Origin of the sequence: Bacillus sp. ISL-78, from assembly GCF_018613455.1 — a bacterium.
GTDB lineage: Bacteria > Bacillota > Bacilli > Bacillales > DSM-1321 > Peribacillus > Peribacillus frigoritolerans.
This window is the reverse complement of sequence record NZ_JAGGQC010000019.1, coordinates 57672-115342: the sequence shown is the minus strand read 5'-3', so window position 1 is coordinate 115342 and position 57671 is coordinate 57672. Positions and strand designations below refer to the sequence as shown.

Here is a 57671-nt window from a genome sequence, read left to right as displayed (position 1 = left end):
GTCATCTGTATTCGTTCCCATACCCTGTATTCCGCGCCCCCCGCGTTTTTGACTGCGGTATGTGGTTGCAGGCAAGCGTTTAATATAACCGTTATGCGTAAGTGTCACGATTATATTTTCTTCTGGGATTAAATCTTCATCTTCCAGGCTTTCAAAGCCGGCTAATGTGATTTCAGTTCTCCGTTTATCATCAAAACGTTCTTTAATTTCAAGAAGCTCTTCACGGATAATTTCAAGAACCTTTTCTTCATCAGCAAGAATCGCTTTATATTCTGCAATTATAGCCATTAATGCCTGATATTCATCTTCAATTTTTTCACGTTCCAGACCTGTCAAGCGCTGTAAACGCATATCCAAGATAGCTTGCGCCTGTTTTTCGGAAAGTGAGAATTGTGTCATTAAGCCTTCCCGGGCAATATCTGTCGTTTGGGAACTGCGGATCAACGAGATGACTGCATCCAAATTATCAAGTGCAATGCGCAAACCTTCTAAAATATGGGCACGTGCCTCCGCTTTCCGCAGTTCAAACTCAGTCCTGCGCCGTATGACTACCTGCTGATGCTCCAAGTAGTAGCGCAGGCATTGTTTTAAATTCAGCACTTTTGGCTGACCGTCCACCAAAGCAAGCAGATTGATTCCGAAGGTGGTCTGCATCGCGGTATGCTTATACAGGTTGTTTAAAAGGACGTTCGCATTAACATCCTTACGAAGTTCCATGACAATACGCATGCCATTGCGATCCGATTCATCCCGTAGGTCGGTGATGCCTTCGATTTTCTTATCCCGGGCAAGTTCTGCAATTTTTTCAATCAATCTTGCTTTATTCACTTGATAAGGGATTTCCTTAACAAGAATTACCTGTTTACCATTCGGCTTCTCTTCAATCTCGACTTTCGCCCGTTGAATGATTGACCCTTTACCGGTTTCATAGGCCTTTCTGATTCCGCTTCTCCCTAAAATCAAACCGGCAGTCGGAAAGTCCGGACCAGGAATATATTCCATCAACTCTGGAATTGTAATCTCAGGATTCTTGCTTAAAGCCAAAACGCCGTCAATTACCTCACCTAATTGATGGGGCGGAATATTGGTTGCCATTCCTACCGCTATTCCTGATGAACCATTCACCAACAAGTTCGGGAAACGGGCAGGCATGACGGCTGGTTCTCTTTCCGAACCATCGTAGTTATCCTGGAAATTGACCGTATCTTTATTTAAGTCGCGGAGTAACTCCATCGAGATTTTTGACATTCTCGCTTCGGTATACCTCATTGCGGCAGCTTGGTCACCATCGACCGAACCGAAATTCCCATGTCCATCCACAAGCATATAGCGATAGTTAAAAGGTTGCGCCATCCGTACCATCGTTTCATATACCGCCGAATCACCATGCGGGTGATATTTACCGATAACTTCCCCGACAATACGGGCTGATTTCTTAAATGGTTTATCCGAAGTCATTCCAAGATCGTTCATTGCATAAAGAATTCTTCGGTGTACCGGTTTCAAACCGTCCCTTACATCAGGCAAAGCCCGCGACACGATAACGCTCATCGCATAATCCAAAAACGATGTCCGCATCTCGGTACTTATATTTATTTCTTTAACACCTGATCTTTCATTTTCTGACATGGAGCCAACCTCCTATTAAAAGCTTATATCTCATTTAAGTTTAACTGTTCGTGCACTATTTAAAGAACAGGATGTAAAAAGCATCCTGTCAAAAATCAGATATCAAGATTTTTTACATAAATTGCATTTTCTTCAATGAAGTTACGTCGCGGTTCCACCTTGTCGCCCATCAGCATCTCGAAAGTTTCATCAGCCTCGGCGGCATCTTTCAAACTGACTTGAAGCAGCGTTCTCGTTTCTGGGTTCATGGTCGTTTCCCACAATTGCTCCGGATTCATTTCCCCCAGCCCTTTATAACGCTGCAGGTTAGGTTTTGGAGTACTTGGCAAACTTGCCATGATTTCTTCAAGCTCGCGGTCATTATAAGCATAATCCACTTTTTTCCCTTGCTGAATCTTGAAAAGTGGCGGCTGAGCAATATATATATATCCATACTCGATGATTTTTCGCATATACCGGTAGAAGAATGTCAACATCAGTGTTCTGATATGGGCACCATCCACATCCGCATCGGTCATGATAACAATTTTATGGTATCTGGCTTTTTCAGTATTGAATTCATCACCAATGCCTGTTCCAAGTGCTGTGATGATCGTACCTATTTCTTCATTGTGCAGGATTCTGTCCAATCGCGCTTTTTCAACATTCAGGATTTTCCCCCTTAGCGGCAATATGGCTTGGAAATGGCGGTCCCGCCCTTGTTTTGCCGAGCCTCCCGCAGAGTTTCCTTCAACGATGTATAATTCGCTGATACTCGGATCCTTAGAAGAACAATCCGCCAATTTACCTGGTAGATTGGATACTTCCAAAGCACTTTTCCTCCGGGTCAATTCACGTGCTTTCTTCGCTGCCAAACGGGCTCTCGCTGCCATTTGCCCTTTATCTACTATTTTTCGGGCCACGGCAGGATTTTCGTATAAGAAGGCATCAAGTCGTTCCGAAAGAACGGAATCAGTAACCGTTCTTACCTCAGAGTTTCCGAGTTTGGTTTTCGTCTGACCCTCAAATTGCGGATCAGGATGCTTAATCGAAATGATTGCCGTTAAACCTTCCCGGACATCTTCACCTGAGAAATTGGAATCCGCTTCTTTTAATAGACCATTTTTCCGTGCATAATCATTGATGACACGGGTCAAAGCAGTCTTGAATCCTGATTCATGTGTACCGCCTTCATAGGTATGAATATTATTGGCAAAAGAAAAGACATTGCTGATATAGCTGTCATTATATTGCAGGGCCAATTCAACAGCGATTCCATCTTTTTCGCCTTCCATGAAAATCGGTTCCTCATGCAAAACCTCTTTTGAACGGTTCAAATGCTCGACATAGGATTTGATGCCGCCCTCATAGTGAAACTCCCTGATTTTTTCTTCGTCTTCACGTTTATCTTCAATGATCAGCTTCAAGCCTTTATTCAGGAATGCAAGCTCACGGATTCGTGTGGCTAATGTATCGAAATCATATTCCAAGGTATCAGTGAAGATTTCACCATCAGGAATGAAGTGTGTAGTCGTTCCGGTATGATCGGTTTCCCCGATGATTTTCAAATCTTCTTTAGGGACACCGCGGTTAAATTGCTGATAATGGATTTTACCTTCACGATGAACGTAAACTTCCAATACCGTGGATAAGGCATTAACCACTGATGCTCCCACACCATGCAGACCGCCGGAAACCTTATAACCTCCGCCGCCGAATTTACCGCCCGCATGAAGGACCGTCATGATTACTTCTACAGCTGGACGTCCCATTTTTTCATGGATTCCCACTGGAATTCCCCGACCATTATCGACTACGGTTATGCTATTGTCTTCTTCGATCGTCACTTTGATTTCCGTACAGAAACCAGCCAGTGCCTCATCAATACTATTATCGACAATTTCCCAAACAAGATGGTGAAGTCCTTTTGCAGAGGTAGTGCCGATATACATCCCCGGACGTTTACGAACTGCTTCTAAGCCTTCTAAAACCTGTATCTGATTCTCATCGTATGCCTGAGCTTGTACTTCTTTTTGTTCCATTGTCATACGTATCACCTACACTTTTCTTTTGGCATTTATCAATTTTCAGGAGTAATTATAACGTTTAGCTACAATTCAAAGAATATCTATATCATCGATTAAGAGCGATGGCTGCAGTGAACGCTTTTTCAAGGTGGACGACGCAAGCGGTGAATAATATACCTGTTTGTCCGTCACTACAATCGATTTAACCGAGTTTTTTGCTAAATGGGAAGTTACATCCGCCTTTTTCTCCAAAAATTCACTCATGATTGGAGAGGCCTGAAGCAGCTTCTTATCTAAGATGGCTATGACATCGTCCGTTTTCACAAGAATGTCTTCACCAATATGAAGATACATACATTCACCTCATCATTTAACCTTTTTTATACTTCCTTGACTAACATAAAAGGTGGACGCTTCTCGTAGGGTTTGATGATCGATTCCATCAACGGAGGGTGTCGTCACAAATGTTTGCACTTTTCCTTGTATCGTATTCAGTAAATGGGATTGGCGGAAATCGTCGAGTTCCGATAACACGTCATCCAATAATAAAATGGGATACTCGCCGATTTCTTCATGGATCAACTCAATTTCGGCAAGTTTCAAAGACAAGGCAGTCGTACGCTGTTGACCTTGTGAACCATATGTCTGGACATCACGGTCATTCACAAAAAAAACCAGGTCGTCACGATGAGGACCTACCAGTGTAACACCCCGTTCAATTTCCCTTGTTTTTATTTTATCAAATTTTTCTGTGTATACTTCTATCATTTTCGTCAAATCCATAGATTCTGATACATCAAGCGACGGTTTATATTGGATTTTCAATACTTCTAGATTTCTGGAGATCCCCGAATGAATAGGCTCTGCCCATTGCTGGAGCTTTAAAAGAAACTCGTACCTTCTTTCGACAATTTTCGCTGCATACTGAATAAATTGATCGGTCAGCACATCAAGCATCGTCGTATCCGTTTGTTTCCGGGTCTGCAGAAGCTTTAAGTAATGATTTCTTTGTTGAAGTATTTTATGATATTGGCTCATATCATGAAGGTATACGGGAGAAACCTGGCCAATTTCCATATCTATAAAACGGCGTCTGACTAGAGGACTTCCCTTTACAAGGTTAAGATCCTCAGGCGCAAACATGACCACATTCATATTTCCGACATATTGACTCAACTTTCTTTGTTCAATATGGTTGCACTTCGCCTTTTTCCCTTTTTTTGAAATGGTCAGCTCAAGTGGTATTGAGGTATTTCTCTTTCTAACTCTTCCTTCTATTTTAGCATATTCTTCATCCCAGCGAATAAGTTCTTTATCATTTGAGGTCCGATGGGATTTTGCCATTGCTAAAACGAAAATAGATTCCATGACATTTGTTTTTCCTTGAGCATTTTCGCCGAGGATTACATTGACTTTATTCTCAAAAGCCAGATTCAATTCGGTATAGTTGCGGTAATTTTTCAAACTTATATTTTCAATATACATATTCCGCTCTTCCCTTATGTTTTAGCTTGTAATTGTGTAGGTGCCAAATCCAGGAATCTCTATTTTATCACCTGATCTTAATTTTCTGCCTCTTCTCACGTCTAATTCCCCATTAATGTAAACCTCGTATTCACTTAAGAACCATTTCGCCATTCCGCCGCTTTGGATCAAATCGGCCAATTTCAGAAATTGTCCAAGCGTAATATATTCAGTATTGATTTTTATGGAGTCCATTTTGCCTCACTCATTTCTAAGTAGTCTTTAATATTTCATTTTACTAAATTAATCCCATTAAGACAAAGTATAGCTTTTTCAGTTCTGGTTTTTAGCGATTCAGAGTCTCGTACAGCATTGAAAAACCGCCCAATACCCTTTGGAAACCTATGTTTAAATATAAAAAAATTAAAGACCTGCTATACAAGCCTTTAATTTTTTTGAAATATTATTTTAGCTTAATAAGTCCTTACCGGGAGAATTAATTGCAGCATGGAATCGTCATGTAGCGGACGAATGACAAACGGACGCATTGCACCTGTGAAATTAATTTTTATATCGGAACCTTCCAATGCCTTTAGAGCATCCATTACAAATTTGGCACTGAAAGAGATCTTCAGGTCTTCACCTTCAATGGCTTCTGCCTGAACTTCCTCAATTACTTTACCAATTTCAGGAGTATTGGAAGAGACTTCGATTATACGGCCCTCCAGGGTTGTCAATTTAACGACATTATTTCTTCCTTCTCTCGCCAATAAAGAAGCCCTGTCGATCGCTTGAAGGAAATCCTTGGTGTGAACAGTCACATCGGTTTTGCTATCTGATGGAATCAAGCGTGATGTATCAGGATAATTCCCTTCAAGAAGTCTTGAGAAGAATAATAAATTTTCAGCTTTGAAAAGTACTTGGTTTTCGGTAATGACGATTTCAATGAGTTCGTTTGTATCATCAAGGATTTTACTTAACTCATTCAGACTTTTACCTGGGATGACGACGCTATAGGTACCGTTAATTTTATTTTCTATTTTGGCTGTTCTCATTGCAAGCCTATGACTATCTGTTGCAATACAGGTCAATTCGTCATCTTGAACCTTCAAGTTTACACCTGTTAAGATGGGGCGTGTTTCTGACGTGGACACTGCAAAGCCAGTTTGGCGGATAAGGGTCTTTAAAAGGTCCGTCGGAAGTTTGAAAATATTTTCTTCTGCAATGATCGGAAGATGCGGATATTCCTCAGGATCCAGTCCATTTAGATTAAATTCAGCTTTTCCCGAGCGAATAATCGTTTGAAAGTTATTCTCCACTTCAATTTCTACAGTATCCATCGGCAGCTTTTTGACAATTTCACTGAAAAAACGGGCATTCAGGACAATACCGCCGCTGCTTTTAACTTCAACAATCTCATCTCCGTCAACCTCAGCGGGAATGAATGATTGGATGGAAATATCTGAATCACTACCTGTTAGAGTGACCCCCTCACTAGTAACGCTTATCTTTATCCCTGTTAGGATCGGAATCGTCGTTCTTGATGTGACTGCTTTCATTACTTCTTGGACACTATGAACTAATCGATCTCTTTGGATTATAAATCTCATGTTTCATCCTCCAATTTTTTATTGCCGAATAGGCATATTTATTAATAATTTTTATTAAAAAAGATAGTAGTAATAGTAGTAGGGCTTGTTGATATGTGGATAAGTCCACTCAACCTAAGGAAAAACAGTCTATCCACATGTGGACAGACTGTGTGTAAGTAGTCGCCAGTTATTCACATTATCCAGAATCCATTATACCCTCAGCTGGTCCTGGATTTCTTTAACCTGACGTTGAAGCTGGGTGTCCGTTTGCATGAGTTTGGAGATTTTTTCATGCGCATGGATGACGGTCGTATGATCGCGGCCTCCAAATTCATCACCTATCTTGGGCAGGGATGAGTCCGTCAACTCCCTGGAAAGATACATGGCAATCTGCCTTGGAAAGGCCACGGATTTAGTCCGTTTTTTCGCCTTGAAATCCTCAAGTTTGACACTATAATGTTCACCGACCGTCTTCTGGATTTCCAAGATGGTGATTATTTTAGGTTTTGAGCTGGGAATGATGTCTTTTAATGCTTCAGCTGCCAAATCGGCATTTATATCTTTATTGATCAATGAAGAATAAGCGACGACACGAATAAGTGCACCCTCAAGCTCACGAATATTGGAATCGATTTGGTTGGCTATATAGAGCATGACTTCGTTCGGAATATCAAGACCTTCAGCTTTTGCCTTTTTACGCAATATGGCAATCCGCGTTTCCAGATCAGGTGGCGTGATATCCGTGATCAAGCCCCACTCAAACCTTGAACGGAGGCGATCCTCTAGTGTAGGTATCTCTTTTGGCGGGCGGTCACTCGAGATGACGATCTGTTTGCTTTCTTCATGCAGCGCATTGAATGTATGGAAAAACTCCTCTTGAGTTTGTTCTTTTCCCGCAAGAAATTGAATATCATCAATTAATAAAACATCCACGCTTCGGTATCTATCACGGAATTCCCCAGCTTTATTGTCCCGGATCGAGTTGATGAATTCATTCGTGAACTTTTCGGACGATAAATAAACGACCTTCGCATTAGGATTATGCTCTAGAACATAATGCCCGATTGCATGCATTAAATGAGTTTTTCCTAGGCCGACGCCCCCGTATATGAATAAGGGATTATAGGCTTTGGCCGGAGCTTCTGCGACAGCGAGAGACGCGGCATGGGCAAAACGATTGCCGGAGCCGATGACAAATGTATCGAATGTATTTTTAGCATTAAGCATATGCTGTGGAAATGCAGCATGCTCTTTATCCTGTTTTTTTATCTTTTTAGGCTGAACAGGAACGGCAAAATCATCATCTTCTTGATTGGGGGGAATGATGAATTTTGCTTCCAATTCCTCACCGGTAAGTTCAAACAAGACATCGGAAATAAGATGGGAATAGCGTTCTTCAAGCCAATCCCTGGCAAATTCATTGGGAGCGGTGACTGTTAATGTATCACCTTGCAGTAAATAAGCCTTGGTTGATTTAAGCCAAGTTTCAAAGCTTGGTTTACTGATTTTCTTTTCGATTTTTCCGAGCGCCTGGTTCCAGAGGCTATCGATGTTATCCAAACTTATCCCTCCTTTGCAAAAAAAATTTTAATCAGTTTATTTAAATGTATAGGCACAAATAAACTCATCGATTGCCGTCTTTATATTAATTTTGACAGCAAAGGTTCGGTGAGCTGTATTAAGGAATTTTTGTGTTGTTTAATGTAAAGTGCCCAAAACTATATCTTGCGCTGTACAACCTTTGTACAGACTACATCTGGTGAGCCAGTGTAGATTTGAATGTTTATTCATCAACAGGTATTTTAAGAAATATATAATAAAGAAGAAAAAAGGGTTTTCGACAATATCCACCATCTGTGGACAGATTAATATACACAGGTCGGATAAACTATCCACAAGTTATTCACAGTCTGTGGATAAGCCTTACCTGTTGATAAAGTTATTCAGAGTGAAAACACAAATATAATATCAGAAATTCAGGCGTCTTGCAATGGGTTAGAAAACTTTATCCACAACTTACCGAGCTTGTGGGAAAAACTTTTCCACAGGCCATTGTTATGTGCAAAAGTCTCTTTAATGGGATGTGGATAGAAAAAAACATGTCGAATTTTATCCACAGACCGGGATTATAGGCTCGAGTTAATTTGATTGAACCAGGTGTTCAAGCCGGAAGACCTGCATGGGGAAAGATCAAAAGGGATTCAGGCTCGTTCTTATAATTTGTCGAATGGTGTGTCGTAAGGGAGGATTACTTGTGAATCCCATATTCGTGCTCATGGATAAAATGATGGAAATTTCCCTTTCCCCAAAAATTTCTATATCAGTTCGGAGCAAAATCATTTACAATAGGCTAGGTAGTAAAAAAAGGCCTACTGGACATTGAGCATTAAAAAAGAAATTTTTTATGGATGAGGTTGACAAGTAGAAACCTCCATCTATATAATTGTAAAGACTGTCTTTAACTGTTATTCCTCAGGGAGGTGTCATATAATGAAAAGAACTTATCAACCGAATAACCGCAAACATAGTAAAGTTCACGGTTTCCGTGCACGTATGAGCACGAAAAACGGACGTAGAGTAATCGCTGCACGTCGCCGTAAGGGCAGAAAAGTATTATCTGCATAGACCACTGAAAAGTCTCAGTGGTCTTTTTTCGCAAAATAAGGGATTTACTGAGACTCAATTCATGTAATGAAGGTGTAAAAATGAAAAAAAAGTTAAGGATTAAGAAAGAGGATGAATTTCAGCTTGTGTTTAAAAAAGGTGAATCTTCTGCTAATCGGCAATTCGTTGTCTATGTCCTTGAAAAGCCGGGTCAGGATCATTTTAGGATCGGCCTTTCTGTCAGTAAAAAAATCGGGAACGCCGTTATAAGGAACCAAATCAAAAGATACATACGGCAAGCGTTTTTGGAATTGAAAGAAGATATAGAAGAGGGTAAGGATTATATTGTGATTGCTCGAAAACCAGCGGCGGAGATGGACTTTTTCCAGGTGAAAAGCAGCTTGATACATGTCCTGAAACGTTCTAAATCACTAAACTTTAAAATGAAAAAACAATAAAGTCCCCTTAATATCGAATAAGCACTCCTCGTTTCATATGGTTACTTGAGTATGATGACATAGAAAATTCCGATTGTAACTGTGGAAAAAGTGGATTACTTTTCCTTGAAATCTTCTAATAAACAGTTCACAATTGTTTCAAAAAAGATTGATTGCAGTTAGGAGGAAATTACGGTTGAAAAAACGAATATTACTCATTATTGGACTAGCCTCGATAATGATGCTTTTGGCAGGGTGTACGGAAATTAAAGAACCTATTACTGCGGATAGTGAAGGTTTTTGGAATTCATACATTGTCTATCCATTATCAGCCCTGATCATCTGGCTTTCTGAAGCATTCGGCGAGAATTATGGTTTGGGAATCATCGGCGTTACACTAATCATTCGCCTGGCATTGCTTCCATTAATGATCAAACAGGTGAAAAGCTCGAAAGCCATGCAGGCCATTCAGCCTGAAATGAAAGAACTTCAAGCGAAATACAGCTCAAAAGATGCTGCCACACAACAAAAACTACAGCAAGAAACAATGGCTCTATTTTCGAAATATAATGTGAATCCATTGGCGGGATGTTTGCCGATATTGGTGCAAATGCCGATTTTGATCGGATTTTACCATGCAATCAGCCGTACGGAAGAAATTGCTTTACATAGTTTTCTATGGTTTGATTTAGGTTCCCCGGATCCTGTTTATGTTTTACCGGTCGTTGCAGGTATCACGACTTTCATCCAGCAAAAGATGTCCATGGCTGGAATGAACTCCAATCCACAAATGGCGGCACAAATGACGATGATGCTTTACATCATGCCAATCATGATTGTTGTATTTGCTATTAATTTCCCCGCTGCTCTTTCTCTTTACTGGGTAGTTGGTAACATTTTTGGTATCGTTCAAACATATTTCATCAAAGGTCCGGATCTTAGAAAAGCAGCTGCGGAAAACGCGGGAGGGGCAAAGAAAAAGTGAAAAAAGTGACTGCTACAGGACAATCTGTCGAAGAAGCAGTAAATTTAGCTTTAGCTCAACTGAACAGCACTAAGGATCGCGTGGAGATTGAAGTAGAAGATGAAGGTAAAAAAGGATTTTTTGGTTTATTTGGTGCAAGGAAGGCAATTGTCCATGTGACATTGCCACCGGATCCCATTGAAGAGACACTTGGATTTTTGAAGAATGTCTGCGGGAAAATGGAAGTCAATGCACAAATAGATGTCACCCGAAAAGGTAAGAACGTAACATTCCACTTATCAGGTGATAAAATTGCATTATTGATTGGAAAAAGGGGTCAAACACTAAATTCACTTCAGTATTTAGCACAGCTGGTAGCAAATCGATATTCGAAGCAGTTTTTGAATATTACCGTAGATGCAGAAGATTATCGAAGCCGCCGCAATGACACCTTAATCCAATTGGCTGAACGAATGGCAAATAAAGCCACGAAAACAGGTAAAGCTGTTTCACTGGAGCCGATGCCATCCTATGAACGTAAGGTCATCCATAATGCTCTTCTGGATTATCCAAAAATAAAAACGACCTCAAGTGGGACGGAGCCATATCGTCACTTGGTCATTACTCCACTTAAATGAACCTTCTGCTTTTAGCAGGGGGTCTTTTTTTTAGGCCTTGAATGTCGAATATTTTTTTTGCGAATTTTCCATTCAACAATAAGTGACAAACTTTTTATATTTTCTTGATCCCTTAAAGGGGATGGAAGAAAACGAAGCGGGCGATATTTGTTATTCACATGTGGATAAGTTAAAATAGTTGTTACAGAATATGGATTAAGCGAATGTGGATAACTCTTGGAAGGAAGGAGTATCTACTTTTTTTCATGAATATACTGTGGTATTGTAGTAATTTAGGGATTCGACGATTTTATCATCAGAAAAAAATAGAACCATCAATATATAAGAGGTGAAAGCATGGAATTCGATACAATCACCGCTATCTCTACTCCCTTAGGGGAAGGGGCAATCGCCATCGTTAGAATCAGCGGTGATGAGGCCATAGAAATAGCCGATAGGATCTTTAAAGGACCAGGTGGAAAAGGATTGCTTGAAGTGAAATCACATACGATTCATTATGGCCACCTTATCCAGCCTAAAACAGGTGAAATCATAGAGGAAGTCATGGTTTCGGTCATGATGGGTCCAAAGACATTTACAAGGGAAGATGTAGTTGAAATAAATTGTCACGGTGGAATCGTTTCGGTCAATCGGGTACTGCAGCTTATTCTCTCACAAGGTGCTCGTTTAGCGGAACCAGGTGAATTTACGAAACGGGCTTTTTTGAATGGCAGGATCGATCTTTCCCAAGCTGAGGCCGTCATGGATTTAATCCGTGCCAAAACGGATAAAGCCATGAATGTTGCATTAGGACAAATGGAAGGCCGGCTTTCGAAATTAATCCAAAATCTGCGTCAAGAAATTTTACAGACACTCGCTCAAGTCGAGGTAAATATAGATTATCCGGAATATGATGATGTCGAAGAAATGACGCATCGTTTATTTTGGGAAAAAGGCAGTTATGTGAAAAATGAAATAGAGAAACTGCTTCACACGGCCCAACAGGGGAAAATTCTTCGGGATGGGCTTGCGACCGTTATCATAGGTCGTCCTAATGTCGGAAAATCTTCATTGCTTAACAGCTTAGTTCATGAAAACAAAGCAATCGTCACTGATATTCCAGGTACAACACGTGATGTTATTGAAGAGTATGTCAATGTTCGCGGTGTACCGCTTAAACTTGTCGATACAGCAGGAATTCGCGAAACGGAAGATATCGTTGAACGAATTGGAGTTGAACGGTCTCGTGCAGTATTGAAAGAAGCGGACTTAATATTGCTTGTATTGAACTATTCCGATGAGTTCACTACTGAAGATGAGAAACTATTCCAAGCTGTTGAGGGAATGGATGTTATCGTTATCATCAATAAAACAGACCTTCCACAAAAAATCGATATGGCAAAAGTTAAGGAAATGGCAACATCCCATAAAGTTGTTACGACTTCATTACTGGAAGATCGAGGGGTCGATGAATTGGAAGAAGCGATCGCTTCTTTATTTTTTGAAGGTTCATTAGAAACGGGAGACCTGACCTATGTGTCCAATGCAAGGCATATAGCTTTGCTGGGACAGGCATTACAGGCTATCGAAGATGCAATTGATGCTATTGAAATGGGTACGCCGGTTGATTTGGTTCAAATCGATTTCACGAAAGCATGGGAGTTACTTGGAGAAATCATTGGCGAAAGCGTTCAAGATAATTTGATCAACCAATTGTTCTCTCAATTTTGTTTAGGAAAATAAGCGTAAAAGGAGGAAAAGGATATGCAATACGAAGCAGGTAGCTATGATGTCATTGTTATTGGTGCCGGTCATGCTGGCAGTGAGGCAGGCCTTGCAGCTGCAAGAGTAGGAGCTAAAACGTTGATGATCACCATTAACTTGGATATGGTCGCCTTTATGCCATGCAATCCCTCCGTCGGTGGGCCGGCAAAAGGGATAGTCGTAAGGGAAATTGACGCTTTAGGCGGAGAAATGGGAAGAAATATCGACAAGACCCATATTCAAATGAGGATGCTCAATACGGCAAAAGGTCCGGCCGTTCGTGCGCTGCGGGCGCAGGCAGATAAATTTCTCTATCAGCAAGAAATGAAAAAGACGATAGAAGACCAAGAAAATTTGACATTGATTCAAGGAATGGTAGAGGAGTTAATTGTTGAAAACGACGTATGTACGGGTGTCATCACTAAAACAGGTGCGGTGTACCGTGCGAAAACTGTCGTAATCACGACAGGAACATATTTACGCGGTGAAATCATTTTAGGGGAACTGAAATATTCAAGCGGCCCTAATAATCAGCAGCCTTCCATCAGGCTTTCTGAACACTTGGAGCAGTTAGGATTTGATTTGGTCCGTTTTAAAACAGGAACGCCTCCGCGTGTGAATAGTTCTTCCATAGACTACAGCAAAACGGAAATTCAGCCTGGCGATGAAGTGCCCCGTGCCTTTTCTTATGAAACGACAAAGTTCATAACGGATCAATTGCCATGCTGGTTAACGTATACGAATGAGGGGACACATCAGCTCATTGATGAGAATCTACACCGTTCACCAATGTATTCCGGAATGATTAAAGGAACCGGACCGCGTTATTGTCCATCGATAGAAGATAAAGTCGTTCGTTTTAATGATAAACCACGGCATCAAATCTTCTTGGAACCTGAAGGTCGTAATACAAAGGAAGTTTATGTGCAAGGTTTATCAACCAGTCTGCCTGAAGATGTGCAAGTGAAAATCCTGCAAACAATTCCGGGACTTGAAAAAGCGGAAATGATGCGTGCTGGATATGCAATTGAATATGATGCCATCGTTCCTACGCAGCTATGGCCTACACTTGAAACGAAGAAAATCAAAAATCTTTATACTGCTGGCCAAATTAACGGGACATCCGGCTATGAGGAAGCAGCAGGACAAGGATTGATGGCCGGTATTAATGCAGGATTGAATGCAATGGGTAAGGAAGAACTGATTTTAAGCCGTTCGGATGCCTATATTGGTGTTCTCATTGATGACCTTGTAACGAAAGGCACGAATGAACCATACCGATTGCTGACTTCCCGTGCAGAATATCGTTTATTATTGCGTCATGATAATGCCGATCTACGCTTAACGGAAATTGGATTCAATATCGGAATGATCAAAGAAGAACGCTACAAACGTTTCCTTATGAAAAAAGAAGCGGTTGAAGTGGAAAAGGAACGATTGAAATCAAACTTCATCAAACCGACCAAAGAGGTGCAAGAAGTCATTACTGCAAGTGGCGGCAGTGAGTTAAAGGATGGAATCCGTGCCTCCGATTTATTGAAAAGGCCTGAAATGGATTATTCCCATATTCAGAAGTTGGCGCCAAGTGATGTCGAACTGAGTGAAGAAGTGACGGAACAGGTCGAAATCCAGATCAAGTATGAAGGATATATCGAAAAATCGTTGCAGCAAGTCGATCGCCTGAAAAAAATGGAGAACAAAAAGATTCCAGAGAATATCGATTATGATGCAATTTCTGGTCTTGCAACGGAAGCACGTCAAAAATTAAAGCAGGTCCACCCGCTATCAGTAGCTCAGGCTTCAAGAATTTCCGGTGTGAATCCCGCTGATGTTTCCATTCTGCTTGTTTATTTGGAACAAGGTAAGATTGCCAGAGTATCTCAGTAACGGAAATACCCGAAAAGGATTGAAAAAACATGAATATTGAACAGTTCCAACAAGCACTGCTGGAGAAAGGGATCGAGCTTTCTCCTCAACAGCTTGATCAGTTTGACACGTATTATCGATTATTGGTGGAATGGAACGAAAAGATGAACTTAACAGCCATCACAGATAAAGAAGAAGTTTATCTAAAGCATTTTTATGATTCAATCAGTGCAGCCTTCTATTTTGACTTTAACGAATCCTATCGAATTTGCGATGTTGGGGCTGGAGCTGGATTTCCGAGTATTCCATTGAAGATTTGTTTCCCTGATATCCACGTCTCGATTGTGGATTCCTTGAATAAGCGAATTTCTTTTTTGAATCACCTTGCGGATTCATTGCAATTAAAAGGAGTTTCTTTTTATCATGACCGTGCGGAAACCTTCGCCCAAAATCCGGAGCATCGCGAATCCTATGATATTGTGATGGCGAGGGCGGTAGCCAGGATGTCGGTTTTAAGTGAACTATGTTTGCCGCTTGTTAAACTGGATGGGACGTTCATTGCCATGAAGGCGGCTAGTGCACAAGATGAAATGGATACAGGGAAGAAGGCCATTTTTACATTAGGCGGAGAAATCGAAGAAATTCATCCTTTCACATTGCCAGAGGAAAATAGTGAAAGAAACATCATTACTGTAAAAAAAGTGAAGAAGACTCCTAAAAAATACCCAAGAAAACCAGGGACACCGAATAAGCAGCCTATTGAATAACCTCTGTACGATGAGTATGTTTTCATAGTAAGAGCAGAGGATTCAGGTATATATGGCTGGTGCTTGCCCTTATTTTCTTTTACTATAAATGTATGACCTTATTATTTTCACTTAATACTGCATTTGCCAACAAGAAGGCATTTTCGGTACAGGTTAAGACGTGTGCCCTTAGCTTGCTGATTCAGGGAAATAATTTTGGGAAAGCCGGCCGCTATTTATAAAAAATGGCCGTCGACCCTCATTATTGCCTAGATGGCGCCAGTCGACATGTTTTTTACAGTGAAGGGCCATATGTATAACCATGTCGGGAAATGTATGCAGGACTTGTCCTTTAAATAGAGAATATGTTATTTGGGAGTTTTAAAAGGTGGTGTAGGAAGATGAAGCATCCTTTTTCGCGGTTCTTTGGGTTTGGCGAAAAAGAAGAAGAGCAACTAGAGATGGAGACACCTAGCAATAATAATGAAGAAATAAGAAAAATTTCCATTTCTGACATTGTGCCTAATCGATTTCAACCAAGGACCGTTTTTAATGACGATAAAATTGCCGAATTGGCTCAAACGATCCATACACATGGGATCATTCAACCAATTGTAGTAAGGGCTTATGGTCAGGGAAAATATGAAATCATTGCAGGTGAGCGTCGTTTCCGGGCCATGCAAAAGCTTGGCTGGGAATTGGCACCTGCTATAATCAAAGATTTCACCGATACAGAAACGGCTTCCGTTGCGCTGATAGAAAACCTTCAGCGTGAAGAACTGACACCGATTGAAGAAGCTTTGGCTTACGGAAAACTATTGGAGCTGCATAGTTTAACCCAAGAAGCCCTGGCACAAAGACTGGGAATTGGTCAATCTACCGTGGCGAATAAGCTTCGGCTGCTTAAGCTGCCGCAGGAGGTTCAGGATGCACTTCTTCAAAAGCAAATTACGGAACGCCATGCCCGCTCGTTGATACCGTTAAAGAGTCCTGAAAAGCAGTTGAAACTGCTTTTGGAAATCATCGAAAAAGGGTTAAACGTCAAGCAGACCGAAGAGCAGGTCGTCAAGCTCTTAACGGGTACTGTACAGAAGCCTAAACCTAAGCGAAAAGCGTTTAGTAAAGACATGAGGATTGCCGTGAATACCATCCGCCAATCACTCAGTATGGTTACAGACAATGGAATAAATCTGGATGCAGAGGAAGAAGAATTCGAGGAGTATTATCAGTTCACGATTAAAATACCCAAGAAAAAAACTTGATTCCCCATCCTTAGCCCGCTTGGTAGTCTCCGATTACCAGGCTTTTTTTATGTTCTCTCCAAAACTGGCATTTTCCACTTTAAAACATTCAACTTTTCCTGGGTTTTTAATGCTTTTAGAAGTATTTCAAATTTTAAGGTGAATTTCAGAAAACGATTTCTTCCAGTAACATTCATGATAAAATAGAAGAAATAATTGGATTCACGGTAAAAATCAGTAGATATAGCGTCATGAAGATAGTTGAAAGCGGGTGAATTCGTGGGTAAGATTCTCGCCATTGCCAATCAAAAGGGCGGTGTTGGAAAAACGACAACTTCTGTCAGTTTAAGTGCTTGTCTTGCATACATTGGACAGAAAGTCTTAATGGTCGATATTGACCCGCAGGGAAATGCGACAAGCGGTGCAGGTATTGACAAAGCAGATGTGGAACAATGTATTTATGATGTGCTGGTTGATGATGTTGAGGCCAGTACCGTTATCATGGAAACAAAGGTAGAAAACCTATATGCTATACCTGCGACAATTCAACTTGCAGGTGCAGAAATTGAACTTGTTCCAACCATCTCAAGGGAAGTCCGATTAAAAAGGGCGTTAGAAGAGGTGCAAAGCCAGTATGATTACATTGTGATTGACTGCCCTCCATCATTGGGTTTGCTCACGCTTAATGCCTTAACGGCTGCCGATGCTGTTTTGATCCCGGTACAATGTGAATATTATGCATTGGAGGGTTTGAGTCAACTATTGAATACGGTCCGCCTCGTCCAAAAGCACTTGAACCATGATTTGAAAATCGAGGGTGTGCTATTGACGATGTTGGATGCAAGAACAAATTTAGGTCTCCAGGTCATAGAAGAAGTCAAAAAATACTTTCAGGATAAAGTCTACCAAACCATCATTCCCCGCAATGTCCGTTTGAGTGAAGCACCGAGCCATGGAGAACCGATAATTATATATGATCCAAAGTCACGAGGGGCGGAGGTCTATCTAGAATTGGCAAAGGAAGTGGTATCAAATGGCTAAAGGGCTTGGCAAAGGACTTAACGCACTTTTCAATAGTGGGGAGATCAGTAAAGATGAAATCGTGCGCGAAATCAAATTAAGGGAATTAAGGCCAAATCCTTATCAGCCCCGAAAGAGCTTTCGGCTAGAAGCTATAGAGGAATTAAAACAATCCATCATGGAGCATGGGATACTACAGCCGATTATTGCCCGGAAAAGTATTAAGGGATATGAAATCGTGGCTGGGGAAAGGCGTTATCGTGCTGCCAAGGAAGCTGGTTTAGAGACAGTTCCAGTCGTTGTGAGGGAATTGAGTGAACAGCAGATGATGGAACTGGCCATTTTGGAAAACCTGCAACGGGAAGATTTGAATCCGATCGAGGAGGCTGCCGCTTATCAAACGCTTCTTGAAAAATTGGAATTCACCCAGGAGCAGCTGGCCAACCGGCTGGGAAAAAGCCGACCCCATATTGCGAACCATGTTAGATTACTATCTTTGCCTGAAGGAATTAGGAGATATATCTCCGACGGGGAAATTTCCATGGGACATGGCCGGGCATTGCTAGGTTTAAAGAAAAAAGAAATGCTCAAGCCGGTAGCTGATAAAATCCTCAAGGAAGGTATGAATGTCAGACAGCTGGAGCAGTATATACATCAATTGAATGATACCGTTTCACGTGAAACCAAACCTAAGAAACAAGAGAAAAAAGATATCTTCATAAAGCAAAGGGAGACAAGTCTGCGTGAAAGACTAGGTACGAGCGTAACGATAAAACAAAGCAAGAAAAAAGGAAAAATAGAAATAGAGTTCTTTTCAAAAGAAGATTTAGAGAGAATTTTGAACTTGATCGATCAAGAGAATCTTTCCTCTTAGATCCCCTTATGAAAAGATCAAGAAGGCATATGCAGAAAATTAGGTGGATGAGATGGTATTAATAGGGGCTTTGGTGAACGGTGCCTGCATTTTAATCGGCTCGATTCTAGGAAGGTTTTTACAACATATACCTGAGAAGATCAAAGAAACGGTCATGAGCGGTATCGGTTTAGCCGTGATGGTTTTAGGTTTGCAGATGGGGTTTAAAAGCGATAATTTCCTTGTTGTCATTTTAAGCATTGTCGGCGGGGCGGTCCTCGGTGAATGGATGAATCTTGAGGGCAGGCTTAATTCTTTAGGGAATTGGATTGAACGCAGGATGAAGGCGAAGGAAGGAACCTCGATATCTCAGGGGTTTGTAACGGCTACCCTCATATTTGGAATTGGGGCGATGGCCATTATAGGTGCCCTGGATAGCGGTATCCGGAATGACCATGACGTTTTGATAACAAAGGCGATAATCGATGGATTCACAGCACTTGTCCTCGCCAGCACGTTAGGCATAGGGGTACTTTTTTCAGCATTTCCGATCATTCTTTATGAGGGATTCCTGGCGGTTTTTTCAAGGCAGATCAATACGATGATCCCATCTGCATTAATGGATTCCTTCATATTGGAAATGACGGCAACTGGTGGAGTCATGATTTTGGCGATTGGTTTGAATATTATCGGTGTCACCAAAATCAGGGTGGCGAATCTGCTTCCGGGCATAATGATCACTGCCATTCTGGTTACTTTCATGTATTATGTATAAAAAAGAAGGAAGGGGCTGGCCCCTTCCTTCTTTTTTATGAAAAAACCGATCAAAGGGTTTTTTCTTGCTTGAATGACCATGTGAAAGGAGTGATGGCAGGTTTTATTGGATAATGATTTTGTGCTTCATAAATCCCCTCGGCAATGGTTTTGGCCATTTTTAGTACAAGATTAAGACGCGTGTTCTGCAAGACCATGAATTCCATGAATCCACTTACATTCACGATGCCTGTAATATGGGCATTTCCGACGGAAGGAAGGTCTTTATTGACCCCGGCACCTGGCTTAACTGGTCCCTGGCCGATCTGAACGATACCGACGCTTTTCATTTTCCCCAAGCAAGCATCGATTCCGACTATAAAGGCATTGGCATGTAGCTTTTTAATTTCATTTAATTTTTCCTGTAAATTCATCGCATGTATAGGGTCATCCAGAGTACCATACACATGGAATGAAGAAGAACCGTTTTCAGCCTTTTCACTAAGCAGAGTGCCGACAAGTGGTCCGAGTGAATCGCCTGTGGAACGGTCTGTGCCTATGCAGACGATGACGATTGGTTGAAGCTTTCCTGTTGGGAGGAGGTTGATTAATTCCTGGGAAATTTGTTTGGATGCATCCGTATCTTCATGCAGGATGCGACTCAATCTATTTTTATTATTATTAAATAGACTAGAATTCAGATTCATCGGCTCAACTCCTTTACTTTATTTGGTATTACAGTATATGGATAAAAAGGGGAAAATATACGGTATTTAACATGATGGATGAGGGAATTTTTTGTAGAACATGCAAACTGGTGAAGGGGATATGAAACGACGCTATCTTCTACCAATTGCTTTCATCTATACTTTCTAGTAAATGATCACTTGAATATTTGGGTAAAAACTTCTAATTCTATTAACTATATACCCATAATTTTTTTGTACAGAAACCATTATTTATTGATAAAATGGAGAAAATCTCTCTATTACATGGTTACCTCCATGCATGGAGGGTAGAGGAATACGTTCGAAGATATAATAGTTTTGCTGTAATTTGCATTAGGCAGGAGGAAAATATGGATCGCATTTATGATAACGTTACAAAAGAGATATTGGATGAAAAGATATGGCTGCTGATGGGCGAGGGTATTATTAAAATCTTCCTTGTTCTGCTGTTATCGCGTATTATTATTAGAATAGGAAAGACTATTCTGAATAAATTTTTCAAAGCACGTTTAAGGAGTCCCATTCGGGTATCGGAGCGCAGGGAAGCGACACTCATTAAATTGCTCGAAAATATCATTACCTATGTCATCAATTTCATTGCCTTGATAATGATTCTGGAGATTTTTGGAATTGAAGTAAGGCCATTACTCGCTGGTGCCGGTGTTCTCGGTTTGGCAGTTGGTTTTGGTGCTCAAAGTTTGGTCAAGGATATAATTACCGGATTTTTCGTTATTTTTGAAGATCATTTCTCGGTTGGGGATTATATTAAAATCAATACTTTTGAAGGGGAAGTCATTGAGATAGGGCTTCGTACGACGAAAATTAAAAGCGGTGCAGGTGAATTGCACTTCATACCTAACGGCAGCATCATCCAGGTCACGAATTATTCCATTTTAAATAGTATGGCTGTTGTTGATGTGACCATACCTAACGATGGATCGGTCGAGCGTGCTGAGAAGGTGTTGATTGATCTTTTAAACAGTATGGAAGGCAAATACGATGCATTGATCAAAGCACCTGAATTTTTAGGAATTGAAAAAATCAGTCCTGAAGAAATCGTCTTTCGGATCAAAGCGGAAACAAAGCCGATGCATCACATTGAAATCAGTAGGATATTAAGAATTGAAATAAGTGCTGCGCTTGATTCAAGTGGGATTAAATCTACGTACAATGGCAGCGAGTCATAGGAATTAGGAGGGCTCATGGTTATGGAAGAAAAGGAATTTGCACTTAAGGATATTGTGGAAATGAAGAAACCACATCCGTGTGGAGTGAATAAGTGGAGAATTATACGGCTCGGTATGGATATCCGGATAAAATGTGAAGGGTGCGGCCATAGCGTGATGCTGCCTCGACGTGAATTCGCGAAGAAAATGAAAAAAGTTCTGCAAAAGCATGAGGAGTGATCATGCTTTTTTTTGGGGAATGAAAGTGGTCCGGCGTTTCTCATGATTTACTTGTCTTTTTAGGAAGCGAAATCTATAATTGGGAAAGGTTTAGGTAATTGGAGGGTCTTTATAGAAGAAGATCAGTTCTTTTCCCATATGTACGAATCATCTTGAAGGAGTGAAATATAAATGGCTTTAACAGCTGGTATAGTCGGTTTGCCTAACGTAGGTAAATCCACTTTATTTAATGCAATAACTCAGGCAGGTGCGGAATCTGCCAACTACCCTTTTTGTACGATCGACCCGAATGTAGGGATTGTGGAAGTGCCAGATCACCGTCTGCAAAAATTGACTGAATTGGTAAAACCGAAAAAGACGGTTCCGACAGCATTTGAATTCACGGATATCGCCGGGATTGTAAAAGGAGCAAGTAAAGGAGAAGGATTGGGTAATAAATTCCTTTCCCATATCCGTCAAGTGGATGCAATTTGTCAAGTCGTCCGTTGCTTTGCGGATGATAACATTACCCATGTTTCCGGAAAAGTGAATCCAATTGATGATATCGAGGTCATCAATCTTGAATTGATCCTTGCCGATTTGGAATCTGTTGTCAAACGCATCGACCGTGTCGGAAAAATGGCCAAGCAAAAAGATAAAGCCGCTGTGGCAGAACATGAAATCCTTGTGGCTTTAAAAGAAGCATTGGAAGATGAAAAGCCTGCACGTTCCGTCGAGTTTACCGAAGAACAGCAAAAAATCGTGAAGGGCATGCATTTACTTACAGCTAAGCCGACGCTTTATGTGGCGAACGTGAGCGAAGATGAAGTGGCGAATGCTGACGATAATGAATATGTACAGCAAGTTCGTGAATATGCCGCTAAGGAAAATGCCGAAGTAATCGTGATTTGTGCCAAAATCGAGGAAGAAATTGCTGAGCTTGAAGGTGAAGAAAAGGAAATGTTCCTATCTGAACTTGGCATCGAGGAGTCAGGTCTAGATCAGTTGATCCGTGCTTCTTATAATCTGCTTGGATTGGCAACATACTTTACAGCTGGTGTACAGGAAGTGCGGGCTTGGACATTCCGCAAAGGAATGAAAGCCCCTCAATGTGCCGGCGTCATACACACGGACTTCGAACGCGGTTTCATCCGTGCCGAAACGGTTTCCTATACCGATTTACTTGAAGCGGGGAGTCATGGGGCCGCAAAAGAAGCGGGTAAGGTTCGTTTGGAAGGAAAAGAATACATCGTTAACGATGGCGATGTTATCCATTTCCGTTTTAACGTATAAGAATCAAAGACCCTACCATTCCATATGTAGGGTCTTTTTTTAGACTTAAATCATTAGATTACAATTAATTGTAATAAGTCGAACCGTTCGTTGCAAAGCCTATTTAACTATGCTATAATTTTATCTTGTGAGTAATTATAAATAATTGCTCCTTGCCCAATTGGGCCGCTTAGACCAAAAGGAGGTGACAGTGATGAGAAAATACGAAATTATGTATATCATCCGTCCAAACATTGAGGAAGAAGCTAAAAAAGCTTTAGTTGAACGTTTCAACACAATCCTTTCTGATAATGGTGCGGAAGTAGAAGCAAAAGAATGGGGTAAACGCCGTCTTGCATATGAAATCAATGATTTCCGCGATGGTTACTACATGCTTCTTAAAGTTAACGCTGAAAGTGCTGCGATTCAAGAATTCGATCGTCTAGCTAAAATCAGTGAAGACATTATTCGCCACATGGCTACTAGAGAAGAAGTATAATTCGATATTTAATATAAATTCTAATCTTGTTTCACATGAAACAAGCTTGAAACCTAGGGGTTGATTCTGATGATGAATCGCGTAGTTTTGGTAGGACGCTTAACTAAAGATCCTGAATTACGATATACACCTAATGGAGTTCCCGTAGCTACCTTTACTTTAGCTGTGAACCGTAGTTTTACGAATCAGCAAGGTGAACGTGAAGCGGATTTCATTAACTGTGTAGTTTGGCGTAAACCGGCAGAAAATGTAGCTAACTTCTTGAAAAAGGGCAGTTTAGCTGGCGTGGATGGACGTGTCCAAACACGTAATTATGAAGGACAAGACGGCAAACGCGTATATGTGACGGAGATTCTGGCTGAGAGTGTTCAATTCCTTGAACCACGAAGCAGTTCAGCGGGTGAAAGAAATGAAGGCGGTTCTTACGGTGGAGGTCAAAGAAGTTATGGTAATAACGGAAATGACAACAATTCGTATGGACAAAATCCTAATCAGAATCAACGGAGCAATAACAACTACACTCGTGTAGATGATGATCCATTTGCAAATGACGGTAAGACAATCGACATTTCAGATGACGATCTTCCGTTTTAAACAGCCGTTTAAAATGAAAAATCAAAAATGCAGGGAGGGAAATTTATTATGGCAATGGGTGGACGTAAAGGACGCGGTAAGCGTAAAAAGGTTTGTTATTTCACATCTAACGGAATCACTAAAATTGATTACAAAGATACAGATCTTCTTAAAAAATTCGTCTCAGAACGCGGTAAAATTTTACCACGTCGTGTAACTGGCACAAGCGCTAAATATCAACGTAAATTAACGATTGCTATTAAACGCTCACGTACTATGGCATTACTACCATATGTATCTGGTGAATAATAAATTGGCACATTGAGGAGCAATCCTTAATGTGCCTTTTTTAATAAGTTGTCACTTATGCCTGAAAACCGCTGAATGGTTTTTTTTTTATTTCAGAAGGGGTGTTTTCCTCAGAAAAAATAATCATATCCCAAAAAAGACTGTGATGTTTGAAATATCTTGGCCGTAACGGATACAATATAAAGATGGAGATAAGACATCAATCATAACAGGGGGTGAAATAAAGATGAATAGCGGGAGACGAATTGCCGAGGGCGGAGCACTTCTGGCACTATATTGCATTTTATTGTTCATCACCATTCAAATCCCACTATTGGGTATATTCACTACTTTCTTTTTACCCATTCCATTCATTCTGGTCACAATCAAACAAAAGTTATCGTGGAGCCTTGGTTACTTAATTGTAGCCTCGTTATTGTCGATCCTAATCGGGACGGTATTGTCCGTTCCGCTGACATTGCTCATGGGGGCAACGGGAATTGCGATCGGCTTTTTTTTGAAAAAGGACAAACCGATGGCACCTATGTTCATAAGCGCAGTACTTGTCTTCCTGGGTGGCATTTTATTAATATATGCAGCTTCAGTGTTGATAACGGATGTTAATTACATAGAGGAATCGATGAACATGGTCGAGGAGTCCCTTGAATATACAATCGGCATCATGGATTCTGTTGGACAGGCACCGACGGAACAAGTCAAAAAGCGGATGTATGAATCGATCGACATGATCAACACGCTGATGCCAAGTTTGTTCGTCTTGATGTCCGTCATCATGGTTTTATTAATTTTCTTTGCAGCGCATCCCATTGTGAAGAGGTTCAGTGATAAGGCGTTAAAATGGCCTCATTTTCGAGATCTGCGACTCCCGAAAAGTCTTTTATGGTATTATTTAATTACGATGCTTCTTGCTCTTTTTGTGAATACGGACAAGAACAGTTTTGTATATATGGCCATAACGAACCTATTTTTCATACTGCAGTTCTTCATATTATTACAAGGATATTCCCTGATATTCTATATCGCCCATGTTAAGTCATGGGTTAAGGCGATACCTGTTTTAATTGTGGTTTTTTCTTTGCTTCTGCCGATTCCGATTATAACGACGGCCGTCCGATTTTTAGGTATAATAGATTTAGGCTTTCCTTTTAGGGAGACAATCAAGAAAAAGGAATAGAAGACTTTTTTGTAAAACAGATGCTTTTAGGAGCTGAAACTATGCCATCTTATTTGAAAGAATACTCGATTAAGTCCCCATTGTATGGGGTGCTGGCCGCAGTCGTTTTACTTTTGGGCGTACTGGCTTATTATAATTGGGTTATTGCACTTGTTGGACTATTGATTCTTGCTGGTTTATTTTATTTAACATTAAGAATGGTAGAAAAAAAGCAACGGAAGACAGAAGAGTATATAACGACTTTATCCTACCGTTTAAAGAAGGTGGGCGAGGAAGCGTTATTGGAAATGCCGATTGGGATCATGCTCTTTAATGAGGATTATTACATTGAATGGACCAATCCATTCCTGGCTTCTTGTTTTAGTGAAGACTCCTTGGCAGGAAGATCGCTATACGATGTTGCGGACTCGATAGTACCGTTAATCAAGCAAGAGATCGAGACAGAGACACTTACGCTCCACGATCGGAAATTCAAGGTGGTCCATAAGCGCGAAGAAAGGCTTCTTTACTTTTTTGATGTGACGGAGCAAGTGGAAATTGAGAAATTATATGAAGATGAGAGAACGGCAATTGCGATCATTCTTCTTGATAATTATGATGATTTGACACAGGGTATGGATGATCAGCGTAAAAGCAGCATTAATAGCTTGGTTACCTCACTTCTCGATAAGTGGGCAAGGGATAATGGCGTTTTCTTTAAACGGGTTTCCTCGGAACGATTCATCGCTGTCTTTAATGAGCATATCCTTCAGCAGCTTGAAAAGGGGAAATTCTCGATTTTGGATGAAATCAGGGAAACGACGGCCAAGCAAAATGTACCACTGACCTTGAGCATCGGGGTCGGCTCGGCCGTGTCATCCTTGCCGGAACTAGGTACGCTTGCCCAGTCCAGCTTGGATCTCGCTTTAGGGCGGGGCGGTGACCAGGTAGCCATAAAGCAAGCGAATGGAAAAGTGAAATTCTATGGCGGCAAAACCAATCCGATGGAAAAACGCACGAGGGTCCGTGCCCGTGTGATATCCCATGCATTGAAGGATATAGTCCTTGATAGCGATAAAGTCATTGTCATGGGGCATAAAAACCCGGATATGGACGCAATCGGTTCAGCGATCGGCATCTTGAAAGTTGCCCAAATGAATGAACGTGAAGGTTATATTGTCATAAACACCCAGCAGCTCGACAGCAGTGTCATTCGTTTAATGGAAGAGATCAAAAATAAAGAAGAGCTGTATGCCCGTTTCATAACACCTGATGATGCATTAGAAATGATTACGGATGAGACCTTGCTGGTTGTGGTCGATACCCATAAACCTTCCATGGTGATTGAAGAGCGGTTATTGAATAGAATCGATAAGGTTGTGGTCATCGACCATCATCGGCGGGGTGAGGAGTTCATCAAGAACTCATTGCTCGTCTATATGGAGCCATATGCATCTTCAACGGCAGAGCTTGTGACCGAACTGCTTGAATATCAGCCGAAACGCTCAAAAATTGATATGCTGGAGTCGACGGCGCTTCTTGCAGGTATCATCGTCGATACGAAAAGCTTCACCTTAAGAACAGGATCACGCACTTTCGATGCAGCCTCATATCTAAGGGCACATGGAGCTGATACGGTACTGGTCCAGAAATTCTTAAAAGAAGACGTGGACACCTATATCAAACGATCGAAGCTCATTGAAGAAGTCATCTTTTACAAAAAGGGAATTGCCATTGCCGCGGCAAAAACCGATCAGGTTCATAATCAGGTGCTCATTGCTCAGGCTGCGGACACCCTATTGACCATGGATGGCGTTGTAGCTTCCTTTGTAATGGCTAAGCGGTCTGATGATACGGTGGGTATTAGTGCGCGTTCTCTTGGTGATATCAATGTACAGGTGATCATGGAAATGTTGAATGGAGGCGGACATCTAACGAATGCCGCCACTCAACAGGTATGCTCCATTGATGAAGCCGAAAGTCGATTGAAAGCAGCTATTGATGAATATTTAGAAGGGGGACATAAAGAATGAAAGTGATATTTCTTAAAGACGTTAAAGGTAAAGGAAAAAAAGGGGAAGTTAAAAATGTTGCGGATGGTTATGCACATAATTTCCTGCTTAAACAAGGATTGGCCGTTGAAGCAAATAATTCAAACGTGAAAACCTTGGAAGCACAGAAAAATAAAGAAGAATCACTTGCAGCAGAAGAGCTGCAGCAGGCTGAAGAATTGAAAGTTCAACTGGAGAAATTAACGGTTGAACTATCTGCCAAAGCCGGTGAGGGCGGGCGTTTATTCGGTTCCATCACGACTAAACAAATTGCATCTGAGCTTCAGAAAAAACACGGTATCAAGGTTGATAAACGTAAAATGGAGCTTGCTGAAGGCATCCGCACTTTAGGGCATACAAAGCTTCCAGTGAAGCTTCATCCTGAAGTCACTGCGACACTGACTGTGCATGTGAAAGAAATTAACTAATTTTAGCTGTTTCATATCTGTGAAAAATTGATAAAATAGAGATAGACGAAAAATGTGATTGGGCACGTTGTCCTTTCACTTTTTTCTTTTTTACTAGAAACATATAAAAGGTATCCTCTTAGAATGGGAGGTTTTAAGATATGATAGAACAATTTCAGGATAGGATTCCACCTCAAAATATAGAAGCCGAACAGGCTGTGCTAGGAGCCATTTTTCTAGAGCCCTCTTCATTGACCGTAACATCGGAAGTTTTGATTCCGGAGGATTTTTATAGAAGCTCTCACCAAAAGATCTTTAATGTGATGCTTAAATTGAATGACGAAGGAAAAGCTGTCGATTTGATTACGGTGACAGAGGAATTGGCTGCGACAAAAAACCTTGAAGAAGTTGGCGGGGTTTCTTATTTAAGTGAATTGGCCGGATCGGTGCCTACCGCGGCCAATATTGAATATTATGCCCGCATCGTCGAGGAGAAGTCATTGCTGCGCCGTTTGATAAGGACTGCGACGAACATCGCTCAGGAAGGCTACAGTCGCGAGGACGAGGTCGAGGAGCTGCTCGGTGAAGCAGAAAAAACGATCATGGAAGTGGCCCAGCGTAAGAATTCCGGGTCTTTTCAAAATATTAAGGATGTATTGGTTGCGACTTACGATAACATAGAAATTTTGACTACCCGTAAAGGGGATGTCACGGGAATACCGACAGGGTTTGCTGAACTGGATCGAATGACAGCGGGGTTCCAACGTAATGACCTCATCATAGTTGGTGCCCGCCCTTCGGTTGGTAAAACCGCTTTTGCATTGAACATCGCTCAAAACGTTGCCACCAAAACGGAGGAGAATGTAGCGATTTTCAGTCTTGAAATGGGTGCAGAGCAGCTCGTTATGCGTATGCTCTGTGCTGAAGGGAATATCAACGCCCAGAATTTACGGACAGGTTCCTTAACTGATGAGGATTGGCGTAAACTGACGATGGCGATGGGAAGCTTGTCGAATGCCGGCATTTATATCGATGATACGCCAGGTGTCAGGATTGGTGAAATCCGTTCAAAATGCCGTCGTTTGAAGCAAGAACATGGCCTTGGCATGATATTGATCGATTACCTGCAGTTAATTCAAGGCGATGGCCGTTCAGGCGACAACCGTCAGCAAGAGGTATCCGAGATTTCACGTTCACTTAAAGCGCTGGCTCGTGAACTTAAAGTGCCCGTCATCGCCCTTTCCCAGCTATCGCGTGGAGTGGAGCAGCGTCAGGATAAGCGCCCGATGATGTCTGATATCCGGGAATCCGGGAGTATCGAGCAAGATGCTGATATCGTCGCATTCTTATACCGTGATGATTATTATGATAAAGAATCCGAGAATAAAAATATCATTGAAATCATTATAGCGAAACAGCGTAATGGTCCCGTGGGCACGGTTTCGCTTGCATTCGTAAAAGAATATAATAAATTCGTTAATCTCGAACGCCGCTTCGATGATGATTCGATGTCTCCCGGCGCATAGGGGACTGCCTGCCATTCATGCAATGGCGGGCTTTCTCTGTTTCGGGAAAAAGAAAGGTACTAATGATAATAGAAAAAGAAATCAGAGGGTACAATAATCTTTGACAATCCTAAAAAAACCGGAAAGAAATTTCTCATATTTACGAACAAAGAATTTTTTAAAAAGTGTATTGTTCGGATTTTGTATTGACTTCCAGTTTGGATTATTGATAAAATAGGTTTGTTTGATAAGAACCGGTTAATGATCGGTATTACGTGAACCTTTGGAGGTGCTTTATTCAGATGTCATCAGTTGTAGTAGTCGGTACACAATGGGGAGACGAAGGTAAAGGTAAAATAACAGATTTTCTATCCCAGAATGCGGAAGCCATCGCTCGTTATCAAGGTGGGAATAATGCAGGGCATACAATTAAATTTAACGGCGTTACCTATAAACTGCATTTAATTCCGTCAGGGATTTTTTATAGTGATAAGATTTGTGTCATTGGAAACGGTATGGTAGTTGATCCAAAAGCTCTTGTAGAGGAGCTTGCTTATTTACATAGCCATGGGGTGAGTACGGATAATCTTCGTATCTCGAACCGTGCACATGTCATTCTTCCTTACCATATCAAATTGGATGAAGTCGAAGAAGACCGTAAAGGCGCCAACAAAATTGGAACGACTAAAAAGGGAATCGGCCCTGCATATATGGACAAAGCTGCTCGTAATGGAATCCGCATGGCAGACCTTTTGGACCGTGAAATTTTCGAGGAAAAATTGTCTCAAAATCTTGTCGAAAAAAACCGTATGTTCGAACGCTTCTATGAAACGGAAGGTTTCAAAATCGAAGATATCTTGGAAGAATACTATGAGTACGGACAACAAGTGCAGAAATATGTTTGTGATACATCCGTTGTATTGAATGACGCACTTGATGAAGGAAAACGGGTATTATTCGAAGGGGCACAAGGTGTCATGCTTGATATCGATCAAGGAACATACCCATTCGTCACTTCTTCCAACCCGGTTGCAGGTGGAGTGACAATCGGTTCGGGTGTAGGTCCTACGAAGATCAATCATGTGGTTGGAGTATGTAAAGCATACACAAGCCGTGTGGGCGATGGTCCTTTCCCTACAGAATTACATGATGAAGTCGGTAACCAAATCCGGGAAATTGGCCGTGAATATGGTACAACTACAGGCAGACCGCGCCGTGTAGGCTGGTTTGACGCTGTTGTCGTTCGCCATGCTCGCCGTGTCAGCGGGATTACCGATTTATCATTGAACTCGATTGACGTATTATCAGGTCTTGATACGGTCAAAATTTGTGTGGCCTATGAGTACAAAGGCGAAATCATTCATGAGGTACCAGCGACTTTGAAAGCGATTGGCGAATGTAAACCAGTCTATGAAGAGCTGCCAGGCTGGTCAGAAGATATCACAGGCTGCAAATCATTGGATGAGCTTCCAGAGAACGCTCGCCACTATGTAGAGCGCGTATCTCAATTGGTAGGCATTCCTTTGACCACTTTCTCTGTCGGTCCTGACCGTAACCAAACAAATGTCGTGAGAAGCCCTTGGCGTCTAGCGTAATTCATGAAAAAGGAGCTGGCTTTTTTTGCCGGCTCTTCTTTCATTTTTATGACCGATGCATTATATGTCACGTTCGGGAGGTCCGGGATACCGAATGAATGTGGATAAAACTGTAGGGAAAATAAAAAAGATAGAAAAAAATAATTTTATTTCAAAAAACTATTGCCTAAACTATAAGAACCATGATATTATCAAAAGCGTCGTCACAATAGAACAAGCCATTAACAAGCTGCAGATGGTAAGTTAACATCCAGCAAAGAAACATTTCATTAGAACGAGCCATTAGCTCAGTTGGTAGAGCATCTGACTTTTAATCAGAGGGTCGAAGGTTCGAATCCTTCATGGCTCACCATTTTTTCCGGCCCATTGGTCAAGCGGTTAAGACACCGCCCTTTCACGGCGGTAACACGGGTTCGAATCCCGTATGGGTCACTTCTTTATATAGATGCTTTACTGGTCCCGTGGTGTAGCGGTTAACATGCCTGCCTGTCACGCAGGAGATCGCGGGTTCGATTCCCGTCGGGACCGCCATTTTATTTTTTATTCTAAAATAGAATATTTGGCTCAGTAGCTCAGTCGGTAGAGCAAAGGACTGAAAATCCTTGTGTCGGCGGTTCGATTCCGTCCTGAGCCATCCTTGTATAAACGCCTTTCCTTTAGGGCGTTTTTTTGTTATGCGTCCAGAGGATTATGAATGAAATCCTGTTAATAGATTGTTATCGATTTGTAACATACCATTTTCGGCCAATTCGGAATATAACTCGCTTTTACCCTTGCTGGGCTTAGGCCCACTCCTTTTTCCGCAGTTTATTGAACTGTCCCCATTACCATATCTATTGGTACAAGTTGTCACCATTTATACAGTTCTATTACATTATGAAGTCTATTTCTTGTTTTTTTTCTTAATATGGTAGAGTTATGAGTGATAAAAATCATTAGAAATCAGTCATAAGCATCTGGTTATTTAAATTGGACTAATAAATCTCAAATAAATTTGATTAGTTTCTTAATTGGTGACTGAGCCGTTAAGGAGGACAATATATGTTTAGCTCAAAAGGCAAGGGGGTCATCCTGTTGATGGTTTCCGTCATTTTGGTGCTTGCGGGCAATCGGGTAACTGCTGCTGGTATATCGGAAACTACAACCATACAGCATGTTTATCTTAACGATGAGTTCGTCGGCAGTGTGACGGATGGAACGGAAATCGAAAAAATCGTAGCCGATAAGGTAGAAGAAGCACAGGAAGAATATCCTGACTATACATTCGATAAGGATACACAGCTGAAGTTCGTACCTGAAGAGGTATTCGATGAAGATGTTAAAGAGGATCAGGCTGTTAAGGTAATTCAAGATCAGTTGAATGTGAAGGCCGAGGCGTATGAAATCGACATAGATAATCAGGCAGTCGCTTATGTTGCTTCAAAGGAAGATGCAGAGGACGTTCTGGAGAAAATCACTTTATTATATGTAAATGAAGAGGAATACGCTGAATACGAATCAGGTAAAAAAGATGCCGATTCGTTAAAAGAGCCAGGAAGCAGAATTCTGGACATCGAATTTTCACTTCCCGTTACGTTTAAAGAGAAAATGGTATATCCAGACGAAATCAAGAGTGTCGATAAAACCCTTTCCATGATAGAAGAAGGAAAGGAAGAGACGACAATCTATGAGGCTAAGGAAGATGAAGATCTTGAAGCCATTGCCACTAACCATGATATGGACCTGGATCAACTGCTGGAGCTGAATCCGGGACAGGATGAGGACAAAGGTGTTAAAGAGGGCGAGCGTCTCTATGTGACCCAGCGTACCCCCTATGTGAACGTAATGGTAGAAAGAGAAGTATTAAAGGAAGAGAGGATTCCTTTTGAAAAGAAAGTGGAGGAGGATGACGAACTTCCAAAGGGCGAACTCATTACTGAACAAATGGGGAATGAGGGGATTCTTGCGTTCACCTATAATGTATCTGAAACAAATGGAAAGAAAATCAGTGAAACAATCGTAAAAAAAGAAGTCACGGAAAAAGCTAAAACGGAAATCACCAGAAAAGGCACCAAGGTCATACCTTCACAGGGCAGCGGTACATATTCATGGCCTGCAGATGGGGGCTATATTTCCAGTAAACAGGGCCAGCGCTGGGGGAAACTTCATAAAGGTATCGATATTGCACGGCCAGCCACCAGGACCATAACGGCAGCAGATCATGGGATAATCGAAATTGCCGGGAACTCCGGAGGATATGGAAATAAGATAACGATCAATCATAATAATGGGTATAAGACAGTGTATGCCCATTTGGATTCAATAGATGTTAAAGCGGGACAAAAGATTGAAAAAGGCATGAAAATTGGCATGATGGGTTCAACAGGTCACTCGACCGGTGTCCACCTCCATTTTGAGATATATAAAAACGGGTCTCTCGTCAATCCGCTAAACTATATAAGTCAGTAATCGATGGAAGTCTTCGAAAATTATTCGAAGACTTCTTCTGCTTCATTAATAGATGAGAATAATAGGAAAAAGGTGATTTAATGCCTATAAAATGATAAAGTAGAATAGAGACAATTTGCTTTCATTCCGGTGTTCAGCGCCTTTTATTGGGTATATATATGTAACTTTGCTGAAACTAGGTTGCGAAGTTTTGTGCAAGCAGAAGGAAAAGTGAATAAGGTCCCGGATAAGGACACGGTTTTTAATAGATTCAGTTCAGTTATTAAAAAGGAGATAAGTTCATGGATAAAAAGATTCTGGTAGTGGATGACGAAAAGCCAATTGCTGATATATTACAATTCAATCTAAAAAAGGAGGGCTACGAAGTTTTTTGTGCTTATGATGGCAATGAAGCCCTCAAAATGGTGGAAGAACGGCAACCTGATTTGATTTTACTTGATATCATGCTGCCGCAGCGCGATGGGATGGAAGTATGCAGGGAAGTAAGGAAGAAGTATGAAACTCCGATCATCATGTTAACGGCAAAAGATTCGGAGATAGATAAGGTGTTAGGATTGGAGCTTGGTGCAGACGACTATGTGACAAAGCCATTTAGTACCCGGGAAATAATTGCCCGCGTTAAGGCCAACCTTAGACGTCAGCAGGCTGTTCCGGTTCCCGATCAAGAAAATGAACCGAAGGAAATTACGATAGGCACGCTCACGATCCATCCGGATGCCTATGTGGTATCCAAGCGGGGGGATACGATTGAATTGACGCATCGCGAATTTGAGTTGCTTCATTACTTAGCGAAGCACATCGGTCAGGTCATGACAAGGGAGCACTTATTACAAACCGTGTGGGGCTATGATTATTTTGGTGATGTGCGGACGGTCGATGTAACGGTCAGACGTCTTCGTGAGAAGATTGAAGACAATCCAAGCCATCCTGGCTGGATTGTAACTAGAAGAGGGGTCGGTTATTACCTGCGTAACCCTGAACAGGAGTAGTTTCTATGAAAAAGGTTGGTTTTTTTCGCTCAATTCATTTTAAATTTGTTCTGATTTATGTATTGCTCATTTTTGTGGCGATGCAAATAATCGGGGTATATTTTGTTGGGGAATTGGAAGAAAATCTTGTCGGGAACTTTACGAAATCAATAAAAGGTCACGTTAACCTGCTGACCTACAGTATTGGTGAAGAAATGGAAAAAGAGCGGGGAGAGGAAGATCCGACCCTCGAAGAAGCGATAGATGCGATATTGAAAGACCGGGATAATTCATCGAATGATATTTCGGAAGTACGTGTCATCGACACCCGCAGCAGACGTGTGATCGGAACTTCAGCCCAAGGTAACCAGGATATTGTAGGGAAGAAGACGACAGAGGTCCTTATCAAGAATACCCTCATTTATGGAAAAGAAGATCATGATATATTTCGCGATAAAACAGGCAGGCGGCTCTGGGTCCTTTCGACACCCATTGAAGCAAATGAGGAGGTCATTGGCGCCGTCTTTGTAATAGCCGAGATGGAGAATGTCTTTGAGCAGATGGATGAAATCAATAGCATTTTCATGACGGGTACGGCCATCGCCTTGGTCATTACGGCCATATTGGGGATCCTGCTCGCACGAACGATCACTAGACCCATGTCTGATATGAGAAAACAGGCCCTGGTGATGGCAAAAGGGAATTTCTCCAGAAAAGTCAGGGTATATGGCGATGATGAAATTGGCCAGCTTGCCGTCACTTTCAATAATTTGACCAAAAAACTCCAAGAGTCGCAATCAAGCACAGAAGGAGAGCGGCGAAAGCTATCATCTGTGCTTGCCAATATGACGGATGGCGTAATTTCAACGGACAGGCGCGGTCGGGTGAACTTGATTAATGAACCGGCGGCACAATTATTGAATGTCTCGAGTGAAACCGTCATGAACCAACCGATCATTGAGGTTCTGGGTCTTGAAGAAGAATATAAATTTGAGGATTTACTGGAAGAGCGAGAGTCCATTATCCTTGATTACAGCAAAAAAAATAGGCCTTTCATTTTGAGGGGGAATTTTTCGGTCATTCAAAAGGAAACGGGATTCGTTAATGGTTTGATCACTGTTTTGCATGATATAACAGAGCAGGAAAAAATCGAAAGTGAACGCAGGGAATTCGTTGCCAATGTATCACATGAACTGCGAACTCCGCTAACGACGATGAGAAGTTACCTGGAGGCATTGGCTGAGGGTGCATGGAAGGACGAGGAAATCGCTCCATCGTTTTTAAGTGTGACCCAAAATGAAACGGAGCGAATGATCAGGCTTGTTAATGATCTGTTACAGCTTTCGAAAATGGACAGTAAAGATTACAGGCTTAAAACCGGCTGGGTGAATTTCAATAAATTCTATGACCACATCATCGATCGATTTGAAATGTCGAAAAATGATGACATCACGTTTAAGCGTGATTTGCCGAAGGAAGCTTATTTTGTGGATATTGATGAAGATAAAATCACCCAGGTTCTCTATAATGTAATCTCCAACTCATTAAAGTACTCACCTGAAGGGGGACAAGTGACTTTCCGCGTCAGGGCATCCGATGGCTTTATCATTGTGAGCATTACAGATCAAGGAGTGGGTATCCCGAAAAACGTCATTGATAAAATTTTCGACCGCTTCTACCGTGTGGATAAAGCAAGGGCCCGTAACTTAGGCGGGACAGGGCTTGGTTTAGCGATTGCAAAAGAGATGGTCGTGGCGCATGGCGGGAAAATATGGGCGGAAAGTGTGGATGGAAAAGGAACTACCGTGTTCTTTACACTTCCTTACGAACAGGAAGAAGAGGATGATTGGTCATGAATTTTGAACGTGCAAAAAGTATAATACTGATTATTTTGGTTGGGACAAGCATTTTTTTGACATGGAGCATTTGGACGTACGAGCCTGAATATGATCCATTTGAACAATCGTCGGAACTTATAAAGATTAAAAGCGATGTCCAGATTGTCAGTGATGTCATTAAACCAGTCAGTATCCTTTTCCATGGCAATGGGCAGCATTTCCAGACTTCCAATCCGGCAGAAATCAATGAAATGGAAAAAGAACTTTCACAATGGCGTTTCAGGGGCCTAAAAGAGGTATCCGTAAAAAGGCTGCAAAGGAAATTTGACGATTTTGTCCATGAAGATGGGTCGATTGAAATCGAATTCTCCGATGATATCCCCATCTCTCTTTATAAAACGGTATTGAATATAACGGATAAGGAAGTGCCTGAATTTTCGTTTGATCGAATCATCATTAAACAAAAGGATATCGGCGGTAATGAATCTGCCGTTTATTTTGTTTCCTACGATAAAGAGAAGATTTATCAAGGTATGGTCGACTCTAAAAAGCTAAGGAATTTCATGGATTCATTTTATAGGGGTTCCTATGATAAGCACCCTGAATACATGGCCGAGACGATAAACAGCAAAAGGACGCTGTTCGTCCCGGAAAACCCAGTGAAAATCAACAAACTTGAATATTATATTGACTATTTGGATATTGGAAACTTGAAAAATGCGTTATTTAATTATCCGAAGTTCGTACGCCAGGAATCGGTTTCGGCCGGTGAGGAATATACGGATGGAACAAGACTTATGACGGTCAATAAAGAGAATTACTTAATTTCTTATATCAATCCGGCACAAAAGGACAAGTTATTTAACAGTTCCAGTGACCTTCTGCAAAAAAGCATCGATTTCATCAATGATCATGCTGGTTGGGAAGATAACAATTACCGCTTTGCCTATATGTCCGAGAATGAACAACGGGTGGTATTCCGCTTATTCGTGAATGGTTATCCGGCCTTCAATGATTACGGAATGACGGAAATCGAGCAAATTTGGGGGAAAGAAGAAATTTATAGCTATGACCGCCCATACTTTTCACTTGACTCAGTCCTTCCGTCAGAAGGAGCGGAAGTGACCTTAGCAAGCGGAAAAGAAGTATTGAAACAGCTGAAATCGAAAGACAATATCGATTTCAAAAGCGTGGAGGACATCTCGATTGGCTATAGATTGAATAAATCCCTCGATTCCAAACTTGTAACTCTAGTTACACTCGATCCCACTTGGTATTATCGTGTAGGCGATAAATGGTTTATTGTGCCTTTTGAAGGAGGCGGTCAAAGTGGATTGGAATAATACAAAGTCGATATTCATCATGGTTTTCTTCGTTTTGAATATTTTTCTTCTTTATCAATTCCTGGAAAAGATTAATGACTCCCAATTAGAAAGTTTTACGGAGCCTCTTACTGATGAACTTTTAAAAGAAGATGAGATTTCCATAGAAACCCCTCTTCCGAAACAAAAGTTGAAGGATCAATTCCTGATTGCCCAAAGCAAGACTTTCGAGAAGAAAGATATACAGTACCTGAAAAATCAAAAAGCAAAAATCATCGATGATAAGAAGCTTGTGGGCACATTTAAGATACCGGTTGGCATGAAAGCGGAAATTAATGCTGCAGACCTTGATATATTCCTGAAGGAGTATATATTAAATGGAAGTGAGTATCATTTTTGGAGCTTTGATGAAATCAGCCAGACCATCACCTGCTATCAAGTGGCAGATAAAAAGATGTTTTATAATAATAGTAAGGGAAAGGTCACTTTATATCTGAACAAGAAGGGTGAAATCGTTTCCTATGAACAAATGTATTTAAAGGTGATCGAAAAATTCAACAAACCTAAAGAATTGGTATCGGCTTTATCTGCTATTGGAGCATTGTATGACAATGGTGATATTGATCCCAAAAGTAAAGTCACGAATGTAAAATTGGGTTTTTACAATTCGCTGCAGACGACATCTGTGTCACATTTACTTGTGCCAACATGGTGGGTGGTCATTGATGACGAAACCGATCTCTTCGTGAATGCTTTTGATGGAGAGGTCATTGAATTGAATACAGAAGAAAAAATACTGGAGTGAGTATAGATGACAATGCATTTTAGTGTTCTCGCAAGCGGGAGTACAGGAAATGCCTTTTTCGTGGAAACGGAGGATCAATCATTCCTCGTCGATGCCGGCTTAAGCGGTAAAGCCCTGGAAGCATTGTTTCAGGATATAGGCCGTGATATGTCGAAGCTATCCGGTATCCTTGTTACCCATGAACACAGCGACCATATTAAAGGTCTTGGCGTGGTTGCCAGAAAACATAAACTCCCGATATATGCGAATGCAAAAACATGGAATGCCATGGAGCGATCGATCGGTGAAATTGCAACCGAACAAAAATTCACATTTGAAATGGAACAGGTCAAAACGTTCGGCAGCCTTGATATAGAATCTTTCGGCGTTTCACATGATGCGGCAGAACCGATGTTTTACGTCTTTCATCATGAAGATAAGAAACTTGTGGTCATTACCGATACAGGGTACGTAAGCGATCGGATGAAAGGAATCATCTCAAACGCCGATGCCTATGTATTCGAAAGTAACCATGATGTGTCCATGCTGAGGATGGGAAAATATCCATGGAGCATCAAGCGCCGGATTTTAAGTGATGTCGGACATGTTTGTAATGAAGACGCTGCCCTTGCAATGGGCGAAGTGGCCGGTGATAAGACCAAGCGGATTTACTTGGCCCACTTAAGCCTTGATAACAATATGAAGGATCTAGCAAGAATGTCGGTGGAACAGACGTTAAAGACAAAGGGGATCATCGTGGGTGAACAATTTTCCTTATATGATACTGACCCGAAAAGACCAACGGAACTTGTTACATTATAAATGAAAGGAATGGATGGAGGGATACCTTGTCCATTCCTTTTTTATTTTTAAAAATTTCGATTCGTAAGTTACGAATCGGATTAAAAGGGGTATCGTTTGGTTAGAACTGTATAGGTAAAAGAAAATGGCTGATACTAGTCAATTTAATGTAGCGCCTTAAATTAAGCATGCATTTTTTTAGAAAAATTTCGGTAATTGAGTATAATTGAGGGAGGATACCAAACAATAGAATTGCTATAATACATTCCTAAAATGAGAGGATGGGGCGGTCTTGGGTTATTATGATCAGAATGATGAGAACCAAAATAAACGGAAAAAAAGCAATACGAGCTATTTTCTAACAGGCTTGGGGGGCGCCATCATCGGGGCGTTACTTATTTTATTAGCCTTTTCGGGAAGCGGACTGTTAAATAACGATGAAAACGAAATGACAACGGAAAAATCAACGGAGAGAAAGGCCACGGAGCAGTCCCAGCAAAACCTTACTCTTGATGTAACAAGTGCCGTCACCAATGCTGTTGATAAAGCCAGCGACGCAGTGGTCGGCATCACTAACATTCAGGAAACGAACTTCTGGGGTCAAGGGAGCAACGCCGAGGAAAGTTCGGCAGAAGCCGGCACAGGATCTGGAGTCGTCTATAAGAAAGATGGCGGCAAGGCCTATATCGTCACGAATAATCACGTCATTGAAGGAGCTAATGAACTTGAAGTGACATTAAGTGATGGCACTAAATTGCCAGCTGAACTACAAGGCAGTGACCCATGGACAGATTTAGCCGTCATTGTCGTTAAGGGTGAAAAAATCAAAACCATTGCTGAATTCGGAAACTCCAGCAAATTGAAACCTGGTGAGCCCGTCATTGCCATCGGTAATCCATTAGGCCTTCAATTCTCCGGGTCGATCACACAAGGGATCATCTCCGGGTTGGAGCGCACGATAGAGGTGGATATCAATGAGGACGGACAAGTGGATTGGAATGCGGAGGTCATCCAGACCGATGCGGCGATTAATCCAGGTAACAGCGGAGGGGCACTCGTTAATATGTCAGGGCAGGTCATCGGAATAAATTCGATGAAGATTGCAGAAAATGCAGTGGAAGGAATCGGTCTTTCCATTCCGATCGATTCTGTTATCCCGATTATTAATGATATAGAGGAATTTGGTGAAGTGAAACGTCCCTTCTTGGGTGTTAACCTGGCATCTGTAGAAGAAATTTCCCAATATCATCAACAAAATACATTAAAGCTGCCAAGGAAAGTTACTTCTGGCGTTGCAATAACAGGCGTTCAAAGCAACTCTCCGGCATCCAAAGCAGGATTGAAGGAATTTGACGTCGTAGTGGGAATGGATAATGAAAAAATCCATGATGTGGTGGAATTAAGAAAATACCTTTACAATGATAAACAAGTCGGTGATAAAGTTAAAATCACTTATTACCGTGACGGAAAGAAAGAAACAACGGAAGTCACGCTTTCAAGCAGCGAAATTTAAATTACAAAAGGACAGGGGGCAGAAAATGCCTCCTGTCCTTTCTATTTCCTTGCGCTTTTCTTATTTTTTGTTACGATTACCTGTGGATATATACTGAAATTAAAAATCTCAAGTGACTTGTGGATAATTGGGAATGGAAGTACTGGGAATAATGATTGGGAAAGGAGATATGAAAGATGAAATTATATTGCTGTCAGGAACACGTGGACATGGCGCTGGATGAAGTCGTATACGAATGTGAAACCTACCCTGTTTTAACGCTTGTTCCCGAAGAGAATCAGTTATCAACAACCTGTGAATATTGTCGAAACGTGGCAATATATCTAGTAGGGAACTAATATTCCCATACAAGATGTGGATAGATTTTGTGGATATGTGGATAACTTTTGTGGATAACATGTTTGTAACCTGTTCTTAACATTTTCCGAAGATTAATCCGGAGGGTGGAATGGTTTAGAATCAAGCATTTGATATACGAATAATCAAGATAATTGTTCGGATTGGAACGAAGTCCAGCTGAAATTTCTTCAATAATGAAAGTTACCGTTGCCGCTTTCAGGGGCAGCGGTTTTTATTTTAGGCTCTTTTCGTAAAGAATGTTGTTTTTAAACGAAACTATTTAAGGTTGATTGGAGCGGAAGTGCGAGACTCCTGCGGGAGCAGCGGGACAGGTGAGACCCCACAGGCGTTTACGCCGAGGATGCTCACCGCCCGCCCCGCGGAAAGCGAGCATCTGGAGGGGAAATCAACCACAACTCACTACCTGGTAAATAGCAACAAAGTATGTGAAAACAGCCTTATTTTAAAAGCATTAAAAATTGGAAAGGATATGCTTGTTTTGCTTATAGGTCACTGTAAGGTATGATAATAGGTAGGCAAATCCAACAATTGATAGTAAAAACATAATGAAAGCTAGAGGATATATATGAAAATAACGATTATTACTGTTGGCAAGCTAAAGGAAAAATACTTAAAGCAAGGAATTGCTGAATATACAAAAAGGTTAAGCGCCTATGCTAATATAGAACTTGTCGAAGTACCGGATGAAAAGGCTCCGGAAAACCTGAGCACAGCGGACATGGACATTGTAAAGCAAAAGGAGGGTGAACGAATCCTGGCAAAAGTCAGCCCGGACACCTACGTAATAACGCTTGAGATCAATGGAAAACAGCTTACTTCTGAACAGCTGGCCACTCATATGGATCAGCTCGCCACCTATGGAAAGAGCAAAATTGCCTTTATTATTGGCGGGTCGCTTGGACTTGGCACAGAGGTGTTATCAAGAAGCGATTATGCCCTTTCCTTCTCGAAAATGACCTTTCCGCATCAATTAATGAAATTGGTTCTTGTGGAGCAAATATATCGGGCTTTTCGGATAAATAGAAATGAACCATATCATAAATGATAGAGACTGATTCCGGGGGAATTCCCCTAAGGTAATGGTTAAAGTATTAAATCTTACTGTAATGAAAAGAGGGTAACGAATGAATAAAGAGTCCATTTATGGTTTAACATTCGAACAATTGACAGCGTGGCTTTCGAACCGTGGCCATAAAAAATTCAGAGCTTCCCAAGTCTGGGAGTGGCTTTATAGAACACGTGTGACGAGTTTCTCTGAAATGACGGATGTTAATAAAGAGTGCATAAAATTACTTGAAGAGCACTTTGTCATCCAGACTTTGACTGAGCACGTCAAGCAAGAAGCAGCGGATGGTACGATCAAGTTCCTGTTTAAATTACAGGATGGCAACCTTATCGAAACGGTAATGATGAGACATAAATACGGAATTTCGGTTTGTGTCACCACCCAAGTGGGCTGTAATATTGGCTGCAGTTTCTGTGCCAGTGGATTATTGGCCAAAAGCCGGGATTTATCCAGCGGGGAGATAGTGGAACAAATCATGAACGTTCAACTGCATCTGGATAAATTGGAACAAGGTGATGTTGTAAGCCATGTTGTTGTAATGGGCATTGGCGAACCGTTCGATAACTTTGAAAATATGTTAGACTTTTTGAAAGTGCTCATGGACCATAAGGGTCTTGCTATCGCGGGCAGGCGCATTACTGTTTCGACAAGTGGTCTTGCCCATAAGATCTATGAATTCACCGATACTCAATTACAGGTGAATCTGGCCATCTCATTGCATGCGCCGAATAATGAACTTAGGACACAAATCATGAAGATAAACCGAGGCATCCCGATAGAAAAATTGATGAAATCTCTTGATTATTATTTAGAGAAAACGAATAGGAGAATTACGATCGAATATATCCTATTGAAAGATGTCAATGACCATAAAGAAGAAGCCGAGCAACTTGCCGATCTTCTTGATGACAAAAAACATCGTCTTTATGTCAACCTGATCCCATATAATCCTGTAGATGAGCATAGCCAATACCAAAGAAGTGACAAAGAGTCCGTTCTCTCGTTTTATGATACGCTGAAAAAGAGAGGCATCAATTGTAAAATCCGCCAAGAACATGGAACGGATATTGATGCGGCTTGCGGTCAGCTTAGAAGTAAACAAATCAAAAAAGCCGAAGCTAAGTAAGTTCATTAAGAATAAACAAAAAGAGGACGCATATTTTGCGGCCTCTTTTTTGTGTGATTTCATTATTTAGCTATTTCCTTTACCGAGGCGACTTCATACGTTGTAAGCTCGCTGCCTAGAATTGGAGATTCTTTTTTTGCTTCGCCGGAACCTGGTTCAGGCCGTTTATGTGCAGCTTTGAATGCATCGCTATTTCTCCAAGCCGTAAAGTTATCAAGGTTTTCCCAGTACATATTAACGCTCAGTTCATCGTGATCCGTCAAATTCTGCGTTAATAATACTTCAACTTTTACGAAGCCTTCCATCGTATCAAGTGGACCTGGTGCAGTAAATCCTGGGGCCATGACTGCACCCATCCCTTTTTTGACTCTGATTCTATTCGTTACGATTATCATAAATGAGTCCTCCTTTTGGCCATCGGTTTGGAATATACACCCTTTATTTCGGCAATTTCATACATATTTTAGCATATTGAAAGAAGCAGGGTCCATTTTGATTAACTACAAACATCAGGCCCTGAAGACATTGTTTAAATGAAGACGGACGTATCATTATATTGAAATAGAACAATTGAATTTGGATATTACAAGGTTTATCGATGCATATCGCGTATAATAGAACTCTGTATAAGGAAATTATTATTATGGGAACAATAAAGCAACATACTAAACAACAAAAGAGGCTGTTTTATATGAATGAATTGAGTTTTACTGATTATACATTAAGCGATGAAATTGTTAGGGCATTAGAAAGCTTGGGATATCAACGTCCAACCGAAGTGCAGCGTGAAGTGATTCCAGTGGCGCTGAAAAAGCGGGATCTTGTCGTTAAATCGCAAACAGGAAGCGGCAAGACCGCTTCATTCGGCATACCGATCTGCGAAATGGTCGATTGGGAAGAGAATAAGCCTCAGGCGCTTATTTTAACACCGACTCGTGAGCTCGCCGTGCAGGTAAAAGAGGATATTACGAATATTGGCAGATTTAAGAGGATAAAGGCTACTGCAGTTTATGGAAAACATCCATTCGCAATGCAAAAAGCCGAATTGAAACAAAAAAGCCATGTAGTCGTCGGAACCCCGGGTCGTGTTCTGGATCATATCGAGAAAGGGACATTCGCCTTGGAACGCTTAACTCATTTAGTTATTGATGAAGCGGATGAAATGCTGAATATGGGCTTCATCGAACAAGTGGAAGCCATTATTAAGGAGCTTCCGAAAGATAGAGTAACCATGCTGTTCTCCGCTACGTTACCTGAGAGTATAAAAAAACTATGCAAGCAATATATGAGAGATCCTTTGGATATTGAAATCAAAGCAAAGGGTTTAACGACGGAGAAAATTGAACATGCCCTTATTGAAGTGAAAGAAGATGATAAGTTTTCCCTGCTTAGAGACGTAACCATCGCGGAAAACCCCGATAGCTGCATCATTTTCTGCCGGACGAAAGATAGGGTGGACCAAGTATGTGAACAGCTGCTGGAATTGGACTATCCGTGTGATATGATACACGGCGGCATGCTTCAGGAAGATCGCCTTGCAGTGATGAATGAATTCAGAAGAGGTGAATTCCGCTATTTGGTTGCAACAGATGTTGCTGCCCGTGGAATTGACATCGACAATATAACCCATGTAATTAACTATGACCTGCCATTGGAAAAGGAAAGTTACGTACATCGAACGGGAAGAACGGGCCGTGCCGGTAAAAAAGGAAAGGCCATTACTTTTGTGACGCCGTACGAAGACAAATTCCTTACCGAGATTCAAGGATATATCGGTTTTGAAATCCCTAAGATGACTGCTCCATCTAAAGAGGAAGTTTCCAATAAAAAAATGGAATTCGAAGCCAAACTGGAAGCCCGTCCAAAAATCAAAAAAGATAAAAGTGAACAATTGAATAAACAAATCATGAAGCTGTATTTTAATGGCGGCAAGAAAAAGAAACTCAGGGCTGTCGATTTTGTCGGAACCATCGCAAAGATTGATGGAGTGAATGCAGAGGATATCGGGATCATTACGATCCAGGATAATGTTTCTTATGTGGAAATATTGAATGAAAAGGGACCGCTTGTCTTGAAAGTGATGAAAAATACGAAAGTGAAAGGCAAACTTTTGAAGGTTTCAGAGGCCTTTAAGAAATAAAGGTGTCGAATGAAAGAAGCGGGAAGACCGAAAATCGGTCTTCCCGCTTCTTTTTTATATGACTTGGGACAGAACTTTTCGACCCACTGGGGAAAAATTCGACCTATATACAGATAATTCGACATCCCCCGAAATAATCCATCCTCATTGAAATAGTAGTTTTTTTGTTTATGAGGAGGTTAAGATTCTTTCTCCAAATTCTGTTTATCCATTAAGACAGAGTGGTATATGAAGAAGGATAACGCGATTATTTCGAAACAATAAATACATCATCTGTTTGTAGAAAAAAGGGGTTTATCTAATTTTAAAACAAAGTTGATTGGAACTTAAGGTGCGAGACTCCTGCGGGAAAAGTGGTCCAGGGGAGACCCCGCAGGCGCAAAGGCGCAGAGGAGGCTCACGGACCGCCCGCGGAAAGCGAGTGCCTGGAGTGGAAGTCAACGATCCTGTAGACAATAAACAACGGTTTAATCTGAATTCTTAGACATGGAGGGGTTGAGTGGGATGACGAAAGCAAATGAAAGCGGAAGAATCAATGAGCAAAGTAAGCAGCGGCAGTTGGATCAATATCGAGTGGATGATAATGGGGAAAAGATGACGACTAACCAAGGTTTGCGTGTTTCTGAGGATGAGCATTCTTTGAAAGCGGGAACCCGTGGTCCAACTTTGATGGAGGATTTTCATTTTCGTGAAAAAATGACTCATTTTGACCATGAGCGTATTCCTGAGAGGATTGTCCATGCGCGAGGATCTGGAGCACATGGATATTTTCAGGTATATGAACCGATGACCGAATATACAAAAGCCAAGTTTCTTCAAGACCCTTCAGTCAAGACACCAGTATTCGTTCGTTACTCCACGGTGGCAGGTTCCCGCGGATCGGCAGACTCGGTCCGTGATGTAAGGGGATTCTCCACGAAGTTTTATACGGAGGAAGGAAACTATGATTTGGTCGGAAATAATATTCCGGTATTTTTTATCCAGGACGCCATTAAGTTCCCGGATCTAATTCATGCGGTTAAACCGGAGCCTCATAACGAAATACCTCAGGCCGCATCTGCCCATGATACGTTTTGGGATTTCGTCGCCAACAATGAAGAAACGGCACATATGGTCATGTGGCATCTATCAGATAGGGCCATACCGAGAAGTTTCCGGATGATGGAAGGGTTTGGTGTCCATACATTCCGTTTTGTAAATGAACAAGGCGTGGCCCATTTCGTTAAATTCCATTGGAAGCCTGTCCTGGGAGTTAAATCTCTTGTCTGGGATGAGGCACAGAAAATTGCAGGGAAGAATCCTGATTTTCACCGCCAAGATTTGTGGGAAGCGATAGATACCGGGAATTATCCTGAATTTGAATTTGGCGTCCAAATGATTAAGGAGGAAGATGAATTCAAATTCGACTTTGATATCCTTGATCCTACTAAACTATGGCCGGAAGAACAAATCCCGGTTAAAATAATCGGAAAAATGGTTTTGAATCAAAATACTGATAACTTTTTTGCAGAGACTGAACAGATAGCTTTCCATCCGGGGCATGTTGTACCAGGTATTGATTTTTCAAATGATCCGCTGCTTCAGGGACGTTTATTCTCATACACCGATACCCAGCTATCCAGATTGGGAGGACCGAACTTCCATGAGCTACCGATTAATAGGACGGTTGCCCCCGTACATAATAATCAGCGCGATGGCATGCATCGGATGTCAATAAATCCAGGGCCGGTCAGCTACCACAAAAATTCCCTTGCAGGCAACTCTCCTGAACCTGCTTCGGAAGGGGAAGGCGGCTATGCACATTACCAGGAGAAGGTCGATGGCAGGAAGGTCCGGCAGCGCAGTGAAAGCTTCAAGGATCATTACAGCCAGGCTAAACTATTTTGGAATAGCATGACTGAAGTGGAGAAGGAGCATATTATTCAGGCTTTCCACTTTGAAGTGGGAAAAGTGAAAAGTAAGGATGTTCAGCAGCAAATTGTCGAGATGTTCAGCAATGTGGATGTTGAACTGGCTAAAACGATCGCCATGGGAGTGGGCGTGAATCCTCCAGTCAACAAAAGTGAGGTTAAAATGGACTTGGCTTCTCCGGCTCTAAGCCAGGAGCAAATGAAAGTGAACACGGCCGCAACAAGAAAAGTGGCAATCTTGGCTGCAGATGGTTTCAACGGTTCAGAGGTTAATCAAGTCTTGGAATCATTTAAATCGGCAGGTATAACGGCTGAATTCATCAGTCATAATCGTGGAGTGGTTACAAGTTCTGAAGGACAGCAGGTCGAGGTGAACCAGACATTCCTGACAGCCGATTCGGTACTTTTCGATGCTGTATATGTGGCAGGGGGGCAGGAGAGTGTCGATGCTTTAATGGGATCCAAGGAACCCATTTACTTTGTTGATGAAGCCTACAATCATTTCAAAGCGATTGGTGCGGGAAAAGAAGGGGCCGAGATCTTATCGAAGGCAGGCATCGTTTCCAATGATCCAGCTTCAGGCATTGTAGCTGTTACGGATAAAAATAGCGGTTCTGCCTTTATCGAGGCAATTGCCAAGCACCGTCACTGGAAACGCGCTTAATATCTATTGAAAACCCCCAGACTTGAAGTCTGGGGGTTTTCAATAGATATTCCGTATCAAGCTACTTTGCTTTTTCTTCAAAAAGTGATGCAATGCCAACGATCACCTTAGTGGCCAATATCATATTATCAACGGAAATAAATTCATATTTTCCATGAAAGTTCTCCCCGCCCGTAAAGATGTTGGGTGTTGGCAGGCCCATATACGATAATTGAGATCCGTCCGTACCACCGCGTATTGGCGAGATTTTCGGTTTTATCTCGAGTTTCTCCATTGCTTCATGGGCGATATCCACGATTTCCTTCACGGGCTCAATTTTTTCCTTCATGTTGAAGTATTGGTCGTGTAATTCGAGCTGGATACGGTTTTGCCCATATTTTTCTTTTAAATCTTCGATTACTTTTGTTATATATTCCTTGCGTTCATTGAATTTTTGGCGGTCGAAATCCCTGATGATGTAAGAAAGCTTGGTCTCTTCCACATCACCATGAAAGGAAAGCAGGTGATAAAATCCTTCGTAACCCTCCGTATATTCCGGTGCTTCTGCCGCTGGGAGCTTATTATGGAATTCCATGGCGATTTTCGCCGAATTCACCATTTTTCCTTTAGCCGTTCCAGGGTGAATATTCGTCCCTTTGATCAGGATTTTGGCCGATGCTGCATTGAAGCTCTCATATTCAAGTTCTCCAAGCGGGCCACCGTCCACGGTGTAGGCAAATTGTGCATCAAAGGCATCTACATCAAACTTATGGGGACCCCTTCCGATTTCCTCATCGGGAGTAAAAGCAACACGGATTTTTCCATGCCTGATTTCCGGATGCTGGATCAAATAATCCATGGCAGTCATGATTTCGGCAATTCCAGCCTTATTATCTGCTCCCAACAGGGTTGTCCCATCCGTTGTAATCAAGGTATGCCCTATATAGTTCTTAAGCGAAGGAAAATCATCAGGTGAAAGAATGACATCCAATTTTTCATGTAGAGTAAGATCTTTGCCATCATAGTTGTCAACGATTTGCGGTTTTACATCTTTTCCAGTGAAATCCGTTGCTGTATCGACATGGGCCAAGAAACCGATTGTCGGGACATCCTTATTTGAATTGGCTGGCAAGGTTGCCATGACATAGCCGTTCTGATCCATTGTCACTTCCTCCATCCCAATGGATTGAAGTTCCTTGACCAATGCATTTGCCAATGTCAGCTGTCCGGGTGTAGAGGGGCATGAGGGATTTTCCTCATTCGATTGGGTATCCACTTTCACATAAGAAGTGAATCTTTCAATGATTTCATTTTTCACTTTTCCTTCAACTCCTTTCTCACTTATCTTACCATGATTAATTAAAATGGAAAAATTATCTTTTTTTCAAATCTTCAAGAGCGGTGTCATCATCAAAGAACGGCATATCTGAAGGCGACATGCCGTTCTTTGATATTCCTTTTTAGAGAGGATTATTCAAGGCCCATACGGATACGCTTTTCCCATGAACGGGGAATGTCGCGAAACCATCTTCTTCAATGGTAATGTGGTCATCTTTATGACAAGTTAAATCAATCCAGATTTCACCAGCACGATGTTCGCCGACGAACATCCTTTTTTCACTGTTGTGATCTCCATTGGAGATAATGACGGCACACCCCGAGCCTTCTAGCTCTTCAACTCCGTGCCGGACCCATCCTATCGTATTTGGATCATCAAAGTAGTCGGTCTGTTCTCCGTAAGCTTTTTCATACCTGGCATATAGTAGACGATCCAGGATATCCTTTTTCCCAGGCACGGGAGAAGGTCCGCCGATTCCATAATAGTCCCCGTAAAAGACACACGGATAACCGCAAAGTCTAAGGAGGGTAAGTGCATATGCCGATGGTTTGAACCAGTCCTTTACCCAAGATTCCAGTGATTCATGAGGCTGGGAGTCATGGTTGTCGACAAAAGTGACGGCCTGTGCCGGATTGGTTTGGACGAGGGTATCATCAAAGATGGTTGAGAGGTCGAAGTCTGCTCCTGCTTTTGAGGCCTCATGAAATTTATAATGCAGGGAAACATCGAACAAGTTGAGGTCATGATTGGTTTGCTCTAAGTATGTTTGACAAGCTTTAACATCGGCCTTCCAAAATTCGCCGACCATGAAGAAATGTTCCTTTGTATAAGGAATGAGTTCTTGGAGAAACTCATTGATGAATTCATAATCGATATGCTTAACGGCGTCCAAACGAAAACCATCACACTTTAACGTATCAACCATCCATTTTCCCCAGCTAATCATTTCCTGACGAACTTCCGGCAGGCTGTAATCAATGTTGGCAAACATCAAATAATCATAGTTTCCGAATTCATCGATGACATGCGGATTCCAGTGCTTATTTTCGCCTGTGATTCGAAATACACCCATTTTGTCGTTTTCGGCATCATAGTCTGTACCGTTAAAATGGGTATGGTTCCACTTAAAGTCAGAGTATTTATTTTTACGGCCCGGGAAATCGAATTTTGTCCAGCCTTCCATTTCAAATGGTTCTGAGATATCTTCCATCCGGTTGTCTGGATTGACTTCAATCACTTCAAATTTTTCGGTTCCGTCAGCTCCTGCTTTATGGTTCATGACTAAATCGATATAAACGCAAAGTCCGTAGTTATGGCAAGTGGCTATTGCTTGCAGCAATTCATCTTTGGTCCCGTATTTGGTACGAACTGTTCCTTTTTGGTCAAATTCCCCCAAGTCGTAACCGTCATATATTCCATATCCATTATCCCCAACGGATTGCCCTTTGGTAACTGGCGGAAGCCAAACGCAATCAATTCCTATATCCTTCAACTTGGAGGCTGCATATTTCAATCTTTCCCAATGAGAACCATCTGCCTCAAGATGCCACTCAAAAAATTGCATCATCGTATGATTTCTTTTCATCCGTTTCCCCCCTGACACCGACCCGATTTTAACAAAAGTGAAACTGTACGATCGGATAAAGTAATAATGAAAATCTTTACCCCATAAATTCAAATGATAAACAAGTGAATAACCCTCTTGAGTGAGGTTCATTTACTCCTCTATTTTACTATTTTATACCAAATAAGGATATTTTATATTGATTGGCAGCTAAAAATAATTCAAATGTGTAGGAATAACCGGGAAAAGGTGTAGGCGCCCATTCAATAATTTTGGGGGAGTGGGTGGATATCAATCGTTTCTTTCCACTGCGGCCACTCGCTTTCCGCGTACATGGAAGTCTCGACCCTCCGTTTCAATCCACGTTGTTATGAAATTTAATAGAATCTCTTTTGCCTATAAAATAAGGCATCCCGAATATTTTGGGATGCCTTGTTCATATTGGAAGGGATCGTCCTCATCTTTTTTTACCTCTTCGTCTAAAGAAGGGGGCGAAAGCCATTGCACCTAATAATAAGATTCGGAACATGGAAGATAGAATGATCATATCTTTGGAGGAGCTGCTGTTACCTGCCCCCTTTTGGCCCATGTTCCCGTTTATACCTGGAGATGCAGCCCATCCTGTTTTCTGTCTCGGCTTCCACAAACTTTTATATTCAATAGATAAATAGAGAATAGGCCCCAGTTTTAACCTTTTCTTAATTTTATTGGAATTTACTAGAAGAAAAATGAGTGGATTTACTCATTGAGAACAATTATCATTATCAGTAAAATAAGATTCATGATAATGATAATTGTTCTCAATTAATTCAATACATGGAGGTTCACTATGATAACGAACACGCTTACGAAAAATGATCAACTACTGGAACAACAAAATACAAGGGAATCAAATGCCCGATCATATCCTAGAAGATTACCCATGGCGATCGATCATGCGGAGGGAATTTACTTAACAGACATGGATGGAAAACGATATATTGATTTTCTTGCCGGGGCTGGAACATTAGCGCTTGGACACAATCATCCGGCAGTGCTTGAAGCAATGGAAAAAATTCTTAAGGATAAGCGTCCTTTGCATACATTGGACTTTACGACGCCAATTAAAGAGCAGTTCGTCGATGAAATTTTTGAATGCCTGCCTGAGGAATTCAGGAAAAATGCAAAAATTCAATTCTGTGGTCCTACTGGCGGAGATGCCATCGAGGCAGCACTTAAACTGGTTAAGACAGCGACAGGCAACAGAAGCATTTTATCTTTCCAGGGAGCTTACCACGGGGCAACGCATGCAACGATGTCAATCAGCGGCAATACAAAACCAAAGGAAAAAATCCAAGGGTTAATGCCAGATGTGCAATTCCTGCCGTATCCGTATCAATATCGCTGTCCCTTCGGAGTAGGCGGAGAAGAAAGCCATAAAATCAGCAGCCAGTATATCGAAAATCTATTGAATGATCCCGAATCAGGATTATTGGCACCTGCAGGGATGATTTTGGAGGCAGTGCAAGGCGAGGGAGGATCCATTCCAGCTCCAATTCCATGGCTTAAGGAAATCAGGAGAATAACGAAGGAGAAGGGTATTCCGCTTATTATCGACGAAGTTCAATCAGGTATCGGCCGTACAGGGAAGATGTTTGCCTTTGAACATGCAGGAATCGTCCCGGACGTTCTTGTCCTATCCAAAGCAATAGGCGGAAGTCTTCCATTATCGGTGGTGATTTATAACAAAGAGCTTGACCTATGGTCACCAGGTGCACATATCGGTACATTCCGCGGAAATCAAATGGCGATGGCAGCAGGAACAGCGACTTTAAAATTCATGAAAGAGACGAATCTTGTGGAGCATGCCGCTAAAATGGGAGAAATCTTAAAGGATATTCTTAAAGATTTGCAAAAAGATATTAAGCAGATCGGCGATGTCAGGGGCCGGGGATTAATGGTCGGTGTGGAAATGATCAATCATGAAGAACCGCAAAATGCGAATGGAAGCCATCCTGCTGATTCACAACTTGCCAGTGCCATTCAACAGGAATGTTTTCAAAGAGGGTTGATTCTGGAAGTTGGCGGCAGACATGGAAGTGTAGTGAGGTTCTTGCCTCCATTGATCGTAACGGAATCCCAGCTTCGCGAGGCCACTGCAATTTTTGAACAAGCTGTTCGTGCAGCTGTTGCAAGAGGGTGAATGATCAATGATCGAAACGATAAATAAAACGGACTTTGCTTATTCTCGGATGTTCTTGAATAACGAAGAAGGCTTCAATAACTACAGCCAGTCATTGAAAATCATTGAAAAAAAGCTGACCAACTTTTTAAAAGGGAATAATTCACCATACTCTGGGAAAAAACCGTATGAAATCGAAGCAAGATTAAGCGGGCTGCCCCCTGCTTCCCTAAAAGGGGAGACACTGGAAGCGGTGGCGGATGAGCTGGCAGAGTTTGTTATTAATGACAGCATCAATGTACATAGCCCCGCTTGTATCGGACATTTGCATTGCCCGACATTAATACCTGCCGTTGCTGCTGAAATGGTTATCGGTACGTTGAATCAATCCATGGATTCATGGGACCAAAGCTCGTCGGCAACCTTCGTTGAAGAGCGTTTAATAGATTGGCTTTGCAGCCAGGTAGGGTTACCGGAACAATCGGATGGGATTTTCACAAGCGGTGGAACCCAATCTAATTATATGGGCCTGCTATTGGCTAGGGACGCATATTGTAAGAAATTCTGGGGTGTTGACGTTCAACAGCATGGCTTGCCGGTCGAGGCGAATAAATTGCGGATCTTATGCTCAGAGGCTGCCCACTTTACGGTTCGGAAGTCGGCGGCACAGCTGGGACTTGGAGAACAGGCTGTAATAACGATCAAAACGGATGCAAATCACCGTTTGTCCATAGAAGAATTAAATCATCAAATGCTGCTTTTGGAAAAACAGGGTTTACTGCCATTTGCCATCGTTGCAACTTGCGGAACAACGGATTTTGGTTCAATCGATCCATTACATGAGTTGTCCGAAGCTGCAAGGAAGAATGGGATATGGCTGCATGTGGACGCTGCATATGGAGGCGCGATGATTTTAAGTAAGGATTACAAAAACTTAATCAGCGGTATTGAACGAGCCGACTCGATTACGGTTGATTTTCACAAATTATTCTATCAACCCATCAGCTGTGGTGCTTTTCTTGTCTCTGACAGCAACTCATTCCAATATATCCAGCATCACGCAGATTACTTGAATCCACAGGAAGATGAAGCGGAGGGCATGGTTCACTTAGTCAATAAATCGGTTCAAACGACGAGAAGGTTCGACGCACTGAAGCTCTGGATGTCATTGAAGGTCGTTGGACTGGAAACCTTTGCCGAAATGATCGATTATACTTGTCACCTTGCACGTGAGGTAGCTGTGAAGATCGATAAGGAGGAAGGATTCACAGTGTTGAATAAAGCCCCTGAATTGAATGCGGTTGTATTCCGTTATAATCCCGAAGGAGAAAGTGATCAGTTAGTCAATCTATTAAATAAACAGATTCAGCAAGAGTTACTGAAAAGCGGACGGGCATTTTTAGCAAAAACACGTTTTGAAGGACAGGTATATTTAAAAATGACACTATTGAACCCGATGACGAGGCTTGAACACATAGAGGACATTTTAGACGAAATTCGAGTATTAGGTGAAATGTTCAAGATGATGGAGGAATGAAGATGAATGGTAAGCAAATAGCTGAAAGGGCGACGATGCAAAGCTTTCTGAATTGCTATTTCCGGGAAACCGGAAATTGCAGGTTAGAAGAAACGAAAAACTGGCCGGATTTGGAGGGGTCCATTCCGGATTCATTAATGGTCAGTAAGCTCACATCCCAAGACATTGCATTGCTTGTTCCGCTTAAATATTGGTCGAAAACGGGGCGTCATATTTTCCACTTCCCGGTTTATTATCAAACGGGATCCAAACAAGTACATGAATTAGATTACGTGACAATGGTCTCGATTGTTTCTAAAGAATTATTGAATGAGCAGGGCCGGACGGATAGTGAAGATGAATTGATGCTGCGTGTCATCCTAAGCAGCCAAAATATTCAACGTTATGTAGAAGCCAGGACCGAAGACGCTGATGCCCTTCAAAGTCCCGATTTCACCTATATCGAAGCTGAGCAGTCACTTTTATTCGGGCACCTGTTCCATCCGACACCTAAAAGCAAGCAAGGCATTTCGGAAAAAGATGAATGGATCTATTCACCCGAATTAAAAGGGCAGTTTCAGCTGCACTACTTCCTGGCAGAACCTTCGATTGTCATCCAGGATTCCAGTGAAGACCGATCGGCAAGTGAGATCATCAAACAGGAATTAGCCGGTGACTTGGAGATATCCAGTGAATTCCGTCGAACGTATTGCCAAGAGGAAAGCCGATATACCATCATCCCGGCACACCCGCTCCAGGCAAAAGCCCTTATCGAAAAAGAAGAGGTCAAGAAGCTAATCGAGCAAGGGACACTAGTTTATGCAGGGCCGCTTGGGAAAAAGTTCACGGCGACTTCTTCATTTAGAACGGTATATAGTCCCACATCAAGATATATGTACAAATTTTCAGTTCCGGTTAAAATCACTAATTCCTTACGTGCAAATCTGCAAAAGGAATTAGATCGCGGTGTCGAAATTGCAAAATTAATAGATTCTAAAGTGGGCGACGATCTAAAAGAACGGCACCCCACCTTCCGTATCATCAAGGACCCTGCTTACTTAACGATCAAAACGACCGAGCAAGAATCGGGATTCGATGTTGATATCCGGGAAAATCCTTTTTATGAAAACGATAAACAAGCAAGCCTGATTGCCGGCTTATGTCAGGATAATGCCTATGGTGCACCATCAAGGCTTGGAGCGATCATCCGCAAATTATCAGCTGATGAAGACCGCAGTACCGAAGAAGTAAGTAAGGATTGGTTCAAAACCTATCTGTCAAGGACATTGAAACCGATGCTTTGGCTATTTGAAGAGTATGGAATCGTTTTGGAAGCCCATCAACAAAATTCCATCATTCAACTTCAAGATGGGTATCCAGCCGCTTTTTATTATCGTGATAATCAAGGGTATTACTATTGTGAGTCCAAAGTGGACAGGCTGCAAAAGATCATGCCGGAACTAAGTGAAAAAAGCTTTACGATTTGTTCTGATGAAGTCGCTGAAGAAAGACTGCAATACTATTTCTTTTTTAATCACTTATTAGGCTTAATCAATAATTTTGGAACGGAAGGATTAGTATCAGAAAACAAACTGTTACAGCTCGTTCAGGAACAACTGGAAACATGCAGCAGGGATAGCGAAGATGAAGGGGTGAATCGAGTTGTTTCAAAGTTGCTTCATGCCCGGGAATTAACTTGTAAGGCTAATTTACTGACACGATTCCATGATATGGATGAGCTTGTTGGTTCACTTGAGACACAATCCGTTTATACAACGATTGATAATCCGTTCGCGCAGGGGGTTATGGCCGTCCATGAAAAATAGTTATGAAGAAATGCTCAAGGACTGCAATAAACAGCTTTCATTTGTCAAAGTTGAATTTGAGAGGGATTTGGATACACTGCATGAATGGATGCATGAAGATCATGTGATACCCTATTGGAATTTGAATTTCACAAAAGAAAAATTCGCTGTTCATTTAAAAAAGGCATTGGCTGATACGCACCAAACACTTTATTTAGGCTGTCTGGATTCCATTCCCATGAGCTATTGGGAATCGTATTGGGTAAAAGGCGATATCATCGAAGATTATTATGAATCCGAAGAGGGAGATCAAGGCATTCATTTACTCATTGGTGATCCGGATTATTTAGGGAAAGGCCTGGCTTTGCCGTTTTTACGTGCAATGGTGAAATTCCAACTACTGACTTCAACCACAAACAAAGTGATGGCTGAACCGGATATCAGGAATGCAAAGATGATTCATTTATTTGAAAAATGCGGGTTTACCCCAATTAAAGAGATAGAACTCCCTGACAAAACAGCATTGCTCATGTCATGCACACGGGGGAATTTCGAGAGGAAGTGGAACTATGGAGAAGCAACAATCTATCTATGACTTGGTAGGGATAGGAATTGGTCCATTTAACCTTGGACTTGCGGCCCTTTTGGAGAAAACCCCGGAGTTGAATGCCGTCTTTTTTGAGAAAAAGCGGGAATTTAATTGGCATGAAGGGATGCTGCTGGAAGGGACGACGCTGCAAGTGCCGTTCTTTGCCGATCTGGTTAGCATGGCAGATGTGACAAGCCCATATAGCTATCTGAATTATTTACAGCAGCATGATCGGCTTTATCATTTCTACTTCCTTGAAAAATTCTTGATTCCACGAAAAGAATATAACGACTATTGCCGCTGGGCTGCCCATCAACTTGATAGCTGCCGTTTTGGTAAAGCGGTGGAGGCGGTTGAATATATAGGAAATCAAGGTGAACCCTGCTATCAAATCAGTGTAAGGGATACACAAACACAAAAGATCGAAGTCTATTATAGCCGCCATGTAGTCATGGGAATCGGCAGTTCCCCGACTGTTCCATCGGCCTTTCAACCATATATGGGAGAGAGCATCCTGCATTCGGCCGATTATTTACGGAATAAAGAAAACGTCTTAAAGAAAAAATCTGTAACGGTTGTCGGATCTGGACAGAGTGCAGCCGAGGTCTTTCTGGATTTGCTTAATGAGCAGGAGGAATATGGCTACCAGCTAAACTGGTATACAAGATCCAAGGGGTTTTTCCCTATGGAATATTCAAAACTCGGATTGGAATACTTCACGCCGGATTACCTTGATTTCTTTTAT

General features: G+C 41.7%; 50 protein-coding genes and 4 tRNA genes (2 of these 54 cut by a window edge). 43 read left to right on the top strand and 11 right to left on the bottom strand.

Features of this window, described 5'->3' with window-relative positions; translation table 11 throughout:
* From gyrA to dnaA, 7 genes are all read right to left on the bottom strand, one after another.
* Positions 1-1629: the 5' portion of a DNA gyrase subunit A gene (gyrA, locus tag J7I96_RS18240; protein WP_063574565.1), read on the bottom strand. Its footprint begins 924 nt before the window's first position; the window shows 1629 of its 2553 coding nt (coding positions 1-1629); it begins with the start codon at positions 1627-1629; the stop codon falls past the left edge of the window.
* A 95-nt stretch (positions 1630-1724) separates the two neighbouring features.
* The gene (gene gyrB / locus J7I96_RS18235) at positions 1725-3650 is read right to left on the bottom strand and encodes a DNA topoisomerase (ATP-hydrolyzing) subunit B (protein ID WP_214772647.1); all 1926 of its coding nucleotides are present in this window, start codon (positions 3648-3650) and stop codon (positions 1725-1727) included.
* Between the two features lie 75 nt (positions 3651-3725).
* Positions 3726-3989, bottom strand: a complete 264-nt coding sequence (gene remB, locus J7I96_RS18230) for an extracellular matrix regulator RemB (protein ID WP_214772595.1) — start codon at positions 3987-3989, stop codon at positions 3726-3728.
* 12 nt (positions 3990-4001) lie between these two features.
* Positions 4002-5120, bottom strand: coding sequence for a DNA replication/repair protein RecF (gene recF, locus J7I96_RS18225; protein WP_034316194.1), 1119 nt, complete (start codon positions 5118-5120; stop codon positions 4002-4004).
* Between the two features lie 21 nt (positions 5121-5141).
* Positions 5142-5354: a S4 domain-containing protein YaaA gene (gene yaaA, locus J7I96_RS18220; RefSeq protein WP_034316192.1), complete on the bottom strand. Its 213-nt coding sequence runs from the start codon at positions 5352-5354 to the stop codon at positions 5142-5144.
* Positions 5355-5572: 218 nt separating this feature from the next.
* Complete coding sequence (gene dnaN, locus J7I96_RS18215; protein WP_054398443.1) at positions 5573-6709, bottom strand: DNA polymerase III subunit beta; 1137 nt, start codon at positions 6707-6709, stop codon at positions 5573-5575.
* Between the two features lie 192 nt (positions 6710-6901).
* Positions 6902-8251, bottom strand: coding sequence for a chromosomal replication initiator protein DnaA (gene dnaA, locus J7I96_RS18210; RefSeq protein WP_034316187.1), 1350 nt, complete (start codon positions 8249-8251; stop codon positions 6902-6904).
* A 930-nt stretch (positions 8252-9181) separates the two neighbouring features.
* Between dnaA and rpmH the strand changes: the two genes are divergently transcribed.
* The 11 genes from rpmH to J7I96_RS18155 all read left to right on the top strand — a co-directional run bounded on the left by rpmH (position 9182) and on the right by J7I96_RS18155 (position 19578).
* Positions 9182-9316 carry a 50S ribosomal protein L34 gene (rpmH, locus tag J7I96_RS18205; RefSeq protein ID WP_034316183.1) on the top strand — a complete coding sequence of 45 codons (135 nt, stop codon included), beginning with the start codon at positions 9182-9184 and terminating at the stop codon, positions 9314-9316.
* Positions 9317-9396: 80 nt separating this feature from the next.
* A complete protein-coding gene (rnpA, locus tag J7I96_RS18200) occupies positions 9397-9753 on the top strand; it encodes a ribonuclease P protein component (protein WP_214772593.1) in 357 nt (118 codons plus the stop codon).
* Positions 9754-9928: 175 nt separating this feature from the next.
* A complete protein-coding gene (spoIIIJ, locus tag J7I96_RS18195; protein ID WP_053537000.1) occupies positions 9929-10717 on the top strand; it encodes a YidC family membrane integrase SpoIIIJ in 789 nt (262 codons plus the stop codon).
* Positions 10714-11334: an RNA-binding cell elongation regulator Jag/EloR gene (jag, locus tag J7I96_RS18190; protein WP_214772592.1), complete on the top strand. Its 621-nt coding sequence runs from the start codon at positions 10714-10716 to the stop codon at positions 11332-11334. Before spoIIIJ ends, jag begins: the two co-directional genes overlap by 4 nt.
* A gap of 336 nt (positions 11335-11670) precedes the next feature.
* Complete coding sequence (gene mnmE / locus J7I96_RS18185; protein WP_214772590.1) at positions 11671-13056, top strand: tRNA uridine-5-carboxymethylaminomethyl(34) synthesis GTPase MnmE; 1386 nt, start codon at positions 11671-11673, stop codon at positions 13054-13056.
* Between the two features lie 21 nt (positions 13057-13077).
* Complete coding sequence (gene mnmG / locus J7I96_RS18180) at positions 13078-14964, top strand: tRNA uridine-5-carboxymethylaminomethyl(34) synthesis enzyme MnmG (RefSeq protein ID WP_214772588.1); 1887 nt, start codon at positions 13078-13080, stop codon at positions 14962-14964.
* A 29-nt stretch (positions 14965-14993) separates the two neighbouring features.
* Entirely contained in the window at positions 14994-15710 is a 717-nt protein-coding gene (gene rsmG / locus J7I96_RS18175; protein ID WP_214772586.1) for a 16S rRNA (guanine(527)-N(7))-methyltransferase RsmG, read from the top strand.
* Positions 15711-16090: 380 nt separating this feature from the next.
* A complete protein-coding gene (noc, locus tag J7I96_RS18170; RefSeq protein ID WP_034316169.1) occupies positions 16091-16951 on the top strand; it encodes a nucleoid occlusion protein in 861 nt (286 codons plus the stop codon).
* 258 nt (positions 16952-17209) lie between these two features.
* The gene (locus J7I96_RS18165; protein ID WP_034316249.1) at positions 17210-17971 is read left to right on the top strand and encodes a ParA family protein; all 762 of its coding nucleotides are present in this window, start codon (positions 17210-17212) and stop codon (positions 17969-17971) included.
* Complete coding sequence (locus tag J7I96_RS18160; RefSeq protein ID WP_214772584.1) at positions 17964-18824, top strand: ParB/RepB/Spo0J family partition protein; 861 nt, start codon at positions 17964-17966, stop codon at positions 18822-18824. Before J7I96_RS18165 ends, J7I96_RS18160 begins: the two co-directional genes overlap by 8 nt.
* A gap of 52 nt (positions 18825-18876) precedes the next feature.
* A complete protein-coding gene (locus J7I96_RS18155) occupies positions 18877-19578 on the top strand; it encodes a DUF554 domain-containing protein (RefSeq protein WP_214772582.1) in 702 nt (233 codons plus the stop codon).
* 49 nt (positions 19579-19627) lie between these two features.
* Here the strand turns inward: J7I96_RS18155 and yyaC are convergent, their stop codons facing one another.
* Positions 19628-20263, bottom strand: coding sequence for a spore protease YyaC (gene yyaC / locus J7I96_RS18150; protein WP_214772580.1), 636 nt, complete (start codon positions 20261-20263; stop codon positions 19628-19630).
* Between the two features lie 371 nt (positions 20264-20634).
* Here yyaC and J7I96_RS18145 point away from each other — a divergent pair, with 371 nt between their 5' ends.
* From J7I96_RS18145 to rlmN, 25 genes are all read left to right on the top strand, one after another.
* Positions 20635-21471 carry a mechanosensitive ion channel family protein gene (locus tag J7I96_RS18145; protein ID WP_214772578.1) on the top strand — a complete coding sequence of 279 codons (837 nt, stop codon included), beginning with the start codon at positions 20635-20637 and terminating at the stop codon, positions 21469-21471.
* A 21-nt stretch (positions 21472-21492) separates the two neighbouring features.
* Positions 21493-21690 carry a DUF951 domain-containing protein gene (locus J7I96_RS18140; protein ID WP_034316158.1) on the top strand — a complete coding sequence of 66 codons (198 nt, stop codon included), beginning with the start codon at positions 21493-21495 and terminating at the stop codon, positions 21688-21690.
* Between the two features lie 171 nt (positions 21691-21861).
* Complete coding sequence (ychF, locus tag J7I96_RS18135; RefSeq protein WP_034316156.1) at positions 21862-22962, top strand: redox-regulated ATPase YchF; 1101 nt, start codon at positions 21862-21864, stop codon at positions 22960-22962.
* 193 nt (positions 22963-23155) lie between these two features.
* Positions 23156-23440, top strand: a complete 285-nt coding sequence (gene rpsF, locus J7I96_RS18130) for a 30S ribosomal protein S6 (RefSeq protein ID WP_034316153.1) — start codon at positions 23156-23158, stop codon at positions 23438-23440.
* A 69-nt stretch (positions 23441-23509) separates the two neighbouring features.
* Positions 23510-24034 carry a single-stranded DNA-binding protein gene (gene ssb, locus J7I96_RS18125; RefSeq protein WP_057278276.1) on the top strand — a complete coding sequence of 175 codons (525 nt, stop codon included), beginning with the start codon at positions 23510-23512 and terminating at the stop codon, positions 24032-24034.
* Between the two features lie 48 nt (positions 24035-24082).
* Positions 24083-24322 carry a 30S ribosomal protein S18 gene (gene rpsR, locus J7I96_RS18120; RefSeq protein WP_053348323.1) on the top strand — a complete coding sequence of 80 codons (240 nt, stop codon included), beginning with the start codon at positions 24083-24085 and terminating at the stop codon, positions 24320-24322.
* Between the two features lie 226 nt (positions 24323-24548).
* On the top strand, positions 24549-25496 hold the full coding sequence (locus J7I96_RS18115) for a YybS family protein (RefSeq protein WP_214772576.1): 948 nt from the start codon (positions 24549-24551) through the stop codon (positions 25494-25496).
* Positions 25497-25537: 41 nt separating this feature from the next.
* Positions 25538-27508: a DHH family phosphoesterase gene (locus J7I96_RS18110; RefSeq protein WP_214772574.1), complete on the top strand. Its 1971-nt coding sequence runs from the start codon at positions 25538-25540 to the stop codon at positions 27506-27508.
* Entirely contained in the window at positions 27505-27954 is a 450-nt protein-coding gene (gene rplI / locus J7I96_RS18105; protein WP_034316140.1) for a 50S ribosomal protein L9, read from the top strand. Before J7I96_RS18110 ends, rplI begins: the two co-directional genes overlap by 4 nt.
* Positions 27955-28094: 140 nt before the next feature.
* On the top strand, positions 28095-29459 hold the full coding sequence (dnaB, locus tag J7I96_RS18100; RefSeq protein WP_034316139.1) for a replicative DNA helicase: 1365 nt from the start codon (positions 28095-28097) through the stop codon (positions 29457-29459).
* Positions 29460-29740: 281 nt separating this feature from the next.
* On the top strand, positions 29741-31033 hold the full coding sequence (locus J7I96_RS18095) for an adenylosuccinate synthase (protein WP_034316136.1): 1293 nt from the start codon (positions 29741-29743) through the stop codon (positions 31031-31033).
* Between the two features lie 276 nt (positions 31034-31309).
* Positions 31310-31385, top strand: a tRNA-Lys gene (locus J7I96_RS18090).
* Positions 31386-31393: 8 nt separating this feature from the next.
* Positions 31394-31465 (top strand) — tRNA-Glu (locus tag J7I96_RS18085).
* A 23-nt stretch (positions 31466-31488) separates the two neighbouring features.
* Positions 31489-31564, top strand: a tRNA-Asp gene (locus tag J7I96_RS18080).
* 30 nt (positions 31565-31594) lie between these two features.
* A tRNA-Phe gene (locus J7I96_RS18075) sits at positions 31595-31667 on the top strand.
* 407 nt (positions 31668-32074) lie between these two features.
* Positions 32075-33481: a peptidoglycan DD-metalloendopeptidase family protein gene (locus tag J7I96_RS18070; RefSeq protein ID WP_214772573.1), complete on the top strand. Its 1407-nt coding sequence runs from the start codon at positions 32075-32077 to the stop codon at positions 33479-33481.
* A 281-nt stretch (positions 33482-33762) separates the two neighbouring features.
* Positions 33763-34470, top strand: a complete 708-nt coding sequence (gene yycF, locus J7I96_RS18065) for a response regulator YycF (protein ID WP_034316131.1) — start codon at positions 33763-33765, stop codon at positions 34468-34470.
* 5 nt (positions 34471-34475) lie between these two features.
* On the top strand, positions 34476-36305 hold the full coding sequence (gene walK, locus J7I96_RS18060; protein ID WP_214772571.1) for a cell wall metabolism sensor histidine kinase WalK: 1830 nt from the start codon (positions 34476-34478) through the stop codon (positions 36303-36305).
* On the top strand, positions 36302-37630 hold the full coding sequence (locus J7I96_RS18055; protein ID WP_214772569.1) for a YycH family regulatory protein: 1329 nt from the start codon (positions 36302-36304) through the stop codon (positions 37628-37630). The genes walK and J7I96_RS18055 overlap by 4 nt, the downstream gene beginning before the upstream one ends.
* Entirely contained in the window at positions 37617-38414 is a 798-nt protein-coding gene (locus J7I96_RS18050) for a two-component system regulatory protein YycI (protein ID WP_214772568.1), read from the top strand. Before J7I96_RS18055 ends, J7I96_RS18050 begins: the two co-directional genes overlap by 14 nt.
* A 6-nt stretch (positions 38415-38420) precedes the next feature.
* A complete protein-coding gene (locus J7I96_RS18045) occupies positions 38421-39215 on the top strand; it encodes an MBL fold metallo-hydrolase (protein WP_214772567.1) in 795 nt (264 codons plus the stop codon).
* Between the two features lie 271 nt (positions 39216-39486).
* Entirely contained in the window at positions 39487-40707 is a 1221-nt protein-coding gene (locus J7I96_RS18040) for a S1C family serine protease (protein ID WP_214772566.1), read from the top strand.
* A gap of 176 nt (positions 40708-40883) precedes the next feature.
* On the top strand, positions 40884-41045 hold the full coding sequence (locus J7I96_RS18035) for a CxxH/CxxC protein (RefSeq protein WP_065310847.1): 162 nt from the start codon (positions 40884-40886) through the stop codon (positions 41043-41045).
* A 587-nt stretch (positions 41046-41632) separates the two neighbouring features.
* Positions 41633-42112, top strand: a complete 480-nt coding sequence (gene rlmH / locus J7I96_RS18030; RefSeq protein WP_034316119.1) for a 23S rRNA (pseudouridine(1915)-N(3))-methyltransferase RlmH — start codon at positions 41633-41635, stop codon at positions 42110-42112.
* A 79-nt stretch (positions 42113-42191) separates the two neighbouring features.
* Entirely contained in the window at positions 42192-43259 is a 1068-nt protein-coding gene (gene rlmN / locus J7I96_RS18025) for a dual-specificity RNA methyltransferase RlmN (protein WP_214923976.1), read from the top strand.
* Positions 43260-43321: 62 nt separating this feature from the next.
* Here rlmN and J7I96_RS18020 read toward each other — a convergent pair whose 3' ends face one another.
* Positions 43322-43654, bottom strand: coding sequence for a heme oxygenase (locus J7I96_RS18020; protein ID WP_057278265.1), 333 nt, complete (start codon positions 43652-43654; stop codon positions 43322-43324).
* 296 nt (positions 43655-43950) lie between these two features.
* Between J7I96_RS18020 and J7I96_RS18015 the strand changes: the two genes are divergently transcribed.
* The gene (locus J7I96_RS18015; protein ID WP_214772564.1) at positions 43951-45399 is read left to right on the top strand and encodes a DEAD/DEAH box helicase; all 1449 of its coding nucleotides are present in this window, start codon (positions 43951-43953) and stop codon (positions 45397-45399) included.
* A 504-nt stretch (positions 45400-45903) separates the two neighbouring features.
* Positions 45904-47973 (top strand): catalase, encoded by a 2070-nt coding sequence (locus J7I96_RS18010; protein ID WP_214772563.1) that lies wholly within the window; start codon positions 45904-45906, stop codon positions 47971-47973.
* 61 nt (positions 47974-48034) lie between these two features.
* Here the strand turns inward: J7I96_RS18010 and pepT are convergent, their stop codons facing one another.
* Positions 48035-49270 carry a peptidase T gene (gene pepT, locus J7I96_RS18005; protein ID WP_214772562.1) on the bottom strand — a complete coding sequence of 412 codons (1236 nt, stop codon included), beginning with the start codon at positions 49268-49270 and terminating at the stop codon, positions 48035-48037.
* A 142-nt stretch (positions 49271-49412) separates the two neighbouring features.
* Complete coding sequence (locus tag J7I96_RS18000) at positions 49413-50876, bottom strand: alpha-amylase (RefSeq protein ID WP_214772559.1); 1464 nt, start codon at positions 50874-50876, stop codon at positions 49413-49415.
* Positions 50877-51684: 808 nt separating this feature from the next.
* Between J7I96_RS18000 and J7I96_RS17995 the strand changes: the two genes are divergently transcribed.
* The 5 genes in view from J7I96_RS17995 to J7I96_RS17975 are tightly spaced (at most 7 nt apart) and all read left to right on the top strand, a layout consistent with a single transcriptional unit that may run on beyond the window.
* Positions 51685-53037, top strand: coding sequence for an aspartate aminotransferase family protein (locus J7I96_RS17995; RefSeq protein WP_214772557.1), 1353 nt, complete (start codon positions 51685-51687; stop codon positions 53035-53037).
* A gap of 7 nt (positions 53038-53044) precedes the next feature.
* Entirely contained in the window at positions 53045-54553 is a 1509-nt protein-coding gene (locus J7I96_RS17990) for a pyridoxal phosphate-dependent decarboxylase family protein (RefSeq protein ID WP_251025292.1), read from the top strand.
* 2 nt (positions 54554-54555) lie between these two features.
* Positions 54556-56358, top strand: a complete 1803-nt coding sequence (locus tag J7I96_RS17985; protein ID WP_214772555.1) for an IucA/IucC family protein — start codon at positions 54556-54558, stop codon at positions 56356-56358.
* Entirely contained in the window at positions 56348-56932 is a 585-nt protein-coding gene (locus J7I96_RS17980; protein ID WP_048685635.1) for a GNAT family N-acetyltransferase, read from the top strand. The genes J7I96_RS17985 and J7I96_RS17980 overlap by 11 nt, the downstream gene beginning before the upstream one ends.
* A protein-coding gene (locus tag J7I96_RS17975; protein WP_214772553.1) for a lysine N(6)-hydroxylase/L-ornithine N(5)-oxygenase family protein crosses the window boundary here: on the top strand, positions 56907-57671 show its 5' portion. Its footprint extends 564 nt past the window's final position; only the first 765 of its 1329 coding nucleotides appear in the window; it begins with the start codon at positions 56907-56909; its stop codon lies off the right edge, out of view. The genes J7I96_RS17980 and J7I96_RS17975 overlap by 26 nt, the downstream gene beginning before the upstream one ends.

Coding starts and splice junctions, on each gene's coding strand:
- gyrB (WP_214772647.1), bottom strand. CDS start 3,650: ATGGAACAAAAAGAAGTACAAGCTCAGGCATACGATGAGAATCAGATA.
- remB (WP_214772595.1), bottom strand. CDS start 3,989: ATGTATCTTCATATTGGTGAAGACATTCTTGTGAAAACGGACGATGTC.
- recF (WP_034316194.1), bottom strand. CDS start 5,120: ATGTATATTGAAAATATAAGTTTGAAAAATTACCGCAACTATACCGAA.
- yaaA (WP_034316192.1), bottom strand. CDS start 5,354: ATGGACTCCATAAAAATCAATACTGAATATATTACGCTTGGACAATTT.
- dnaN (WP_054398443.1), bottom strand. CDS start 6,709: ATGAGATTTATAATCCAAAGAGATCGATTAGTTCATAGTGTCCAAGAA.
- rpmH (WP_034316183.1), top strand. CDS start 9,182: ATGAAAAGAACTTATCAACCGAATAACCGCAAACATAGTAAAGTTCAC.
- rnpA (WP_214772593.1), top strand. CDS start 9,397: ATGAAAAAAAAGTTAAGGATTAAGAAAGAGGATGAATTTCAGCTTGTG.
- mnmE (WP_214772590.1), top strand. CDS start 11,671: ATGGAATTCGATACAATCACCGCTATCTCTACTCCCTTAGGGGAAGGG.
- mnmG (WP_214772588.1), top strand. CDS start 13,078: ATGCAATACGAAGCAGGTAGCTATGATGTCATTGTTATTGGTGCCGGT.
- rsmG (WP_214772586.1), top strand. CDS start 14,994: ATGAATATTGAACAGTTCCAACAAGCACTGCTGGAGAAAGGGATCGAG.
- noc (WP_034316169.1), top strand. CDS start 16,091: ATGAAGCATCCTTTTTCGCGGTTCTTTGGGTTTGGCGAAAAAGAAGAA.
- J7I96_RS18160 (WP_214772584.1), top strand. CDS start 17,964: ATGGCTAAAGGGCTTGGCAAAGGACTTAACGCACTTTTCAATAGTGGG.
- J7I96_RS18155 (WP_214772582.1), top strand. CDS start 18,877: ATGGTATTAATAGGGGCTTTGGTGAACGGTGCCTGCATTTTAATCGGC.
- yyaC (WP_214772580.1), bottom strand. CDS start 20,263: ATGAATCTGAATTCTAGTCTATTTAATAATAATAAAAATAGATTGAGT.
- J7I96_RS18145 (WP_214772578.1), top strand. CDS start 20,635: ATGGATCGCATTTATGATAACGTTACAAAAGAGATATTGGATGAAAAG.
- J7I96_RS18140 (WP_034316158.1), top strand. CDS start 21,493: ATGGAAGAAAAGGAATTTGCACTTAAGGATATTGTGGAAATGAAGAAA.
- ychF (WP_034316156.1), top strand. CDS start 21,862: ATGGCTTTAACAGCTGGTATAGTCGGTTTGCCTAACGTAGGTAAATCC.
- rpsF (WP_034316153.1), top strand. CDS start 23,156: ATGAGAAAATACGAAATTATGTATATCATCCGTCCAAACATTGAGGAA.
- ssb (WP_057278276.1), top strand. CDS start 23,510: ATGATGAATCGCGTAGTTTTGGTAGGACGCTTAACTAAAGATCCTGAA.
- rpsR (WP_053348323.1), top strand. CDS start 24,083: ATGGCAATGGGTGGACGTAAAGGACGCGGTAAGCGTAAAAAGGTTTGT.
- J7I96_RS18115 (WP_214772576.1), top strand. CDS start 24,549: ATGAATAGCGGGAGACGAATTGCCGAGGGCGGAGCACTTCTGGCACTA.
- J7I96_RS18110 (WP_214772574.1), top strand. CDS start 25,538: ATGCCATCTTATTTGAAAGAATACTCGATTAAGTCCCCATTGTATGGG.
- rplI (WP_034316140.1), top strand. CDS start 27,505: ATGAAAGTGATATTTCTTAAAGACGTTAAAGGTAAAGGAAAAAAAGGG.
- dnaB (WP_034316139.1), top strand. CDS start 28,095: ATGATAGAACAATTTCAGGATAGGATTCCACCTCAAAATATAGAAGCC.
- J7I96_RS18095 (WP_034316136.1), top strand. CDS start 29,741: ATGTCATCAGTTGTAGTAGTCGGTACACAATGGGGAGACGAAGGTAAA.
- J7I96_RS18070 (WP_214772573.1), top strand. CDS start 32,075: ATGTTTAGCTCAAAAGGCAAGGGGGTCATCCTGTTGATGGTTTCCGTC.
- yycF (WP_034316131.1), top strand. CDS start 33,763: ATGGATAAAAAGATTCTGGTAGTGGATGACGAAAAGCCAATTGCTGAT.
- walK (WP_214772571.1), top strand. CDS start 34,476: ATGAAAAAGGTTGGTTTTTTTCGCTCAATTCATTTTAAATTTGTTCTG.
- J7I96_RS18055 (WP_214772569.1), top strand. CDS start 36,302: ATGAATTTTGAACGTGCAAAAAGTATAATACTGATTATTTTGGTTGGG.
- J7I96_RS18045 (WP_214772567.1), top strand. CDS start 38,421: ATGACAATGCATTTTAGTGTTCTCGCAAGCGGGAGTACAGGAAATGCC.
- J7I96_RS18035 (WP_065310847.1), top strand. CDS start 40,884: ATGAAATTATATTGCTGTCAGGAACACGTGGACATGGCGCTGGATGAA.
- rlmH (WP_034316119.1), top strand. CDS start 41,633: ATGAAAATAACGATTATTACTGTTGGCAAGCTAAAGGAAAAATACTTA.
- rlmN (WP_214923976.1), top strand. CDS start 42,192: ATGAATAAAGAGTCCATTTATGGTTTAACATTCGAACAATTGACAGCG.
- J7I96_RS18020 (WP_057278265.1), bottom strand. CDS start 43,654: ATGATAATCGTAACGAATAGAATCAGAGTCAAAAAAGGGATGGGTGCA.
- J7I96_RS18015 (WP_214772564.1), top strand. CDS start 43,951: ATGAATGAATTGAGTTTTACTGATTATACATTAAGCGATGAAATTGTT.
- J7I96_RS18010 (WP_214772563.1), top strand. CDS start 45,904: ATGACGAAAGCAAATGAAAGCGGAAGAATCAATGAGCAAAGTAAGCAG.
- J7I96_RS18000 (WP_214772559.1), bottom strand. CDS start 50,876: ATGAAAAGAAATCATACGATGATGCAATTTTTTGAGTGGCATCTTGAG.
- J7I96_RS17995 (WP_214772557.1), top strand. CDS start 51,685: ATGATAACGAACACGCTTACGAAAAATGATCAACTACTGGAACAACAA.
- J7I96_RS17990 (WP_251025292.1), top strand. CDS start 53,045: ATGATCGAAACGATAAATAAAACGGACTTTGCTTATTCTCGGATGTTC.
- J7I96_RS17985 (WP_214772555.1), top strand. CDS start 54,556: ATGAATGGTAAGCAAATAGCTGAAAGGGCGACGATGCAAAGCTTTCTG.
- J7I96_RS17980 (WP_048685635.1), top strand. CDS start 56,348: ATGAAAAATAGTTATGAAGAAATGCTCAAGGACTGCAATAAACAGCTT.